This is a genomic window from Serratia sp. N21D137, from assembly GCF_047530005.1.
Lineage (GTDB): Bacteria > Pseudomonadota > Gammaproteobacteria > Enterobacterales > Enterobacteriaceae > Chania > Chania fonticola_B.
Genome location: NZ_JBLJAJ010000031.1, coordinates 1 through 57,671, shown reverse-complemented (window position 1 = coordinate 57,671; position 57,671 = coordinate 1). Strand labels below are relative to the sequence as shown.

General features: G+C 45.3%; 48 protein-coding genes (1 of these 48 running past the window's edge). 13 read left to right on the top strand and 35 right to left on the bottom strand.

Annotation, left to right across the window (positions count from 1 at the left end):
• The 4 genes in view from hisH to hisIE are tightly spaced (at most 5 nt apart) and all read left to right on the top strand, a layout consistent with a single transcriptional unit that may run on beyond the window.
• Positions 1-492: the 3' portion of an imidazole glycerol phosphate synthase subunit HisH gene (gene hisH / locus ACMV5H_RS20725; RefSeq protein WP_021179970.1), read on the top strand. Its footprint begins 99 nt before the window's first position; the window shows 492 of its 591 coding nt (coding positions 100-591); the start codon falls outside the window, past its left edge; it ends in the stop codon at positions 490-492.
• 5 nt (positions 493-497) lie between these two features.
• Positions 498-1,235 carry a 1-(5-phosphoribosyl)-5-[(5-phosphoribosylamino)methylideneamino]imidazole-4-carboxamide isomerase gene (gene hisA / locus ACMV5H_RS20720; protein ID WP_414822382.1) on the top strand — a complete coding sequence of 246 codons (738 nt, stop codon included), beginning with the start codon at positions 498-500 and terminating at the stop codon, positions 1,233-1,235.
• Positions 1,217-1,993, top strand: a complete 777-nt coding sequence (gene hisF, locus ACMV5H_RS20715) for an imidazole glycerol phosphate synthase subunit HisF (protein ID WP_021179972.1) — start codon at positions 1,217-1,219, stop codon at positions 1,991-1,993. Before hisA ends, hisF begins: the two co-directional genes overlap by 19 nt.
• On the top strand, positions 1,987-2,604 hold the full coding sequence (gene hisIE / locus ACMV5H_RS20710) for a bifunctional phosphoribosyl-AMP cyclohydrolase/phosphoribosyl-ATP diphosphatase HisIE (protein WP_021805010.1): 618 nt from the start codon (positions 1,987-1,989) through the stop codon (positions 2,602-2,604). Before hisF ends, hisIE begins: the two co-directional genes overlap by 7 nt.
• Before the next feature lie 74 nt (positions 2,605-2,678).
• Here hisIE and gndA read toward each other — a convergent pair whose 3' ends face one another.
• The 30 genes from gndA to galU (ACMV5H_RS20560) form a co-directional block, all read right to left on the bottom strand.
• On the bottom strand, positions 2,679-4,085 hold the full coding sequence (gene gndA, locus ACMV5H_RS20705; protein WP_414822381.1) for an NADP-dependent phosphogluconate dehydrogenase: 1,407 nt from the start codon (positions 4,083-4,085) through the stop codon (positions 2,679-2,681).
• Positions 4,086-4,238: 153 nt separating this feature from the next.
• A complete protein-coding gene (locus tag ACMV5H_RS20700; protein ID WP_414822380.1) occupies positions 4,239-5,360 on the bottom strand; it encodes a glycosyltransferase family 4 protein in 1,122 nt (373 codons plus the stop codon).
• Between the two features lie 8 nt (positions 5,361-5,368).
• A complete protein-coding gene (locus ACMV5H_RS20695) occupies positions 5,369-6,502 on the bottom strand; it encodes a glycosyltransferase family 4 protein (RefSeq protein WP_414822379.1) in 1,134 nt (377 codons plus the stop codon).
• Positions 6,503-6,504: 2 nt separating this feature from the next.
• Positions 6,505-7,398 carry a GDP-mannose 4,6-dehydratase gene (locus ACMV5H_RS20690; RefSeq protein WP_186486615.1) on the bottom strand — a complete coding sequence of 298 codons (894 nt, stop codon included), beginning with the start codon at positions 7,396-7,398 and terminating at the stop codon, positions 6,505-6,507.
• A complete protein-coding gene (gene gmd / locus ACMV5H_RS20685) occupies positions 7,398-8,432 on the bottom strand; it encodes a GDP-mannose 4,6-dehydratase (RefSeq protein WP_414822378.1) in 1,035 nt (344 codons plus the stop codon). Before gmd ends, ACMV5H_RS20690 begins: the two co-directional genes overlap by 1 nt.
• A complete protein-coding gene (locus tag ACMV5H_RS20680) occupies positions 8,429-11,710 on the bottom strand; it encodes a glycosyltransferase (protein ID WP_414822377.1) in 3,282 nt (1,093 codons plus the stop codon). Before ACMV5H_RS20680 ends, gmd begins: the two co-directional genes overlap by 4 nt.
• A 3-nt stretch (positions 11,711-11,713) precedes the next feature.
• On the bottom strand, positions 11,714-12,130 hold the full coding sequence (locus ACMV5H_RS20675) for a hypothetical protein (RefSeq protein ID WP_186486612.1): 417 nt from the start codon (positions 12,128-12,130) through the stop codon (positions 11,714-11,716).
• 21 nt (positions 12,131-12,151) lie between these two features.
• On the bottom strand, positions 12,152-13,018 hold the full coding sequence (locus ACMV5H_RS20670; protein ID WP_186486611.1) for a class I SAM-dependent methyltransferase: 867 nt from the start codon (positions 13,016-13,018) through the stop codon (positions 12,152-12,154).
• The gene (locus tag ACMV5H_RS20665; protein WP_209555158.1) at positions 13,015-14,226 is read right to left on the bottom strand and encodes an ABC transporter ATP-binding protein; all 1,212 of its coding nucleotides are present in this window, start codon (positions 14,224-14,226) and stop codon (positions 13,015-13,017) included. Before ACMV5H_RS20665 ends, ACMV5H_RS20670 begins: the two co-directional genes overlap by 4 nt.
• The gene (locus tag ACMV5H_RS20660; RefSeq protein ID WP_414822376.1) at positions 14,226-15,020 is read right to left on the bottom strand and encodes an ABC transporter permease; all 795 of its coding nucleotides are present in this window, start codon (positions 15,018-15,020) and stop codon (positions 14,226-14,228) included. Before ACMV5H_RS20660 ends, ACMV5H_RS20665 begins: the two co-directional genes overlap by 1 nt.
• On the bottom strand, positions 15,020-16,396 hold the full coding sequence (gene cpsG, locus ACMV5H_RS20655; protein WP_414822375.1) for a phosphomannomutase CpsG: 1,377 nt from the start codon (positions 16,394-16,396) through the stop codon (positions 15,020-15,022). Before cpsG ends, ACMV5H_RS20660 begins: the two co-directional genes overlap by 1 nt.
• A gap of 14 nt (positions 16,397-16,410) precedes the next feature.
• Positions 16,411-17,820, bottom strand: coding sequence for a mannose-1-phosphate guanylyltransferase/mannose-6-phosphate isomerase (locus ACMV5H_RS20650; RefSeq protein ID WP_199063809.1), 1,410 nt, complete (start codon positions 17,818-17,820; stop codon positions 16,411-16,413).
• 665 nt (positions 17,821-18,485) lie between these two features.
• The gene (gene galE / locus ACMV5H_RS20645) at positions 18,486-19,508 is read right to left on the bottom strand and encodes a UDP-glucose 4-epimerase GalE (protein ID WP_414822374.1); all 1,023 of its coding nucleotides are present in this window, start codon (positions 19,506-19,508) and stop codon (positions 18,486-18,488) included.
• A gap of 339 nt (positions 19,509-19,847) precedes the next feature.
• A complete protein-coding gene (rfbA, locus tag ACMV5H_RS20640; protein ID WP_414822373.1) occupies positions 19,848-20,735 on the bottom strand; it encodes a glucose-1-phosphate thymidylyltransferase RfbA in 888 nt (295 codons plus the stop codon).
• 20 nt (positions 20,736-20,755) lie between these two features.
• Positions 20,756-21,820, bottom strand: coding sequence for a dTDP-glucose 4,6-dehydratase (gene rfbB / locus ACMV5H_RS20635; RefSeq protein WP_414822372.1), 1,065 nt, complete (start codon positions 21,818-21,820; stop codon positions 20,756-20,758).
• Between the two features lie 182 nt (positions 21,821-22,002).
• Positions 22,003-23,133, bottom strand: coding sequence for a TDP-N-acetylfucosamine:lipid II N-acetylfucosaminyltransferase (locus ACMV5H_RS20630; protein ID WP_414822371.1), 1,131 nt, complete (start codon positions 23,131-23,133; stop codon positions 22,003-22,005).
• A 26-nt stretch (positions 23,134-23,159) separates the two neighbouring features.
• Positions 23,160-23,723: an acyltransferase gene (locus ACMV5H_RS20625; RefSeq protein WP_414822370.1), complete on the bottom strand. Its 564-nt coding sequence runs from the start codon at positions 23,721-23,723 to the stop codon at positions 23,160-23,162.
• Positions 23,724-23,737: 14 nt separating this feature from the next.
• The gene (locus ACMV5H_RS20620) at positions 23,738-24,856 is read right to left on the bottom strand and encodes a DegT/DnrJ/EryC1/StrS family aminotransferase (protein ID WP_414822369.1); all 1,119 of its coding nucleotides are present in this window, start codon (positions 24,854-24,856) and stop codon (positions 23,738-23,740) included.
• Between the two features lie 143 nt (positions 24,857-24,999).
• A complete protein-coding gene (locus tag ACMV5H_RS20615) occupies positions 25,000-26,427 on the bottom strand; it encodes an undecaprenyl-phosphate glucose phosphotransferase (protein ID WP_414822368.1) in 1,428 nt (475 codons plus the stop codon).
• A 214-nt stretch (positions 26,428-26,641) separates the two neighbouring features.
• Positions 26,642-28,099, bottom strand: coding sequence for an oligosaccharide flippase family protein (locus ACMV5H_RS20610; RefSeq protein WP_414822367.1), 1,458 nt, complete (start codon positions 28,097-28,099; stop codon positions 26,642-26,644).
• Positions 28,100-28,238: 139 nt separating this feature from the next.
• Positions 28,239-29,561: a hypothetical protein gene (locus ACMV5H_RS20605; protein ID WP_414822366.1), complete on the bottom strand. Its 1,323-nt coding sequence runs from the start codon at positions 29,559-29,561 to the stop codon at positions 28,239-28,241.
• Positions 29,545-30,720, bottom strand: coding sequence for a glycosyltransferase family 4 protein (locus ACMV5H_RS20600; RefSeq protein WP_414822365.1), 1,176 nt, complete (start codon positions 30,718-30,720; stop codon positions 29,545-29,547). The genes ACMV5H_RS20605 and ACMV5H_RS20600 overlap by 17 nt, the downstream gene beginning before the upstream one ends.
• 106 nt (positions 30,721-30,826) lie before the next feature.
• A complete protein-coding gene (locus ACMV5H_RS20595) occupies positions 30,827-31,567 on the bottom strand; it encodes a WecB/TagA/CpsF family glycosyltransferase (RefSeq protein ID WP_414822364.1) in 741 nt (246 codons plus the stop codon).
• Positions 31,518-32,483: a glycosyltransferase family 2 protein gene (locus ACMV5H_RS20590; protein WP_414822363.1), complete on the bottom strand. Its 966-nt coding sequence runs from the start codon at positions 32,481-32,483 to the stop codon at positions 31,518-31,520. The genes ACMV5H_RS20595 and ACMV5H_RS20590 overlap by 50 nt, the downstream gene beginning before the upstream one ends.
• A complete protein-coding gene (locus tag ACMV5H_RS20585; protein WP_414822362.1) occupies positions 32,480-33,640 on the bottom strand; it encodes a hypothetical protein in 1,161 nt (386 codons plus the stop codon). The genes ACMV5H_RS20590 and ACMV5H_RS20585 overlap by 4 nt, the downstream gene beginning before the upstream one ends.
• A gap of 112 nt (positions 33,641-33,752) precedes the next feature.
• A complete protein-coding gene (wzc, locus tag ACMV5H_RS20580; RefSeq protein ID WP_414822361.1) occupies positions 33,753-35,930 on the bottom strand; it encodes a tyrosine-protein kinase Wzc in 2,178 nt (725 codons plus the stop codon).
• Positions 35,931-35,946: 16 nt separating this feature from the next.
• Entirely contained in the window at positions 35,947-36,381 is a 435-nt protein-coding gene (locus ACMV5H_RS20575; RefSeq protein ID WP_414822360.1) for a protein tyrosine phosphatase, read from the bottom strand.
• 23 nt (positions 36,382-36,404) lie between these two features.
• Entirely contained in the window at positions 36,405-37,541 is a 1,137-nt protein-coding gene (locus tag ACMV5H_RS20570) for a polysaccharide export protein (RefSeq protein ID WP_414822359.1), read from the bottom strand.
• Between the two features lie 315 nt (positions 37,542-37,856).
• Entirely contained in the window at positions 37,857-38,753 is an 897-nt protein-coding gene (gene galU / locus ACMV5H_RS20565; RefSeq protein WP_280922726.1) for a UTP--glucose-1-phosphate uridylyltransferase GalU, read from the bottom strand.
• Positions 38,754-38,799: 46 nt separating this feature from the next.
• Positions 38,800-39,699, bottom strand: coding sequence for a UTP--glucose-1-phosphate uridylyltransferase GalU (galU, locus tag ACMV5H_RS20560; RefSeq protein ID WP_021180603.1), 900 nt, complete (start codon positions 39,697-39,699; stop codon positions 38,800-38,802).
• A gap of 669 nt (positions 39,700-40,368) precedes the next feature.
• On the opposite strand from galU (ACMV5H_RS20560), the gene ACMV5H_RS20555 reads away from it, so the two are divergent.
• On the top strand, positions 40,369-41,955 hold the full coding sequence (locus ACMV5H_RS20555; RefSeq protein WP_071680823.1) for a TerC family protein: 1,587 nt from the start codon (positions 40,369-40,371) through the stop codon (positions 41,953-41,955).
• Between the two features lie 68 nt (positions 41,956-42,023).
• Here ACMV5H_RS20555 and dcuC read toward each other — a convergent pair whose 3' ends face one another.
• Entirely contained in the window at positions 42,024-43,382 is a 1,359-nt protein-coding gene (gene dcuC, locus ACMV5H_RS20550) for an anaerobic C4-dicarboxylate transporter DcuC (RefSeq protein WP_094982915.1), read from the bottom strand.
• Between the two features lie 566 nt (positions 43,383-43,948).
• Here dcuC and ACMV5H_RS20545 point away from each other — a divergent pair.
• The 7 genes from ACMV5H_RS20545 to araD all read left to right on the top strand — a co-directional run bounded on the left by ACMV5H_RS20545 (position 43,949) and on the right by araD (position 51,779).
• Positions 43,949-45,016: a zinc-binding dehydrogenase gene (locus tag ACMV5H_RS20545; RefSeq protein WP_024484881.1), complete on the top strand. Its 1,068-nt coding sequence runs from the start codon at positions 43,949-43,951 to the stop codon at positions 45,014-45,016.
• Positions 45,017-45,149: 133 nt separating this feature from the next.
• Complete coding sequence (locus tag ACMV5H_RS20540; protein WP_021180599.1) at positions 45,150-46,067, top strand: ABC transporter substrate-binding protein; 918 nt, start codon at positions 45,150-45,152, stop codon at positions 46,065-46,067.
• Positions 46,068-46,253: 186 nt separating this feature from the next.
• Entirely contained in the window at positions 46,254-47,744 is a 1,491-nt protein-coding gene (locus ACMV5H_RS20535; protein ID WP_414822358.1) for a sugar ABC transporter ATP-binding protein, read from the top strand.
• Positions 47,741-48,730, top strand: coding sequence for an ABC transporter permease (locus ACMV5H_RS20530; RefSeq protein ID WP_021805043.1), 990 nt, complete (start codon positions 47,741-47,743; stop codon positions 48,728-48,730). The genes ACMV5H_RS20535 and ACMV5H_RS20530 overlap by 4 nt, the downstream gene beginning before the upstream one ends.
• Positions 48,731-48,746: 16 nt before the next feature.
• Positions 48,747-50,237 (top strand): FGGY-family carbohydrate kinase, encoded by a 1,491-nt coding sequence (locus ACMV5H_RS20525; protein ID WP_414822357.1) that lies wholly within the window; start codon positions 48,747-48,749, stop codon positions 50,235-50,237.
• Positions 50,224-51,093 (top strand): L-ribulose-5-phosphate 3-epimerase, encoded by an 870-nt coding sequence (locus ACMV5H_RS20520; RefSeq protein ID WP_414822356.1) that lies wholly within the window; start codon positions 50,224-50,226, stop codon positions 51,091-51,093. The genes ACMV5H_RS20525 and ACMV5H_RS20520 overlap by 14 nt, the downstream gene beginning before the upstream one ends.
• Positions 51,087-51,779 (top strand): L-ribulose-5-phosphate 4-epimerase, encoded by a 693-nt coding sequence (gene araD / locus ACMV5H_RS20515; RefSeq protein WP_021805046.1) that lies wholly within the window; start codon positions 51,087-51,089, stop codon positions 51,777-51,779. The genes ACMV5H_RS20520 and araD overlap by 7 nt, the downstream gene beginning before the upstream one ends.
• 208 nt (positions 51,780-51,987) lie before the next feature.
• Here the strand turns inward: araD and ACMV5H_RS20510 are convergent, their stop codons facing one another.
• The 4 genes from ACMV5H_RS20510 to udk all read right to left on the bottom strand — a co-directional run bounded on the left by ACMV5H_RS20510 (position 51,988) and on the right by udk (position 56,372).
• The gene (locus ACMV5H_RS20510; RefSeq protein WP_059200312.1) at positions 51,988-52,992 is read right to left on the bottom strand and encodes a LacI family DNA-binding transcriptional regulator; all 1,005 of its coding nucleotides are present in this window, start codon (positions 52,990-52,992) and stop codon (positions 51,988-51,990) included.
• Positions 52,993-53,146: 154 nt separating this feature from the next.
• Complete coding sequence (asmA, locus tag ACMV5H_RS20505) at positions 53,147-54,988, bottom strand: outer membrane assembly protein AsmA (protein ID WP_414822355.1); 1,842 nt, start codon at positions 54,986-54,988, stop codon at positions 53,147-53,149.
• Positions 54,989-55,022: 34 nt separating this feature from the next.
• The gene (dcd, locus tag ACMV5H_RS20500; protein WP_021805049.1) at positions 55,023-55,604 is read right to left on the bottom strand and encodes a dCTP deaminase; all 582 of its coding nucleotides are present in this window, start codon (positions 55,602-55,604) and stop codon (positions 55,023-55,025) included.
• Positions 55,605-55,730: 126 nt separating this feature from the next.
• Positions 55,731-56,372, bottom strand: a complete 642-nt coding sequence (gene udk / locus ACMV5H_RS20495; protein ID WP_021180590.1) for a uridine kinase — start codon at positions 56,370-56,372, stop codon at positions 55,731-55,733.
• A 256-nt stretch (positions 56,373-56,628) separates the two neighbouring features.
• Between udk and ACMV5H_RS20490 the strand changes: the two genes are divergently transcribed.
• On the top strand, positions 56,629-57,270 hold the full coding sequence (locus ACMV5H_RS20490) for a phosphatase PAP2 family protein (RefSeq protein WP_115159870.1): 642 nt from the start codon (positions 56,629-56,631) through the stop codon (positions 57,268-57,270).
• Positions 57,271-57,671: the final 401 nt, after the last annotated feature.

The window sequence follows — 57,671 nt, the reverse complement described above, 5'->3', positions numbered from 1 at the left end:
GAGATCGTGCTGCGCGCCGACAAACTGTTCCTCCCTGGTGTGGGTACTGCACAGGCGGCAATGGACCAGTTGGAACAGCGCGACCTGATCGATCTGATCAAGGCATGTACCCAGCCAGTGCTGGGGATCTGCCTGGGCATGCAGTTGCTGGCAGCCAGCAGTGAAGAAAATGGGGGTATCAAAACGTTAGGGATTATCGATACTCCGGTAACACAGATGACCGATTTTGGCCTGCCTTTGCCCCATATGGGCTGGAATCAGGTTACGGCGCAGGCTGGCGATCATCTGTTCCGCGGCATCGAGGATGGTGCTTACTTTTACTTCGTTCACAGTTATGCGATGCCGATATGCTCAAGCACCATCGCTCAGGCGAACTACGGCGAGCCCTTCACCGCCGCCGTACAAAAAGACAACTTCTTTGGCGTGCAGTTTCATCCAGAGCGATCTGGCAACGCCGGGGCGCAACTGTTGAAGAACTTTCTGGAGATGTAGGCAGCATGATTATTCCCGCTTTGGATTTGATCGACGGTAACGTAGTGCGCCTGCATCAGGGCGATTACGGCCAACAGCGCGACTACGGCAACGATCCGCTGCTGCGTCTGCAAGACTATCAGCAGCAAGGGGCGCAAGTTTTACACCTGGTTGATTTGACCGGGGCCAAAGACCCGGCGGCTCGCCAGATCACGCTGTTGCGTAAACTGCTGGCCGGGGTAAGCGTGCCAGTACAGGTTGGCGGCGGTATTCGTAACGAACAAGACGTTGCCGCGCTGCTGGAAGCCGGAGCCACGCGCGTGGTCATCGGCTCCACCGCAGTCAAACAGCCAGAGATGTTACAGGGCTGGTTTGAACGCTACGGTGCCGATGCCATGGTGTTGGCGCTGGACGTACGCATCGACGCCGCAGGCCGTAAGAACGTGGCTATCAGCGGCTGGCAGGAAGACTCGGAGGCCACGCTGGAACAGGTGGTTGAGCAATATCTGCCGTTTGGCCTGAAGCACGTGCTGTGCACCGATATCTCACGCGACGGTACGCTGAAAGGCTCCAACGTGGGGCTTTATCAGGAAGTGTGCCAACGCTATCCGCAGATCGCCTTCCAGGCTTCTGGCGGCATCGGCAACCTGGACGATATCGCCCAGCTGCGTGGCAGTGGTGTGGAAGGGGTGATCGTCGGGCGCGCCCTGTTGGATGGTAAATTCAGCGTTGAGGAGGCTATCGCATGCTGGCAAAACGGATAATCCCTTGTCTGGACGTCAAGGACGGGCAAGTGGTCAAGGGCGTGCAGTTCCGTAACCACGAAATCATTGGCGACATCGTGCCACTTGCCCAACGCTATGCGCAGGAAGGCGCCGACGAACTGGTCTTTTACGATATCACAGCCTCCAGCGATGGCCGCGTAGTAGACAAAAGCTGGGTATCACGCGTGGCGGAAGTGATCGATATTCCGTTCTGCGTGGCCGGGGGCATCAAGAGTGCCGAAGACGCCAGCCAGATCCTCTCCTTTGGGGCGGACAAGATCTCCATCAACTCACCTGCACTGGCCGACCCAACGCTGATCAGCCGCCTGGCAGATCGCTTTGGCGTACAGTGCATCGTGGTCGGGATCGACACCTGGTATGAAGCCGCAACCGGCAAATACCACGTCAACCAATATACCGGGGATGAAAGCCGCACCCGAGTCACCGAGTGGCAAACCCTCGATTGGGTGCAGGAAGTGCAAAAGCGTGGCGCTGGGGAGATTGTACTCAACATGATGAACCAGGATGGCGTACGCAACGGTTACGATCTGGAACAGCTGAAGCGGGTACGTGAGGTGTGCAAGGTGCCACTGATCGCCTCCGGCGGTGCCGGTACCATGGAACACTTCCTGGAAGCCTTCCGGGATGCCGACGTTGACGGCGCGCTGGCGGCTTCGGTATTCCATAAGCAAATCATCAATATCGGCGAACTGAAACGGTTCCTGGCAGAGAAAGGCGTGGAGATACGCGTGTGTTAACAGAACAACAGAAAGCTAAGCTGGATTGGGCAAAAACCGACAACCTGATGCCGGCAATCGTACAACATGCCGTTTCCGGCGAAGTATTAATGCTGGGCTATATGGATCAGGCAGCTCTGGACGTGACCGAGCAAACCGGCAAGGTGACGTTCTTCTCACGCACCAAGCAGCGCCTGTGGACCAAAGGCGAAAGCTCAGGCAACTTCCTTAACGTGGTCAGCATTACGCCAGACTGCGATAACGATACCCTGCTGATCCTGGCCAACCCAATCGGCCCAACCTGCCATTTGGGCAACGACAGTTGCTTCCATCCGGCAAGTAGCGACTGGGGCTTCCTGTACCAGCTTGAACAATTGCTGGCTTCGCGTAAAACCGCCAGCCCGGATAGCTCGTACACTGCCAAGCTGTATGCCAGCGGCACCAAACGCATTGCGCAGAAGGTAGGTGAGGAAGGCGTAGAAACCGCCCTGGCCGCCACGGTGAACGACCGCGAAGAGCTGACCAACGAAGCTTCCGACCTGATTTACCACCTGCTGGTGCTGTTGCAGGATCAGGAGCTGGATTTGAGCAAGGTGATTGGCCGCCTGCGCGAGCGGCACGAAAAGAAATAATCCTGTTTTGCAGGTAATAAAAAAGCCGCCGGGCGTTAACCTCGGCGGCTTTTTTTATCGTTCAACGTGCGGGGTTATTCCATCCATTCGGTATGGAACACGCCTTCTTTGTCGGTACGCTTATAAGTGTGAGCACCGAAGTAGTCACGCTGCGCCTGGATCAGGTTGGCAGGCAGCACCGCAGAGCGGTAGCTGTCGTAGTACGCGATCGCCGCAGAGAAGGTTGGCGTTGGGATGCCGTTCTGCACCGCATAAGAAACCACGTCACGCAGCGCCTGCTGATACTCATCGGCGATTTGTTTGAAGTAAGGTGCCAGCAGCAGGTTGGCGATGTCGGCATTCTCAGCGTAGGCATCGGTGATCTTCTGCAGGAACTGAGCGCGGATGATGCAACCGGCACGGAAGATCTTGGCAATTTCGCCGTAGTTCAGATCCCAGTTGTTTTCCTTGGAGGCCGCTTTCAGCTGAGAGAAACCTTGCGCATAGGAAACGATTTTACCCAGATACAGAGCGCGACGAACTTTCTCGACAAACTCGGCTTTCTCGCCGCTGAAGGCTAGAACTTTCGGGCCGGTCAGGACTTTAGAAGCCGCTACGCGCTGGTCTTTCAGAGAAGACAGGTAACGCGCGAACACAGACTCGGTGATCAATGACAGTGGCTCGCCCAGATCCAGAGAGCTCTGGCTGGTCCATTTGCCGGTGCCTTTGTTAGCCGCTTCATCCAGGATCACATCAACCAGGTATTTACCCTCTTCGTCTTTCTTGGTGAAGATGTCTTTGGTGATGTCGATCAGGTAGCTATTCAGCTCGCCCTTGTTCCACTCGGCGAAGGTTTCAGCCAACTGCTCGTTGTTCAGATTCAGGGCCTGCTTCAGCAAGGAGTAGGCTTCTGCGATCAGCTGCATGTCGCCATATTCGATACCGTTGTGCACCATCTTCACGTAGTGGCCAGCACCGTCGGCACCGATATAGGCTACGCATGGCTCACCTTCGGCCACAGCGGCGATTTTCTTCAGGATGGGTGCTACCAGCTCGTAAGCTTCTTTCTGGCCACCAGGCATGATTGAAGGCCCTTTCAGCGCCCCTTCTTCGCCACCGGAAACGCCGGTGCCAATAAAGTTGAAGCCCTGAGCAGACAGCTCGCGGTTACGACGGATGGTATCCTGATAGTAGGTGTTACCACCGTCGATCAGGATATCGCCTTTATCCAGGTGCGGAGTCAGCGAGGCAATAGTCTTGTCCGTAGCTTCGCCCGCTTTTACCATCAGCAAAATGCGGCGCGGTGTTTCCAGCGATGCAACAAACTCTTCGACGGTGTAGTGCGGCACCAGGTTTTTGCCCGGGTTCTCTGCGATAACTTCGTCAGTCTTGTCGCCTGAACGGTTAAAGATAGAAACGGTATAGCCACGGCTTTCGATGTTCAAAGCCAGATTGCGGCCCATCACCGCCATGCCGACAACGCCGATTTGCTGTTTGGACATTAGGAACTCCTGTCTGAGGATGACACCTGTATCACGGCTCTTGGCCAACAGGTTTTTGATGTGGCCAACATGTTAACTCAGGATTGTGTTCGCTGGGTAGTGATTGGTGCGATAGGTCACATAATTGCATATCACGGATAGACAATGCGGTTTTTACAGGCGCTTTTCGATCAACTGCTGGTAGAGCTCAATGTAGCTTTCCGCCATACGTGCAGACGTGAACAGGTCTTGGAAACGTTTGGCAGCATTCTCTCCATAACGGGCTGCCAACTGCGGATCGTTCCACAGTTGCACCATCGCTTGGCGCAATGCATCAGCATCTGACGGAGGTACGACGATGCCGGTTTCCTTATCCAGATTGATGTAGGTAGTACCTGTGCCAATCTCACTGGAGATGAGCGGCTTACCAAACATAGCCCCTTCAAGCAAAGTGATACCAAACGCCTCTGAGCGCAAATGGGACGGGAAAACCACGCTGTAGCACAGTTGCAATAAGGCGGCTTTATCTTCATCCGGCAACGCGCCAAGGAAGTGAATATTTTTTAAATCTAAATCTGCGGCCTGCTGTTTCAACTCTTGCTCAATCGGACCAGCTCCAACGATCACCAATGGGAAGTCGGTGCCTTTTACCGCTTCAAGCAGAATATGGAGCCCCTTGTAATAACGGAAAGCGCCAACAAACAGGAAGAAGCGATCGCCCACCTTTTGTCGCCAGTGGTCGAGGTGCTGTTCATCCGCCATGGGATAAGAGTGCTTATCCAAACCATAAGGGATCACTTTGACTTTTGGCAGGTATTTCTGCAAGGTCACGCTCGTTTCCACATAGTTTGGCGAGGCCGCGACAATACAATCAACCGAATCTAAAAATTTGTTCATCAACGGCGTATAAAATTTTAACGCCAATTTTTGCTTCACTATGTCTGAGTGATAGCTCACAATCGTCGGTTTTTTGACACCCGCGATAAAATGTACCATATCCATAAATGGGTATGGAAAATGATAATGAATAATATCTGCCTGTGCAGCCAGCTGTTTAAACTTTTTTACTGCACTGAGAGAAAATGGTGTTGAGGCCACTTCAAAATTGGTTGCTGCGTAATAGGCCGAGTGCGAGCCGACGCGCTCATTATCTATATCACCACGCGTGCTTAGCGACAGCGTCGTCGATTCGATATCATGACATATGCCAGCTTCGCTTAACTGGTAGATAACCTGTTCAATGCCGCCAAAAGAATCAGGATAATATGTTTTATAAAAATGCAGAACTTTTAACATGAAAGCTATTAAACCTGCTGATATGCGTGAATAGTCTCTGCGGCACAACGCTGCCAAGAGAAGGTTTTTGCCCGACTTAACCCACCGGTGATGGCAGATCCACGCCAAGTCTCATCTTCAATGCTCTGATGAATTAACTGCGTCAAGGTTTCGACATCCAAAGCGGCGCAGGTCAATGCGCACTCGCCAACCACTTCGGGTAACGAAGAACTGTTGGAACACACTACCGGCACGCCCGATGCCATGGCTTCCAGCACCGGCAATCCAAATCCTTCATATAAAGATGGGAACAGGAAACTCCTGGCGCCAGCGAATAGATAAGGTAAATCGATTGACTTGGTGTAGCCCAGATAACATAACCACCCTTCGCGTTCAGCCTGTTCAAAACGCACGTGTAACGCTTCACTACGCCAACCTTTAAAGCCGCTGATAGCTAATGGATAAGCCTTTCTTAAGCCAAGAGGCAACCGTTCGTAGGCAGATAGCAAGGTTTCAATATTCTTGCGCGGCTCAATCGACCCGGTAAATAAACAATATCGCCCTGCCTGCAGCCCATACTGGGATACTACGGCAGTAATAGACTCAGGATCGCGAGGGTAAAATTCCCCACTGCTAGCCAGCCTTGCCGCATACACTTTATTAGCAGGCAGGTTAAAATAATCCATTACCTCTTGACGTGTAAAGTCTGAGTCAGTGATCAAGATATCGGCACGTTTCATCGTCAGCAGCAGTTCTTTCTGCATAAAACGCACGCGCTCTTGAGGATGACATTGTGGCCACGTAAAGACAGAGAGATCGTGAAAGGTGGCTACGCTTGGCCCGACTTTGGGAGGTAAATAGAAATTTGGGCCATGGTAGATGGCATCCGGATGTTTCTTTAACGCTAACGTTTTTAACCAGGGTGCCGTCAAACGGTATAGCTCAGAAGCAACTCTGCTTTTTTGCACCATGTGACGCAAACCTTGGCTTGAAGAACTGCTTTCCCTGGCTTGCGGTATTTGCTTACTTAGCCTACGCCCCTGAAGAAATAAAAGCTCGGATATCTCCGAGCTTTTAGTTAAACAGTTAGCTAACTCATAAGCATATCGGCCAATCCCAGTTAACGGATATTTAATCGGGTCAGTACCAAATATGACTTTCATCGTCAGTTTTCCAACATCCAGCGCAAGGTTTCCTCCAACGGGGGAGTATCCCAATCACCGACAAGAGTGCGCAGTTTTGTCGCATCGCCACACAGTATCTTGACTTCGTTAGGGCGGACAAAAGCCGGATTTACGCGTATATCCAAGTGGTGCGATGTGATTTTCTCACACAAATCAACCGCGTCACGTAAAGAATAAGTTCGCCCGGAGCAGACATTGATCGTTTGGCCAATAGGCTTGACCCGTAACAGTGCCACATACGCCTTGCTCAGGGCGCGGACATCGGTAAAGTCACGCCAAACGTCGATATTACCGAGCTCGATAACAGCAGCCTTACTCTTGTAGTGCTTGACGATTTTCGGCAACAAGAAATTATCTGCCTGGCCAACACCGGTATAATTAAAGGGCCGCGTAATAAATATCGGCAGTTTATCCACCCACAATCTGGCCATAAACTCCATGGCTAGCTTACTCACCGCATAATCATTCGCCGGGTTGGCCGGGGTCTCCTCACCGAGTTTACCCTCAGTGCTGTTACCATAAACATTGGCACTGCTGGCAATTAACACGGCATCCAATGGATGGCCACTGTTGGAGAGTGCCTGGAGTAAATTCCGAGTGCCCTGCAAGTTTACGCTATAGAAAGCATTCGCGTCACCATGGCCCACAAACGCAATGGCAGCAAGATGAACAACGACATCTGGCTTAACCTGCCCGATAGCTTCCGCTAACGCCGCTTCGTCTTGCAAGTCTACCTGAAAATAGTCCGCCTGGGCCGAAGGTAATGAACCCAGCCCATAAACCCGATATCCGGCAGCGGATAATTCCGCTGCCACATAGCGGCCGGTAAACCCATTGATGCCCGTAACCAAGGCACGTTTGCCGGCGCCGAACATCAGAAGGAAGACCCTTTCTGATTACGTACCAGATCCTGCTCCACCATCATCTGGCACAGTTGCTCCAGAGTGGTCTTAGGCTCCCAACCCAAAATTTCCTTGGCGCGAGCTGGATTACCGATCAACAGTTCCACTTCTGCCGGACGGAAGAATTTCGGGTTAACGCGAACCAGCGTTTTGCCGCTAGCTACGTCAATCCCGACTTCTTGCTCATCTTTACCTTCAAAGCGCAGGGTATAACCGGCGGCTTTAAATGCCATGGCAACGAAGTCACGAACGGTTTCTGTACGGTTGGTTGCCAGCACGAAGGTATCCGGCTGCTCAGCCTGCAGCATACGCCACATGCCATCGACATATTCTTTGGCAAAGCCCCAGTCACGTTTGGCATCCATGTTACCCAGTTCCAACACGTCCAGTTTGCCCAGTTTGATTTTGGCAACGGAGTCAGTAATTTTACGGGTAACAAACTCGCGGCCACGCAGCGGCGACTCATGATTAAACAGAATGCCGCTTGACGCAAAAATACCGTAACTTTCACGATAGTTGATGGTCATCCAGTGGGCATACAGTTTGGCAACGCCATACGGGCTACGCGGGTAGAATGGCGTATCTTCCTTCTGCGGCACTGCCTGCACTAAACCGAACATTTCTGAGGTCGATGCCTGATAGAAGCGGATTTTAGTATTAACGATGCGGATCGCTTCCAACAGATTAACCGGGCCAATGCCAGTGATTTCCGCTGTGGTAATAGGTTGTTCAAATGAAACACCAACAAAGCTCTGCGCTGCCAGGTTATAAACTTCTGTTGCACCTGTTTGTTGCAACAGACGAATACTGGCAGACAGATCGGTCAGATCATACTCAACCAGATGCAGATTCGGATGCTTATCAATACCCAGTTCTTCTATGCGCCAGAAGTTAACCGAACTGGTTCTACGGTAGGTGCCATGAACCTGGTAACCTTTTTCGAGTAAAAGTTCAGCAAGATATGCGCCATCTTGACCAGTTATACCTGTAACTATTGCTGTTTTCATAATGATTTAATACCTAAAATCAAACGATTATATAATTCTTCGGATTGTAAAGCGGAGCGGTTTGACGATAAATATTTGACTCGGGCCTTAGCTCCCAGAGAAAGCATTTCGTATAGTGCATTATTTTTACAAAGCCGCGCCATCTTTTCCGCCAGTTCGACTTCAGAACCGTCGTCAAAAATAAGTCCGCATTGTTCATCTAATACAACCTCAGGAATTGCCCCCCCACTACTACCAATGACAGGCTTTCCATGAACAAAAGCCTCAAGCGGTACAAGGCCAAATGACTCATACCTGGATGGGAAAACCACAACATCACAAAATGCATATAGCTTTTCGCGATCCCAATCTGAAACCTCACCTAAAAGAAGTATGTTATCTTGTTGCCCATTCAAGTGCTCATCAAGTAAAGCATTGACTCCAACACCATCGTTACCCGCCAAAACAAACATCACATCGTTAGTTTTTTCTGGGTACCGATGGTTAAACTGGCTGATTGCTTTAATAAAGACATCAATCCCTTTACGTTTTTCTAGCCTACCAAGGAACAGATAGATCATTTTTCCCTGTTGCTTGGCCTTAACCAACTCAGGGAAATGACTAATATCATTATAACCCCGTGACACATCATAACTTGGCCAATAAGCAATACCAGCATTGATAATATTAAAGCGCTCATCTGCCTCAATATCATAGCGTTTGGTGAATGTGTTTTGAATTGATTGGCTGATAGGCACTACAGCATCGGCACTCTGCACCATCGCTCTCTCGAACCCGACCAACAAATTCTTATCAATGGCAGGCATATTCCAACCATTAGTCTCATCAGCAACAATCAATGGGGTGACCAAACGAACAACCAAAGGAATATTTAATTCATTTTTAACCTGCAAGAACGCATAACATTCAGCATCCCAAAGACAAGTGTCAACAACAGAGATAGGGAGTTCTTCATTTAATGCATCAAGCGCTATCGCAACTTTTAACGACCAGGATAAATTGATATTGGCGATGGCAGAATCTGTATATGTTTCATTACACTCAGGAGCCGCCAAACTGATTAAACGGAAGTTCCCGCGTTCGATCCTATCCTCACTACCCTGTGTTATGACAGTAACATCATGGCCTTGTAGTAGGAGTTCGCTTGCCAAATGGTAATAAAGAGTTCCAATCCCTCCAGACTTAGTAAATGGAGGGAATTCTTTTGTTACCAATACGATGTGCAATTTATTAAATGATTTATTTGCAGAAACCGTTTCAAAAGGCAGCCAGCCGTTATTATTTGGCGCCAGTTCAATTAGCTTACGAGGGTGATTGGCAGCAGCAATACCAGCGTCGAAACCATCCCAAACACTTTTAACTAACGAACTAAAATCAGCGGATGAGATTTCCCCCGAACGAAGCCCACTTTCAAGGTAAGCGATACGCTCTCTTTCAACAATTTTTCTTGTCTGAGCAATAATGAAGTCCTTGTCGCCTTCATTGAAACGCAAAGCAAAATAAACCGTGTTCTTGACAATCGAAAACCAGTTATACTTGTATTTACTAACACGATTATCGCTTTGTGCAAATTCATGCCTCAAATAGGCATTAGCGCAATGCTGTACTTTATAGCCACTTTTAATTAACCGGAAACAAACATCCGTTTCATCAAGGAAATAATCGTATTCCTCATCAAAACTACCTACTGAAAGCAAATAGTCCCTACGAAAAGAAGAGTTAGTACCTAATAAGGTTCGATGATAATCCGGGTTGCTATACAACTCTTTTTCAGGGTTACTAACTCCCGAACCAAAACTATCAACCAGAATATCAACAGCCTGGAATTGCAAAGAACCGGCATAATAAGTCGGCCCGCCGGCACCCGCAACAAAATTGTGAGATGAATTATAGTAGGCAAGAATACAATCGCACCAATCATAGAATGGCATTGCATCATCATCAATAAATGCAACAATATCGCCAGAAGCTAAATTGCTACCTATATTACGTGATATTGAAAGATTACGTACTGGATTATCAGCATAGATAATCTTATCACGCCAACGCTCAACCACTGATGATGTATCATCCGTTGAGGGGCCATTAACAACGATGACTTCAAAGTTTTTATTATAGCTACGAGTCAAATAATCCAGGCATCGTTCTAAATAGTCAGCGCGATTGAATGTACAAATAACAAAACTAACCGATTTAAATCGGTCTGGCCCACCGATTATTTTATCAAAGAAATTAGTGGCAATTTTTATCCAAGCATTATAATCACTAGCATGGAGGACTTGCTTTTGATGCTCAAGTAAAGCCTTTCTAAATTTGTCATCCGAACAGATTTTCTCGAACTTATCAAATAGCTCAGTTTCATCTTTGAAGATACCAGCAGAGTTCCCAAGTGTTTCTGGAACAGCAGCAGCATCAAGAGCCAATACAGGAATATTATGCAATGCAGCTTCAAGTAACGGAACACCAAAACCTTCATGCTCGCTGAAGCACATAAAACAAAGTGAATTATGATAATAATCTTCAAGCACAGACTGACTAACCTTGCCAGTAATATGCACATTAGCCTTGAGATCCAGGTCACTGATGAGAGTCACAATACGCTTGTAGAAGGTAGAAGAAGAATCATACCCCCCAACAAGAATTAAATCACCGATATCAGGGAATGCTTTTCGAAGCTTTGCATATGCTTCAACAAGCCTGTCCTGTCGTTTATTTTCACAGATTCGACCAACGAAGAGAATGTTGTTGTCTTTCTTACTGTCGGCAACTTCGAGGAAATTCCGCTCATCAATATCATCTATAATTATCGGCAGTTTAAAGGTTTTATCAGGGTTATAACCTAGCTCGATAATTTCTTTAAGATTATAATCGCTTACACCTGTCGCAAAATCAAAGTGATGAATAATTTCCTTTAACTGCTCACGACCACGTTTACAATAGCTGTAAAGATGGCTGTTTTTGTCAAAGAAATAATGAGGTGTAATATTATGATACAGTATAACCTTCAAACAGTTTTGCTTAATAACCGCATCCGCGCAAAACTCCGAGAGGCCAGAGAAGTGGAAAATTATTATATCTTCTTCATTGGCGTCTAAAGCGCTAATATGGTTAGCAAATTTCTCGCGTTCTGGGTGAAAGTGTGTAACGTAAATTTGTGACTCAATACCAAAAACATTCTGCAACGCTGTGTCAATATTTATGACATGATTGGAACACGCATCATAAACATCTAATGACTCAATAACTTGAATCACCTTGCCATTAAAATGCTTAAACATTGCTTACCCCTTGAATTTTCTATACATCTTTCTGGCAACATCCATTAAACGTGGATTCTTCATCAAGAATTTAACTGCAATGAACCGCGTTTTTCCTAGAAGTTTCACTTTTGCAGCAGGATGCAACGAAAGTAAGCTAACGAAAACAAGAGGTCGCGAGCGAAATTTATCAATAATGTAATAACCTTTGATATTATCGCGTAAGTCCTTTGTCATTAATGCAACGACCAAATCACGATAATCATCTTTACATAAGGCAATTATTTCTTTCATATGATACTGTTCAGAGGCAGCACGAAAGCGAAGGCTCTTCGGAATAACAGAAAGATAAGAGTCTTGAGCCGTGTTTCTTACCTCCCGTTCCCTAAGTATCTCCTGCCTTAATTTATTATTAACTTCATCAAGCATATTATGACTCATAAATTAACCCCAGCATGCCGATCACACTTTATTTGCGATCAATTCCATTTCACGACACAATCCATTTTTCCGGTTATCTTCAACAACAGACACGTGACTGAAACCAGCTTCAGTAAGCAACTGGCTCAGGCTGGCTGTTGTGAACATTGTATAGTGAAAATCACCATCGTAATCTTGTGCGCCATATGTCACTTTACGCAAGTCTTCGAAACTCATCGTACCGGATACATAATCGTTAATCATGCTATGTGCATCTGGGACAACAATACGTAATTGACCATTTTTACTGATTTTGCTGAACCAATGGGGGAATATGATCCTCTTAAGCTCAAGCTCAGTAAAGTGTTCAGCTAAATGTGCACAATAAATTTCCTGCAGACTTTCATCCGCAAATGGTAAGTCTTGCGCTGACGCAATAACATCAACGCCAGGGATCTCGCGTGCATCAACATTGATGTATCCCTCTACCTGCACATGGCCACATCCTACATTGATCTTGCGAACACCAGCATCAAACTTTTCGCTATTAATCACTTTGCTTTCGATGCTGGCTGATTCCGTCTTATCCTTAAAGGATCCTGTCTTCACACGAAGCTCAAACATCAGTTCTTCACGGACAAATTCGAGACGATCCGCAACAGTATGTACAGTATGATCAATTTGATGAAGACTTTGTTTCTGGGAAGCTAAACCATTCTTAACTTCAGCCAATTCATTCTCTAAATGCCTTTCTTGGATACTTACCTGTATCTCCTTTAACCTTTCAACCTCTCCACCTAACAAATCAACCTTATTATTCAAACCATCCAAAACCTCAAGCACGGTTTTGTTGTGGGTTACAGAATCATTAAAATGTTGAGTTAAGCGCTTAAAGTAATTTAAGATCAAAGTTTTTTCTCCAAATCAACTATTTGACAGTCAGCATCTAACCATGCGCTGCCAACGAATATTCTCTCTGGAGCAACCACATGAAAAGCTCCCAAACCATCAACCCAGTGATAACACTCCTCGTAATGGTCTCGCTCTTTATGTAACGCCGCAGAGACAGAAAACTCACCGACTCCAATATTCATATTTAAAACAAATTTTACTAATTTAGGACCTAAACTGGAAATATCAGCTTTTAATGCTAAGGTATTAGTACCAAAAATAACATTACCCAGTCTGTCGCGGATATGGAAACCCAACGTAAGCCCAGAACTGACTTCTTTATTATCTATTTCAAAGCAAAGTTCGTATTTCTCTGAGACAGTGAGCGTCTCTACTTTTGAACCTTTGCTATCAATAACGTAAAAATCATTGACTACCGCACGAAGATCGCCTGATATAGTTTTACCTTCATGAAGTTTTACCTCCATAATATCAGATGTCTTAGATAACTTGGCGTTATATAAATTCATAACGTCAGTTGGCACGGTGTCAGCAACAATCTTGCCTTTCTCAAGAAGAATGGCTCGGCTGCAAAGATTGGCAATTGCAGCTTGATCATGGGACACAATCAGCAGGGTTGTGCCACGTGATTTAAACTCTTTAATTCGAGAGAAACACTTGGATTGGAAATAAGCATCCCCAACAGAAAGTGCCTCATCAACGATTAAAATTTCTGGCCGCAACGCAGTTGCCACACTAAAAGCCAAACGTACTTGCATACCACTAGAGTAGGTACGTACAGGTTGATCAATATACGAACCTATTTCAGCGAACTCTTCAATATGAGGCATGAGTTCATTGATTTGCTCAATCGACATACCAAGTAATTGTCCAGACATGAAGACATTATCCCGCCCGGTGAAATCGGGGTGAAATCCCATGCCCAGTTCAAGCAATGCAGCGACACGTCCATTAATCTTGACGTTCCCTGTCGTAGCCGCAGTTGTACCAGTGATAATCTTCAACAGTGTGCTCTTACCTGCACCATTGATACCAATAATCCCCACGGCTTCGCCTGGATTAACGGTAAAATTGATACCATCGAGGATTGTGGTAACACTATGCCTACAACTCTTGAATGGAGAAAACCATTCAATAAGACGGTCATAACGGCTATTGTATTTTTTATAGGACTTACTAATATTCTCTACAATTATACTGCTCATTATAATTCATCTACCATGTCGCCGGAATGCTTCCGGAATAAGTGAAATGCGGTTATCAAAAGTATCACTGACAACGTGGCAACTAGATATAAATTGCTCCAGTCTGGCCATTGTTTTTTTACAAAAATGCTTTGATATCCCACAATTAGCCCCGTCATAGGGTTGAGCATTAGCCATTGGCTAGCCCACTTAGGCAAAACATCAATGATATAAATTATTGGCGTGAACCAGAACCAGAATTGAAGCAATATATTCATAAACTGTGAAACATCACGGAAAAATACGTTTAAAACGCCTAAAGTAATTCCCAACCCCAAGGCGAAAAGCACTTGAATAATTAACAGCGGAATTATACCAAGAATATAAACCCCTGGAAAATTATTTGTAACCAACAAAAATGCAATGTAAAGGCTAAAAATGATGGTGAAATTAATGAAAGAGGTTCCCAATGAGATAACTGGAAGACAGATCCGAGGGAAGTTAATCTTCTTTAAGAAATTTGCATTATCTACAAAGACAGTCTGTAAACGCGTAACCAATTCAGCAAAAAGGCCCCAAGGTAATAACCCCGCACAGATATAGATACTATATGCAAATGGACCTGTATCACCTGGCATTCTTGCTCGCATTACCTCTGCAAAAATAACAGTATAAACAATAATCATGGCCAAGGGCTGAAGAACTAACCACGCTGCACCAAGCATACTTGTTTTATATCTTGACTGAAAATCCCGCTTAATACTGCTACCAATAAACCCTCGATAATTGAATATCGACATTAACAATGCTTTCATTATTTATTCCCACCTAACAAAGTGAGCAACTCTTCTGTTTTATTCTTCATGATACTAGTGTCAGCTCTTGACTCAACGTTAAGTCTTATTACAGGCTCAGTATTAGATGTACGTAAATTAAAACGCCAGTCATCGAATTCGATACTCAATCCATCAGTTAAATCGATGCTAATTGAATCGGGTTGATAAACAGTGCGGATCCGCTCAATTACGTCATTTGGTCGGTCTACTTTACGGTTAATCTCGCCTGACGCAGGGTAGGCCAACATACGATCACCAACCAACTGACTCAATGCCTTACGTTTGGTAGAAAGTAAGCCAGCCACCAACAACCACGGGATCATCCCACTATCACAGTAGGCAAAGTCGCGGAAATAGTGATGCGCGCTCATTTCCCCACCGTAAACGGCATCTTCTTTACGCATGCGCTCTTTGATAAATGCATGACCGGTCTTAGACATTACCGGTATACCGCCAGCCTGGTTGACAATATCAATGGTATTCCATGATAACCGCGGGTCGTGAATAATCTTGGCACCTGGATTGGTTTGTAAAAATGCTTCGGCTAATAAACCAACGATATAGTAGCCTTCAATGAAGGTGGCATTTTCATCAAATAGGAAACAGCGATCGAAATCGCCATCAAACGCGATCCCCATGTCAGCCTGGTGCTCCAATACCGCTTTTGCGGTATCAGCACGACACTCTGGCAACAAAGGGTTGGGAATGCCATTTGGGAATTGGCCGTCCGGCTGGTTATGGATCTTAACAAAGGAAACAGGCACATTATCTTGCTTGAAACGCCGTTCGATCTCATCGATCACATGGCCGGCAGCACCATTCCCTGAGTTGATCACCAATTTCATTGGGCTTAGCGTCTTGGTATCAATATACCCTAGCAGATGATCGACATAATCATTCAGAATAGAGATCTGCTGATAGCTACCACGTTTGCTTTCATCAACCGGAGCGAAATTATTCACTTCGGCCAATTCCTTAATCGCAAACAGGCCTGTGTCGCCACTGATAGGCTGTGCATTCTCGCGAACCAGCTTCATCCCATTATAATTCATAGGATTGTGGCTTGCTGTAACTTCGATCCCACCATCCATATTGAGATGGAATGTAGCAAAGTAAACTTCCTCTGTCCCACTTAACCCAATGTCAAAAACATCTGCACCGGCATCACGCAGGCCGTTAGCCAGAGCCAATTTTAATGCTTCACTCGTTAAGCGCACATCGCCACCCACGATAATGCGCTTTGGCTTTAAATATTCGCCATAGGCTCGCCCAATACGGTAAGCGATATCTTCGTTTAACTCTTCACCAAGTTGACCGCGAATATCATAAGCCTTAAAGCATGTTAAACTGTTCATTAAAACCTCAAAAATTAGCAACGCCCGTAGTGATCTTTAATGCGGATAACGTCATCGTCCCCAAGATAAGAGCCAGACTGAATCTCAATCAATTCTAGCGGAATGTTACCTGGGTTTTCTAAACGATGGATAACCGCAACTGGGATGAATGTTGACTGATTCTCGGTAATCAAGAACGTCTTGTCGCCAGTAGTCACTCTCGCAGTGCCGGAAAGCACGACCCAATGCTCAGCGCGATGGTGGTGCATTTGCAAAGAGAACGCCTCACCCGGATTCACAGTAATACGATTGACGTTAAAGCGTTTCTCGGCGACCAAAATGTCGCAACGGCCCCATGGACGATACACCTCACGATGACGACGGTATTCACTACGCTTGTTCTTCTTCAGATGTTCAACAATCTTTTTAACATCTTGAACCTTGGATCTATCTACTACCAACACGGCATCTTTGGTGTTAACAATCACCAGGTTTTCTACACCTACAGCAGCGACCAGCTTCTCGTCAGTATTGATGTAGCAGTCACGGGAGTCATAGAGGAAAGTATCCCCAGTTAGCGCATTACCCGCCGAGTCTTTCTTGCTTACTTCCCACAACGCCGACCAAGATCCGACGTCACTCCAACCAGCATCCAAGGGAATGACCACCGCATCGTGAGTCTTCTCCATTACCGCATAGTCAACCGAGTCATCCGGGCAGGCAGAAAACGCATCGCGATCAACATTGATAAAGTTTTTATCGCATTCGGTGTTATCAAGCGCATCACGGCAAGCCGCAAGGATATCTGGGCGGAATTTCTCCAGCTCTTCCAGATAGCGCTTGGCACGAAACATGAACATGCCGCTATTCCAGTAGTATTCACCGGTCTCGATATAGCTTTGTGCCGTCTCGCTGTCAGGCTTCTCTACAAACCGTTGAACAGGCGCAGCCACCGATCCATTCTTACATTCCCCACGTTGAATATACCCGTAACCCGTTTCAGGCCCGGTGGGGACGATACCAAAAGTGACCAGACTCTTTGCAGCCGCATGTGGCAGTGCCAGGTCAATGGCACGATGGAATGCTTCGACATCGTTGATAATGTGGTCGGCCGCCAACACCAACATGATAGGGTCATTGCCCTGAGCAATGGCATTCAATGCTGCCAGTGCGATCGCTGGAGCCGTATTGCGCCCTACCGGTTCCAAAATGATGTTATGCGATAACATGTCGATCTGCCGAAGTTGTTCAGCAACCATAAAGCGGTGATCTTCGTTACAGATTACAACAGGCTCACTGACGCCGACACCATCAAGCCGCTTTAACGTTTCTTGCAGCATTGAATGGATGCTATGCAAACGCAGGAATTGCTTGGGATGGAGTTCACGGGACATTGGCCATAAACGACTGCCAGTGCCGCCTGCCATAATTACGGGTAGTAACATTATTTATCCTTTATTACGTTAAGCTAGAAAGCTTTAAGTAATACAATCACTTAATAAAAATACGCCAATCGCAGTCTTTAACTCGCTTTCTTAGGTCATCACTCAGTCTTAATCCTCTTGGCAGTCAGTATGTCATTATTCCGATTTTCACCCAAACCGTCATACTTTGTTACATCATGAAGTATAATGGTTAACCGTAGAGGATAGGTCAAAAAACAACCAAAAAGCCATTTTACTCGCTGCCAGATCAAAAAAGCACGCTACCGCCCTTGGCTCAACAGCTACCAATAGACTGAAAATAAAGTATAAATTTTACGTTTTGTCCAATCCATACGCTAAGTTAAGCATACAACAAGGCACACGATCATTACTTAAACGCGTACTTGTGCCCATTGGACGAGATTTTTGTTGCGTATGCTACCACCTAAGCGGACAAAACACCTGTACATTGTCCACTCTTTCAGTTTAATCTGAAGACGGTTGTTGGTTTATTGAGCTACACGCCTGCTCTATCAGCAAATTTATTTTATATCAATTAATTATGATGGATATAAAACCTAAATTTTGTAATAAAGCCTGCAAATAGATAGTCGACTTATCATTGCAGGGGCGAAAAAAAAGCCCATAAATGGGCTTTTAAGAATGCGCTATATTAAAGAATTTTCTTAGTTTTTACCAGCATATCCCTGCGGGTTTTTCTTCTGCCAGTTCCAGGTATCACGCATCATCTCATCGATACCACGACTCACCTCCCAGCCCAATTCTTGGCGAGCCAGGTTGGCGTCGGCCCAGAATGCTGGCAAATCACCATCGCGGCGCGGCAAGATCTGATAAGGGATAGCGACACCGGAGGCTTTCTCGAAAGCATGCACCATCTCCAGCACAGAGAATCCAACACCGGCCCCCAGATTATAAGCTTTGAACCCTTCGACCTTCTTCAAATGATCCATCGCCATCAGGTGGCCTTCAGCCAGATCCATCACGTGGATGTAATCACGCACGCCGGTACCATCTTCCGTTGGATAATCACCGCCGAAAACACCCAGCTTCTCTAGCTTGCCGATAGCAACCTGCGAAATGTAAGGCAACAGGTTATTAGGGATACCATTGGGATCTTCACCAATCAGGCCAGACTCATGAGCACCGACTGGGTTGAAGTAACGTAGAGCGATAATCGAGAACTGCGGCTCAGCTTTGGCGAAGTCCTGCAGGATTTGCTCAACCATCAGTTTGGATGTGCCATACGGGCTCGTCGTACCACCAATAGGCGTGGTTTCAACATAAGGTACTGGGGAGTTAGCCCCATAAACTGTGGCTGAGGAACTGAAGATAAACTGATGAACTCCGGCACGACGCATTTCATCCAGCAGCACAAGGGTGCCAGAGACGTTGTTCTGATAATACTCTAAAGGTTTGCGGGTTGACTCCCCTACCGCTTTGAGGCCAGCAAAGTGGATCACCGCCGAGATACGGTGACCATCGAAAATGCGATTCAGACACTCCGGATCTTGAATGTCGCCTTGGTAGAAGATGGCTGCTTTACCTGTTAGCTGCTCCACACGGTGCAGTGATTCTTCGGATGAGTTCGACAGGTTGTCTAGGACGACAACCTCTTCTCCACGTTCCAGCAGGGCCAGAACGGTGTGGGAACCGATGTAGCCGGCTCCGCCGGTGACTAGAATTGCCATTGTTACCCCTTTTGTGCGCGCTGGGCGCGCATAGAATCAGAAACCTGTAGCCTTCTATTCTACTCATTAAAAGTTTAGCGACTAGCGGTTTGGCAACATCCTCTGCCCAGGAACCACATTCAGTCATATTAAACATATTTAAAAAAGGGATGAGTCTAACAGAGCACTTATATTGAACTTTTAAAATAAATTAGAGTCGGAAAGAAAAAGATATTAGCAAAAATTACAGTCTGGATTATCGTAACTTTATCAATAAAGGAGAATTAAAGCATCACATTACGACATTAATAACCTTGTTTTAAAGAGTGCATTCAACCAGACTTGAAATTATATTTACACTTAACCTTTATTTATGTCCGAGCGCTCACCAATAACATGCGATAAATATTGTCCATAAAGCGTTTTTCCTAACAACTTGGCTTCTTCCGCAACTTGCTCACGAGAAAGCCAGCCTTTACGAAATGCAATTTCTTCCAAACAAGCAACTTTGAAACCTTGGCGTTTCTCAATTGTATGAATAAACTGTGACGCTTCAATAAGGCTATCATGAGTACCAGTATCTAACCAAGCGAAACCGCGACCAAGTAATTCAACATTCAACTGGCTTGCTTCAAGATACATTTGATTCAGAGTAGTAATCTCTAGTTCGCCACGGTAAGATGGTTTAACATTTTTGGCCATTTCCACCACAGCTGCATCGTAGAAATATAATCCTGTAACAGCCCAGTTCGACTTGGGAGCAGTAGGTTTTTCTTCAAGTGAAAGAGCACTAAACTTTCCGTCAAACTCGACAACACCAAACCGTTCAGGATCCATCACCTGATAACCAAATACCGTAGCACCAACTTCTCGTTTAGCAACGCTTTCAAGCTTCGTGCTGAAACTTTGACCAAAGAAAATATTATCCCCAAGAACCAATGCACATCGCTCTCTATTTATAAACTCTTCACCAATGAGGAAAGCCTGTGCAAGCCCATCTGGACTAGGCTGAATCTCGTAGCTGAGTTTTATTCCGAAGCGACTGCCATCACCAAGTAAGCGTTTAAAAGAGGGTATATCATCAGGCGTTGATATGATTAGAATATCTCTGATCCCTGCCAGCATCAGTACAGAGAGCGGATAGTAGATCATTGGTTTATCATAAATAGGGAGTAATTGCTTGGATACACCGCGAGTGATGGGATACAGACGAGTTCCAGACCCACCAGCTAAAACAATTCCTTTCATATTCACTTTCCTAGATTAAATTAACGGGTTAGCGCTAAGCGTTCACTTTTGTAGGAGCTATCCTTAACACGACGCCACCATTCTTCATTTGCTAAATACCATTCAACAGTTTTTCGAATTCCACTTTCGAAAGTCTCCTGAGGGCTCCAACCGAGTTCTCGTTCTATTTTCGAAGCATCAATTGCATAACGCATATCATGTCCGGGACGATCGGTAACAAAGGTGATCAATTCTTCATACATAACTAGGTTACGGGGTTTATTCGGCACCATAACATCCAAAATACGACAGATCGTTTGCACAACTTCAATATTTTTGCGCTCGTTATGGCCACCAATGTTGTACGTTTCACCTACTTCACCGTCACAGACAACTTTGTACAGAGCCCGTGCGTGATCCTCTACATACAGCCAGTCACGCACTTGAGCACCATTGCCATAAATTGGCAATGCTTTACCTTCAAGCGCATTAAGGATGGTTAGCGGGATCAGTTTTTCTGGGAAGTGATAAGGGCCATAGTTATTGGAGCAGTTCGTTACGATCGTTGGCAACCCGTAAGTGCGTAGCCAAGCTCTGACTAGGTGATCGCTTGAAGCTTTAGAAGCAGAATAAGGACTGCTTGGTGCATAAGGTGTGGTTTCAGTGAATAAGTCATCGGTACCGTGCAGATCGCCATACACTTCATCAGTCGAAATATGGTGGAAGCGGAAGGTTTTCTTTGCCTGCTCCCCCAAAGTTTGCCAATACTTGCGGGCAGTTTCAAGAAGCGTATAAGTTCCCAAAATATTGGTTTCTATAAAAGCATCAGGACCATCAATAGAGCGATCAACGTGACTCTCAGCAGCCAAGTGCATTACCGCCTCAGGTTGGAATTCGGCAAAAATATGGTCTAACTCGGCTCGATTACAAATATCTAAATGTTCAAACCTGTAACAGTCACTTTGTGCTATCGAGGCTAAAGACTCGAGATTACCTGCATAAGTAAGGCTATCGATGATCAAGATTTGATCTTTAGTTTCGTTAATAATATATCGCGCTAAGGCAGAACCAATAAAACCAGCACCACCGGTAATAAGAATTTTCATATTCCCCTCAGAGTAGCTACACAATGTGAGCTATCGATTGTCCACACAGTTATTAACTACTAATGACAAACCAATATAATTCCCTACGTAATAACATTGTCTATTAAACATTAACAACAGAGTCATTAATGACTATGATACTTTATGAACTTACAACGCTATTCTTTAAAAATGCATATAACTTAATTTATTTCAACATCGGAACCATTAGATGTCATTATATTAATAAACCTTTCAGTTTTAGAAAATTGAGCCTCAGCGCCCCAAATTGAAAGAATTATGCTTCTATTTTTCGTAACATCGGGTTTTGGTAGTGAATGAACGGTTTTTATATCATCAATACTGTAAATATCAAAACCACTTTTCGATAAAAATGCATATAAAGGATTAGCCTTATCTAAAAAAACGTATGCACCTACAAACAGGGATATGATAATGTTACCCAACCCTTGTTGTCTAAGGTGATTCATTACAACAAAAGGACAATCCTGCAGCAAATTTACATATTCATCGAATGAAATAAAGTCAGTTAATAACTGTAAATCTTCAGATTTAAAAGATTCGTAAAACAATCTAACAATTTTATCTTTATAGAGATTAGTGTCACCATAACTCAGTGGAACCACTATTTTATACCCCAACCCAAAATTAAATACGTCCTTAAAAGCATCAATATGATTATTCGTTGGTGTACAACTATTCCCTAAAAGAACCTTTTTACTATCATAATTAACCTTGAGATCACCTAGCAAATGAAGAGTGTTAACGAAGCCACAATAGTTCCAATCAACGTAATTCATTTCGCAATTGAACTTTTCTGAGACCAAGCTAAACTCACTAAATAAAACAGGGGAAAAATAATCAATACTTTTTGGATTAAAGAGTATTGAAATTATTTTTTTTATAATAGAACTTACAAGTGAGTTAGCTTTAGCGTTTCCATAGATATCAATTGCAATTTTTCTAGTCTCAGGTTTCAAGACACAAAGTTCGTCATTTTCTATAATGCTATAATAATCAAAACCAAAACCTACCCAAGCTTTCTTTACTCTAGCAGAACTAAATAGACAAGCTATTTTGGCTGGCTGAGTAAGAGAATGAAATATGATTGCGTCAAAATTATTGAGTTTACCAAGAATGCACATTATTAGAAATTTTTGGAAAGAAAATACTTTTACCCGTTTACTTTTGACAAATTCAGGAGTTTCTTTCTTTGATATTACCCAATACTCATTAACCCTCTCATTGACAGCATCAAATTGGGAGATCGCATCATCTATGAATTTCTCATCTGCGGCCAAATGTAAAATCATGTTATAGTTAAAGCCTCACTACAAAATTAAGAACGATCATTTATTTTTTTCTCTAACTCAAGGATATTCATCTTCCTAAGACCGATTATCTTCGCAGGAACCCCTGCATAAATGGTGAATTGATTGCAAGATCCTTTTATGAGACTTAATGCTCCGATAGCTACACCAACATCTAATTTAGCTCCTGGTAAAATAACAGAACCAGATCCAACAATACAGTGTTTCTCTAATGTAACTTCTTGATGATGAACATTTGTCAAATCTGCTGGAATCATTGGGTTTGTCATAAACTCACCTGAATAATCATCAGAACTTGAGTATATACTTACTCTTGATGATATATTGCAGTAATCCTTAATTGTAATAGCTCCTTTTCCAATAATGGAACTATAAACAGCAATATGTACAAAATCCCCAATTATTACACCATCACTTCCAGCAGATATCACGCAGAAATCATCAATTCTAACATTACTACCGATAGTAATGTTACTAGTATTGTGGAATGATGCCTTATCCGATATTAATACATTATTACCAAAAGATTTGAACCCGACTTTTTTTAAGTCATTTAAAGATAACCATCCCACAATTGTCTCCAGCTTTATTTTTTACGATAATTAATTATTAAGTTAGCAACTTTAGCAATATCATTGCTAGACAAACTGGCATGAAGAGGTAGACAAATAACATTATCGGAAATTTGTCTTGCGTTTGGTAGATTTGATGGATCTGATGATGGCAACCCTCTATAGGTTGAAAAATCAGAAATCAAAGGATAAAAATATCTACGACCTAGTACATCATTATCTTTTAAATGATTATAAAGATCATCTCTACTTCTTCCATATAGTGTTGAGTCGACAATAATAGGATAATAAGAATAATTATAGACCACATTGTCAGATAAAATTGGTAACTTTATACCATCAACATCACCTAATAAGGTCAAATACTCCTCGAAGGCAACTTTGCGTTGACTTATTGCTTGATCAACATAGTTTAGGGACAACAATCCAAAAGCAGCCTGAACTTCATTCATTTTGGCATTTATGCCAGGAGCAACCACAGTAACTTCATCTCTAAAACCAAAATTTTTTAAATCATCAATGTGCTGTTTCATTTTCCTATCTTTGCAAATAATTGCACCACCTTCAATCGTAGAATATGTTTTGGTAGCATGAAAGCTTAAAATAGATAAGTCTCCCCAGTTTAAAACAGACTCACCATCCGATTTAACTCCAAATGCATGCGCTGCATCATAAATGACTTTTAAATTATATTTCTCAGCAATGTCCATGATTTTTTTATTATCACATGGATTTCCATAGACATGTACCGGCATAATAGCTGTAGTCTTCGGTGTAATTGCAGCCTCGATCTTTTCCGGATCCAAGTTAAACGTAACTGGATCGATATCAACAAAAACTGGCTTTATTCCATTCCACCAAAGGGAATGAGTTGTAGCTACAAAACTGTACGGCGTGGTTATTACTTCTCCGCTAATTCTGAGAGCCTGTAGAGCAGTTATTAATGCTAATGTACCATTTGAAAATACGCTTATATATTCCGTATCTAAATATTCGGCTAATTTTTTTTCTAACTCTTGGTGATATGTGCCATTATTTGTTAGCCATTTTTTCTCCCAAATCTTCTCCAAGTAAGGAATAAACTCTTCCAGAGGAGGTAATAAAGGAGATGTAACAGTAATTTTATCGCTCATATAAACTCTATATTTCTATTAACAGTGGATTTATCTTGAACATCATTAAATTCAAGCGTCATGTATAGATTATCCGCACGGATCGTTATCCTTTAAACACTAAGAATAAAACGAAGTGCATTTATTTCGATATGGCTAGCAATCTAATAAGCTGATTTATTTATAAATCCTTTAAAAACAGTCAAGAAAATTATCTTTAAATCTAACCACAAACTCCAATTCCTTATATATTCAAGATCATACTGGATTCTTTTTTCCATTTTTTCGTTTGTATCTGTCTCACCACGCCAACCATTTATTTGTGCCCAACCAGTAATCCCTGGCTTAACTTTGTGGCGTAACATATAGCCTTGGATGATTTTTCGATACTCTTCGTTATGAGCAATGGCATGTGGCCTAGGGCCAACTATTGACATATCACCAATAAGTGTATTAAAGAATTGAGGTAATTCATCCAATGATGTTTTCCTTAAAAAACCACCTATCACTGTAAACCTAGAATCATTCTTTGTCGCTTGCGTAACTTTAGCGCCATCCTCCATGACAGTCATGCTTCTAAACTTCCAGACTTGTATAGACTTTCCATCCATACCGTAGCGCTTTTGTTTGAATAAAATAGGTCCACTCGAAGTAAACTTAACGGCACATCCTATAGAAAATAGCACAGGAGAAATAAAAATTAAAATGATTACTGATAATACGATATCTTCTAATCTTTTAATTATACTATTTAACCCTGTAAGGGGTGTATCGCACAATGAAAGAACAGGGATACCATTGACTTCTTCACTACGATGCTTTAATATCTCCAATGAGAATAAATCTGGTACTAGCATTACTGAGCAAGTTGTATCTGCGAGTTCATGCATTATTTTTTTTATTTCTTTTTCATTTTTCATTGGTAATGCAATATAAATTTTGTCAATATCCCCACTCTTGGCATCCATGATCATTTGGTCAATTGAACCAAGAAATGTGACATCTGCATCATATACCACATTATCCTGACTTGTTATAGTACTCTCTGAGCTACTATAAAAACCTTTTAGCAAAAGTCCGAGCCAAGGAGCCGAAATAAGTGATTTAGCCAAATGAACGCCAGGTAAAGTTCTCCCGACTATAACGACATTTCTCGTATTGTATCCCATGGAACGAAGAGAATTGATGGTAAGTCTTATAAGATAGCGAGCAAGGCAACCAAATATCAGAACTAAAAAATACCAAAGAAGGAAAGATGAATCATCGATATTAAAGTATTCAAGCCCCCCTGTAAATAACATTATAATTACAGTAATAATGGCACTTAAAGACCAGTTCTTGACAAACCCTAGTAACTCTTTAAATAAAGACATTCCTCGCCAAGAGCGATAAAAGTCAGAGACACCACCGATTAACTGGAATATAACAATTGCTAATAACGCAATGATATTACTATGGATACTAAAACTTTCATTATTTATGTAACACAACGCTAGTATACTAAAATATATTATTGATAAATCAGAAATCCTTTGCAAAAGTGAAATCACTGATGCATTAGCTTGTCTCGTATGATTTACAGTCGACATCATTTTATTCACTTAATTGATAAGCCTATCGGTTAGCTGCTATAATAATTCAAAAATAGCGAAGCAATAAAACAGGTAAGATAGCAGTACAATTTAAATAACAAATAAAATATAACACTATAAAATACCTTTTATTCTATAACTATAATTCTACCTCAAAGAAGCATAATTAGCTTTCGATATTACATGTCTTAATCACTACTAAAATAAAGCCTATTTATTCTTTTCTATCATCGCTAATCATTTTACCCTTGACTACATTAATCAACAGAGGACTGAACAATGCTGTAATAAGCACTCCTTTGATCAGTATTGATACGTAATTATTGATATAGACTTTACTTTCAAAACCCGTAATATAAGAGAGTATGCATATAGATAGAAAAAGCAAAAATATTACAGTATGTATTGTCAAATATTTTATTGAACTCTTTGAAAAACATTCTTTATACATAATATAATAATTGATATAAAAATTAATATAAAATGCAAGTACAATTAACATTGATAATGACACAAGGTTTTTTTGTACTATACCGATAAAGATCATCGTGACCATTATCCCCATGGAATACAGTCCAGTTTTGAATAGTACTTTAGCTTTCCCCATTCCTTGAAAAAAACTTCCACTTGTAGATAATACGACTTGCACAGGTATTGAAAGAGCTAATATTTTTATTATGCTTGCAACATCTGACCATGAGTCACCTAATATTATGTCTACTATTTCCTTAGAGCAGATAAATATACCTAGACCTAAAAAGGAGCCAATTATGGCTAGTTGCCTAGAAAAAGCCCTATGGACACTTTCTATCACAGATAAATCTTTACTCCCTTGTATAACTGGTTGTATAGCAGGTGTCATCGCGAATGTTAATAACATTAATGGATAACGCATCAGTTGATAACTTCGGTCATATATACCAAGTGATGACATACCTAAATATCTACCAACAAGTATATTATCCAAGTTTCTTGAGAAGTAGTTCACAAAATTAAATAAAAATTGGTAGATAGCAAAGTGATATATGATTTTTATTTGATGAATTTCCTTTCCAACCTTCGCTCTTCCGAAGAAAGTATACTTAGATGATATGTAATATGATAAAAATCTAAATGAAGCAGTAAGCAGACCTTTAATAGACAAACAAATCAATGGTGAAAATATTGAGTACGCGAAAAAAATCAAAACCAAAATTAACGTAACCATTTCACTAAGCACATCGCAAACACCAATTCTTATAAATTGCCTATCCTTTTGCATACTTGCCAATGGTAAAATGGATGCACAGAAAAATAAAATACTAAACGCAACATAAGGTACTGCCAGAGAAATTTCACCATCATTATAAAATGAGACCAATAAAGGGGTAGCCGAATAAAAAACAATGGAGAGAACACATCCTAGTAAAATTGTGAATGAAAAAATCCCATCTCTCTGTTCGATTGAAAGATTATTTTCATTAATAAGTGCTGGTCCAATTCCAGCTTCTGACAACAATTGAAAGAAAACATAGAAAACCTGAATCGATGCTACAATTCCAAATATTTCAGGAGGGAAGAGACGTGAATATATTACAAGTGAAAGAACTTGAAAAATGTAATTTAAATAACGCCCTCCCATACTCCTTATGACAGAGTGATGAAGTGACTTTGTGACTTTACTTTCTGTCATTATCATTCCTTATCTACTACAGTTTCCCGATAGTATCATCCTTGATGTTATAAAAATCCACATATGCAGCATTAACTTTAAATATAAAGTATCTGTGATAATATGTTTATATACTTATTTTTCCCTTAACAACTACTAATTAATTTTTAATGGCACTATCACTCATTCCAATGTTACCACTGATAGCATATTTAGCAGGAATACTAATAAGATTCCAAGTCCTCTTTGTACAACCTGTTAAATCACACCCAGTGATAATTAGTTTTTGATTTTCGGAATTACCGCAAGTTGTTAAGCTATATGCAGGTGAAACGACACCGTCTTTATGGTCATTTTGTCCAATTGCGGTGTAAACACCATTAAGAATTAATTCTGCGTCTTTTCCTTCCATGTAAAAATGGGAAGAATCCTTTGACTCCTCTGCTTTCGAACCATTCCTTCTGAAAATTGCCCCACTAATTATCCATGTGGACTCAATTGATTTGACACCGCAAAAAGCAGCTCTATCACATATACCAGATGTAATTACATTGTTTTTCGCTCGGAATGCAGAGTAGTTACACCCTCGATTCCACTCATTTTTTATATTTATAAATACATTATCATTCGCTCCTTCTTGTAAATTCACCCCATCATCATGATTGTTATTAATTGTACCGCCTTGAATTTTAGAGTCTAGTATATTTTGCACACCTCTAAAATTTGATGAAATCATACAACTGTTTAAATCAACTCCAACGTATTTATTGTTTTCACCAATAGCAATTCTAAAACCATAAAAACCGCAATAGAAAGCTCTAAACGTTCCTATTAAAGATTTGTCTACAACCTGTAGTCCATCAATTTTGTAAGACGGCCCGCCATATTGGACTATTCCAAAGAACGTTGCATTAGTATTAAACTTAAAAATAGCCTTCCCGCCATCAGCGAGCACAATCCCTGCTCCAACACCAAGAATATCCTCTTTATTTTCAACAGTATAAGGAAGCGAAGAATAGCCAACTAGCCAACAGCCCTTTGGCAGTACAACATCTTTTATTAGATAGTACCCCTTAACATTAGGGAAATAAACATGTGGGGAAATTCGCAAAGCCTTAATTAAAGCCTTCGAATGGTCCAACCTTGGTTTCGAAGAATTCGCATCCGCTATTTCATAGTCAGACATGAAATCTTGAATACTTACTAATTTTTTATTCATACTTCTGATGCTATTAATTTGGCCGTCCATTATTTGTGCTTCGTTGCCAAACTCCTCATCATCTTTGTCATTTTTATGTTCTCCTTTTTCAAGGTCATGCCCAACTCCAGCACGTGTATTCCCCATAACAAACGGGGTTGCTATGGTGCTTAATATAATTTTTTTAAGCAGGCCCCTTCTCTGAAGGGAGTGTTTTTCTTTATTCGAACCGCCTTGCCCCCGTTCATTTACAAGCCAATGAATAGCTTTACGAACATTTATCATAAATTTTTTCTAATTGAGATTTATAATCTTCAGGATCGTGCTGAGCAATTATCCTGTCTAAAGAGTTTGTACTTTTAACTTGTATCAATCCACGTTTAGAATTTAATTCTAGTATTGCATTTTCAATCCCAGAAATAATTGTATTTCGAAAACTATCTTTTTTCTCTTGTGAATCTATTGCTAGCTCTGAATATTTATTAAGAGGAAGCTTAATCACCCAACCACAGTGTTCATTGTTTATCTCTGTGAGAGCCCTAACGTTTGTAGTTATTACAGGACAACCGCTTGCTTGCATTTCTAAAACTGAATATCCATATGTATCTGACCATGTGGGAAGCAAGCCCACATGACTTTGCTGCATTAAGTTAAGTACTTCATAATTACTCAAAGATTGATGATGCACTATCCATGGTTCTTGCTCAATTATTTCTGAAACCTTCTTGCAAAAACCTTCATCATCCTTCCATTCTTTTAATACATAATTATTTTTTCTTGCTAGATCTCCAATCACCGTAAGGCTCAATTTAATATTAGTTTTTCTCACAATATTATTTAGTGCTATTACAGTTTCTGCACCACCTTTCCTATAAAAATCTCCACCAACAAATAAAACCCTAATTTCATCAGTTTCATTTAATTCTTTTTTGCTATTATTCGATATCAATATTTTCTGAGGAGGAGCTACAACATGAATCTTATTCTCTATCGTATCTTTATACTCCGAATAAACGTTCAGAATATTTTTTTGGATTTTTTTTGCTGATTGTGATAATGCAATAATAGCCTTACAGTGTTCAGATGCAATCCATTTTAATTTTTTTTCCACCGCAGGACATCGTTTGATTCCATCAACATAATCTGGGTTATGATGGATGCTTATTAGCTCTCTACAGCGAGGTAAGCTAGTTTCAAATGTTGTAACCCAGTTTTTCTTTTGAGGTGTAATAAAATTAAAAAAGTGCATCATTTTAATGCTACTCGGCACTATACCTATAAATATAAACTGAAAGTTAGAGAAGTCTGCACCGCGTAATTTATCTAGATAATAAGCATAGCGAGCAAAATTAAGTCTAGATAAGTTTACATAATTATTTTTTGTTTTATTAATAATGCATCGCTGCTCTGGATATTTATTTTGTATATAACCAATTCTATTCATTATTCCACCATGTAGACAGTGTATAAAATTTCGACATTTAATATCGTCACCGTTGGTATGCAGCACAATATCAATTTATAGTTATCATCTAACATTTGAGAATAAATTATTTCCTAAAATAATTCACAATGCAATATTTAAAATAGTCATAGTAAAATGCACTAACTGACAAAGGGTAATATAAAACATATCTTTTTAGTAATTTAGGCTCATCCCAAATCCGATAGGCCCAGCGTAAATTTAGCTTATTAATTAATTTGGGATAGTAGTTAATGCCTTTCTTGCATGTCTGATGGAGAAAACCTCCGCAAGTAAAACCAATCCCCTGCCAACCTGCATATTTCAATTCGACTATAAAGTTCTCTTGATGTGGTGTTCCCATGCCAGCAATTACATATGTAGGGTTAATTTTTATAATATAGTCAATATATGCTAGTCGTTCCGTTTCATTTAGAAAGAAACCATGCCTTACATCAATGATTTTTATATTCTCAAAGCTCTCAGTTAATATAGCTTTTACCCTCATTGCGACACCTTCTTCGCTACCAATAAGGACCAATGTTTCATCATGCTCACTTGCATGATTAAATACAATTGGAGCTAATGATGTCATGTCAAAACTAACTCTTGATGCTTTAATTTTTATAGAGCGCATCATTTTTTCAAAAATTATCCCATCACAAAATATTGCATCTATATACTTAAATGAGTTAGTGTTTTTTCTAAAAACATAGTAAGAATAACAATTTAAAAATGTATATATTTTATTCTTTTTAGTTAAATTAATGCATACTTCTTCAGTGACTTTTTCTTTTATTATTTTTATGTTCTCTATATTCCATGACATAACATTTCAACCTTTTATAATTAATATAAAATAAATTTTGCAATGAATATGGTATAACTAATACAGTACAATATGTAAGTAATTTATTTACTGTCACTACTTCTTTTTTTAATTTCATTGCAGCTTTTAAACTGTATTTTTTATTATTATTTCTTGCTGCTTTTAAAACCACAAAATTATAATAAAATTCATTTATAGCCGATGGAGACATTCTATCTTCATTTTCGATCAACCAATTATACGAATAATCAAAAGACTCCCCTTTTAAGTTTGGTCTATCTTTCGAATTCCAAAATATTGCTGTTCCAACTGAATCAACAAACTCTATCTTTAACCCGCTGAATTCGAAAGACAAACATAAGTCGTAGTCTTGATGCCTTATATATTTTTCATTAAATCCATTATCATCAAAAAATGACCTTCTAACTGTTAAAGTCGAAGTTTGCATTAACTCTTTGGACGTAAATAGGTAATCACTGATATGCTCATTGTCTTTAATCGGTCTACTAGGAACTATTGACTCAAGTTTATTGTTAAAGTAAACAAGGGCTTTGTTATAGTACACATCAGACTCTGAGGATACTGCATTTGCTAGAGATATCAGTTTACCTGGCATAAAAATATCATCGGAATCAAGGAAGCTAACCCATTTTGTTTTTGCCAGTCTAGCCCCCTGATTTCTTGTCACTGCTGCATTGCTTTTGAAACTGTTATTAATCATCATTATCTTTGTAGAGTTCAGTTTTTCTACAGCCGCAATGATTTCATCTATGTTATCACTATAATCATCAACAATAATTATTGAATCTAACAGCTCTTCACTAAGTTCCTGGCTGAGGACACTCTCTAAAGCTCTGACTAATTCTGTCACTCTTTTAAAATTTGGAATGACGACAGTAAATTTACTATTATTCAATTTATTACTCCTTCCTCACTATCCTCTTGCCTTTTTTTCTTAAAATCACTATCAATACCAATAAATAAAATAAGTGACAAAGCCACGTATACATTATTTAATGAGGAAACGGATAGAGCTGTAGCGAGTAAGATCAAAATTACACAAATCTTGTGTTTTGTTTTAAATTTGTATAGATATACCCATATAGGGATAAGTAGCATGAAAAAACCAATTATGCCATGATCATAAATCACTCTAAGTAGAAATGAATGCAATATCACTGAATAGCATTCTCCATTTCCTGCATAACTAAATAACGACTCATAGTAAGCTAGATCATGGCATGAGCCTATTGATAGAGGAGTTATTGCCTCTGAACCTATAAAGAAACGCCACCAAGGCCAGTCAGAAACTGAGTAGATAAACTCTAATAAAAATCTATATCTATCAATAGACTCTAGTGATGAGCCTGATGTTAACCTCTCGCTAAATATGAAAAACACCAAAGAAAGAACTATTGGAATTAAAACCATATACAACATCTTTCGTATATCTAACTTCCTATCCATAGAAAATAAAATTGCTATCAGAAGTGCTGAAAATGAAGATCTTGAACCTGATATAAAGCATACAACAAGTATAATCATAGTATCAAGAATACCTAATTTCCCTCTTATTATATTCACTAGATAATATGTCAATATCAACATTATTAATTCAAAGTTATTTTCAATCAACAATGTTGGTCTTTCAACATTTAATAGGAACTTATCTGCACTGTACTTAATCAGGAATAATATAACTATAAATCTGTAAAATTTAACCACATTCTCTTCAGAAAACACTCGCCTCTTATAAAAAAAACCAAGCAGTATAAGATAATAATAAGACTTATAGGCCTGAATGAAATCTATTATATTTTTTTGCGTAACTAAAAGCACAAAAAATAGCGAGTACAGCAGATAAAAAAGTGATAACAATGAAAAGACAAGTGCTATTTGGTTAATCCCATACTTAAAAAAAGCAAGGAGAGCAGCTATGAAGAATATTATTTCCAGAAATCCGGTTTCAGGTATTATCAAGAAACCCGAGAGGTAAGTAGCCCCCAATAAGCATAACAACGTTATCGAGTATAATGAAAACCACTCACACCGATTTTTAGTTTCTAAATACATATTTTTTTATCTTCATAATTTATCTAATATTAATTAAAGTTTAGAATATTAATGGCGAGAACAACCTAAATGCTGAACTCGCCTTGAATGACTTTTATATCATGTAATAAACCTAATCTTTTGACTTGTATTCATAGTTATAATAGTCATAGCCATAGTTATAGTAATTAGCCGCCTTCCTCATAACAGCATTAAGAATCACGCCCTTAATTTCAATTCCATTTTGCTCAAATCGTCTAAAACTAACCTCCACCTCTTTAGGGCTATTCAACTCAAATCTAGCAACCATTAATGATGTTCCAGCGTGCTTACCGATAATTGCCGCATCTGTAACTGCAAGAATCGGAGGGGTATCAACCAAGACTAAATCATAATTCTTTGATGCCCAGTCCAATGTAGCTGTAAATCTTGAGTGCATCAGTAGTTCTGAAGGATTTGGTGGGATTTGACCCCGAGGAAGAAAATCGAATCCCTCATGCTTGGTTTTCTGAATGACCTTTGATAAATCTAGTCTACCCGCAAGAACATCAGATAGCCCTATCTTACCCTCTACACCAAGTAGCTCATGCGCGTAACCCTTTCGCATGTCACTATCAATAAATAAAACCTTTTGTCCACTTTGGGCAATTACTGCGGCCAAGTTGGCGCTAATGAACGTTTTCCCTATCCCAGGACTAGCACCTGAAATCATTAGAATATTATTCTTTGACTCCATCATTGCAAAGTGCAAACTCGTACGTAAACTACGTATTGCTTCTATGGCTAGATCCGCTGGATTACCAAATGCTAATAGTGAGTTAGAGTCTGTATTAATCTTCCTTCCTTTATGCTTGCTGACAAACTCCAAATCTCTCTTTCTCTGCCATTCAGATAATGGAACACTTGCATAAACATTAATACCCAAAGATTCTAACTGTTCAGGACTTTCAATTCCTCTATGTAAGAAAGAGCGTGTAAGTATATAACCTATAGACAAGACTCCACCGAAGATAACGCTTAGGATAAGAATAATTATTTTTTTCGGTTGAACTGGAGTAGGCTGAGTTATTGCATGGTCGATTATTCTTACATTACCTACAGTACTAGCCTTCGAAATACTTAACTCTTGCTCTTTATTCAACAGCTGCATGTATACTTCTTGCCCTGACTGAACATCACGGCTAAGGCGTAGTATTTCCTGTTGTGTTTTGGGCATTGAGCTAACACGTTTATTTAGTTTTTCACGTTGATCTTCTAAGGTCTGCCTTTTTTCTAAAAGAGCCCGATAAGATGGGTGTTCCTTTGTATACAGCTTTGATATTTCGGCTTCTTTAAATGTCAACTCATTTAATTGCGTATCGACTGATACTATAGAATCTAAAACAGACTTTGCTTCTAAAGATAGATCAACAGAGTCGTTCTGTTGTCTATATTTATTTAACGTATTCTCTGCAGAATCAAGTGCATTTCTAACTTTGGGAAGCTGCTCTCGCAAGAAATCAAGACTACGAGCATCTTCTTCAGATTTTCTTTCAACATTTTGTTCTAGATAGTTTTTAGTAATTCTATCCAATATCTTTTGTATTTTGATAGGATTTTCGCCAGTTAATGTTAATCCTAGCACCCCTGTATTTTTTCCCTTATCTGCAACATCAAACTGCTTTAGCAATAAATTGATTGCTTCTAACTCTGTATTTTTACTGATATCAAATACAGTTCCTGGCTTTGCATCAATATCGCTGACCAAAATAGAAAAACCATTTTTGCTGAGTATACTTCCAACTTTGCCTTCAGCAAAATTACTACCATCCCTGGTTATTGTATATTCATTATTCTCACCTACGTTTAAACTCAACGTAGGATCTGCTGCCCAAGACTCCGGCAATTCCAGCCTCGACACAACAATCCTAGCTTGATCTCGTTTCATTAACCGAGCCAGCCCTTTCCCAATAATTGGAAAGTGTCGTTCTTCTATTACTGTCCGTAAATTTAAGTCATCAACTGTTTTACTTAAAATCATTCTTGACTTTAGCAGTTCAATTTCAGGCGCTGATTCTGGCTGCCCACTTGGAAGCATCTGATTAATATTATTCAGTAATGAATTACCAACACTTTGTTCAACTTGGACCATAGCATCTGCACGGTAAACTGGCGATGCAAAAAGACTGTACAAAATACCAATTGTTAAGAATGTTGCGGTAACACCAATAATTAGCCATTTATTATCAACCAATTCACCAATTAGGCGTCTTACGTCAATTTCATCAGATTTTTCATTTCTAATATTATTTGCTTTATTTTTTTCTAACATTTGAAGTCCTGGCTAGCTATCTGCTTAGTGCTTTAGCCCATTTTTGGGCTGATTCATCAAGAAGTTGGTACACAAACTCAAAAGATTCTCGACTTTGGCGATATGGGTCTGCAATTTCTCGTTGGTTCAGCCAATGACCAAAAAGCATAGTTTTACCCCGAACCTCTGGAGCTAATCTGCATACGCCATCGATATGACCTTTCTCCATAACTAGTATTAAGTCATATTCTCGACACATCTTGCCAGTGAGTTGTTTTCCCTGATGCCCTTCAAGAGAGAGTGAATGGTTTTTAGCAACATCAGTTGCTGTCGCATCTGCCGGTTTACCAACCAAAGCGCCTAGTCCAGCGGAAGATATTTCTTTATCTGGCAATACCTGTTTTAGCAAACGCTCCCCCGTGGGGGAACGGCAAATATTACCTACACAAACCACTAGAATAGAATTAAACATATTGCCATCCTACATAATCACTACTATGGCCAGTTACGTACACGCAATGCACCTTCGCTTAAGTTGTTAAACCCACTTATTGTAGGCACTAACTGCATAATCAAACGGTTCCAACGCGCAACAGGCGCTGTAGTAACATAAACTATATCATACGGCTGTAATTGGAATTCTGTACCCATTACCAAAGCCGTCGCGTCAGAGGCATTTAGCTGATAAATGCTGGCAAGCTTGCTACCTTCAGTACCCCGTAGTGGGCGAATAACAAAAATCCCAGTTGCATCCGATACCGTCTGGTCCATACCTTGAGCATTGCCTAAGGCTTCTGTCAACGTCATGCCACTGCGATCCATCTTCAGCGTAGTTTGCTGCTTGACTTCACCCATCACGAAAACTTTCAGATCGTCATTACGCGGAACATAAAGAATATCACCTGGATAAAGCAGATGGTTCTGCATCAGGTCACCCTTCTGCATTAGTGCCTGAAGCGATATACGCTGCTCTTCGCCATTGTGTGTTAACACCACGTTTCGCCAGTCAGCATTTTCTGCAAGCCCACCTGCTGCGTTGATTGCATCCATCACGGTTAACGGCACATTGGTAATCGGCTGTTGGCCTGATTTTGCCACCTCGCCCGTCACATACGCTTTTTGCGAACGGAAGGCCGCAATGCTTACATCTACCTGCGGGCTTTCAATATATTGAGCAAGACGTCCTGCGATATCATTTCGCACTTGGCTAGCAGTTTTTCCTGCTACTTTCACCTTGCCAATATATGGGTAGAAGATAGTCCCATCTGCATTCACCCAGTTACCTGTGTCACTGGCGCTACGGTACTGGCCTGCGGGAGTGGTTAGCTCAGGATGATCCCAAACAGTCACCATCAGCACATCACCCACACCAATGCGGTATTCATAACTTTGCAGGTCACGTTCCAAGGCTGGGTTGTTCTGCGCGACAACGGGTTTTGGACGCATTTTGTCAACCAAACTCGGCGTCATTGGGTAAATATTCACCAACTTGTCCAAGTCAAAATTGTTATCTTCCTGCTTAACAACGTTTTTCCCGCTACTAGAGAGGTGTGAGCCAGGTACTACGGTACAACCGCTGATCACACTGATTGATACCAGGAGCGGTATCAGCTTCCATTGTTTCTTTGCCATCGAATTTTCATCACTTTCAAAGTAAGTAAACTTGCAACGCTAAACACCTGGCCAACCATGGCCGCTTGGGGGTGGTGCTTAGCAAAATTTTTTGTTTGCGCTATGTACGGCAGTCCTGCGATACATGCATGAAAGCACTCATTGAGCAAACGTTGAGTCTGAGTTTGCTAAGATGTCTCTCAAACTCGAAGTGACTGGCGCATGCACCAGGAGTGTTTTCATGTGCGAACGAACGCGGGTAAGTCAAAAGGCCCGCTGAGATTTCCGCAGGCCTCTAACTATAAAGATTTTTCCGCTCTTTTTCAGTACAAATTACTACAGTTTTAGCTGCTCGGCCCATTCGCGGAAGGCTTTGCCCTGCGTGGGGTGGCGTAAGCCATAGGTCACAAAGGCTTGGAGATAGCCTAGTTTTTCACCGCAGTTAAACGATTCCCCCACCAGTTCCATCGCTTCTACCGTCTGTTGTTTCATCAGGTCAGCAATCGCATCAGTCAGTTGAATTCGGCCCCAGGCACCTGGCTGAGTTTTTTCCAAAATCGGCCAGATGTCGGCAGAGAGCACATAGCGGCCAACAGCAGAATAATTGGATTTCAGTTTCACTTCACGGCTTGGCTTCTCAATGATCGACGTCATGCGTGAGCTTTCCCCTGGTTGCAGGGTCGTGGTCTCACATTCTGCCACCGAGTAGTCATACAGCACGTTTTCATCCGCAGGCTGCACCAGTACCTGGCTCAGCCCATTCTCTTCGAAGCGGGCAATCATATGCGCCAGGTTGTCTTTGTGCATATCCGCCTTGGCGTCATCCAGCAGCACGTCCGGCAGCACCACCACGAAAGGTGAATCACCTACCAGTGGTTTGGCACACAGTACCGCATGCCCCAATCCTTTCGGTTGCCCTTGGCGGATGTGCATCAGGGTTACGCCCTTCGGCGTGATGGATTTAACTTCATCCAGCAGCTGACGCTTCACGCGCGCTTCAAGCATCGCCTCAAGCTCATAAGACGTATCGAAATGGTTTTCGATCGCGTTCTTGGAGGAGTGGGTAACCAGAATGATTTCCTTGATCCCGGCAGCCACGCATTCGTTGACGATATATTGGATCAACGGCTTATCAACGATCGGCAGCATCTCTTTCGGGATCGCCTTGGTCGCAGGCAACATGCGCATACCCAGACCAGCAACAGGAATGACGGCTTTCAACTTCATCGACATAGTGTTCCTCTTAAAATCTCGTGGTCGTGCTAACCGGCTCAGGCAATTACTTGCTGTTCAGGGTCTGTTTCATCCACTGGGTGAAGTTTTCGCCTTCGGAAGGATGGCGCAGGGCATACTGGACAAACGCCTTCATATAGCCCAGTTTGTCACCGCAGTCGTGGGATTTGCCGCTCATATGGAAAGCTTCTACCGTTTCCTGCTCCATCAACATGGCAATAGCGTCGGTCAGTTGGATTTCATCACCAGCACCCGGGGGAGTTTTCTCTAACAATGGCCAGATATCGGCAGAGAGAACATAGCGCCCTACTACGGCCAGGTTAGAAGGTGCATCTTCCCGTGCAGGCTTCTCTACCACCGCAGTCATTGGCGTACTTGCACCAGCGGCTAACGCCACGCCGCCGCAATCGACCACACCGTATTTGGAAACGTCCTCTTCCGGTACTGGCTCAACCATAATCTGGCTAAAGCCGGTTTGCTCAAAACGCTGGATCATTTTGGCCAGGTTTTCTTTCTGCAGATCGGCAGTAGAGTCATCCAATAACACGTCTGGCAACAGCACCACAAATGGGTTATCCCCAATCATTGGTTGAGCACATAACACCGCATGCCCCAATCCCTTGGCTTGCCCTTGACGTACCTGCATCACCGTTACATCTGGCGGGCAGATACTTTGAACTTCGGCAAGCAGTTGGCGTTTTACCCGAGCTTCCAACGTCGCTTCCAGCTCAAAGGAAGTATCAAAGTGGTTTTCGATCGCGTTTTTCGATGAGTGCGTAACCAGTACGATATCCTTGATACCCGCCGCAACGCATTCACTCACGATGTACTGAATCAATGGCTTATCGACCACAGGCAGCATTTCTTTAGGGATCGCCTTGGTTGCAGGCAGCATACGGGTGCCCAAACCTGCTACTGGGATAACGGCCTTCAATCTTTTTTGCATAAATTTCTTCCACCGACAAATAACAAGTAAGTGTAACAGAGCCAGGATAAGTGGTAGAGCCTTACGTTCAAATGAATTTTTAACTATAAAAATCAATTAATTAAAATATTAAAGTGACGTTTTAGGCACGCTACCGCCCTTGGCTTGCAGCTACCAATGCACTGTAGACAATGTTTGAACTGACGAGCGTGCAGCCGACTCCACGCTCGTAGATGAACCTGAGGTTCTGTTCAGAATTTAATGAGAGGCAAGTCGCAGAGTAAGGAAAAGGCAGTGCCTTCCTGGCCAAGTGGTCAGTCTTGCTATCATTTATAGGATGCTAAGATTCTTATACTATTGACCCAGTGAAACAAGTCTTAGTGGCTGCATTAAGACCTTTTCAGAATAAGACTACTAGGGATACTCGATTTTTAAGATTTTACTCGTTTAGCTAATTTACAACAAATTGATTATAAAGATAATTATCTAAGTGCAGGATTTATAAGCAGCTATTTGTTCCCTGTTTTCTGCTATCAGCCCCCTTATTGACCAGATCCTAACGCTGTTTAATTATTCTACTGGCATAGATTACCCGCACCTCGTGCGGATTTAGTGTTGAAATCCCCTCCCTCAGCGTCCATCATTCTCAAAGCGGCATAAGCCGTCGAACTAAAAGGTGAAATTAGGCGTATGGAATGGATCGCAGATCCAACAATTTGGGCCGGCTTGGCCACCCTGGTTGTACTGGAAATCGTACTGGGCATTGACAACCTGATCTTTATCGCCATTTTGGCGGAAAAATTACCTAAGAAACAACGTGATAAAGCCCGCATTGTCGGTCTTTTACTGGCGCTGGTGATGCGCCTGTTGCTGCTGGCCTCGATATCCTGGCTAGCCACCCTGACCAAACCGCTGTTTGTGGCCATGGGGCACGCTTTCAGTGGCCGCGACCTGATAATGCTGGTCGGGGGTATCTTCCTGCTGTTTAAAGCTACTATGGAGCTGAACGAGCGGCTGGAGGGTAAAGACGAGGAACACCATGGGACACGCAAAGGTGCGCGTTTCTGGCCAGTGGTCGCGCAGATTGTGGTACTGGATGCCGTCTTCTCGCTGGATTCGGTGATCACCGCAGTCGGGATGGTCGATCATCTGGCCGTGATGATGATCGCGGTGTGTATCGCCATTGGTTTGATGTTGCTGGCCAGCAAACCGCTCACGCGCTTTGTGAATGCTCATCCCACCATTGTTATTCTGTGTCTCAGCTTCTTGCTGATGATTGGTTTCAGCCTGGTGGCAGAAGGCTTTGGCTATGCCATTCCGAAGGGCTATCTCTACGCAGCGATCGGTTTCTCGGTGATGATCGAAGCCTTGAATCAGTTTGCCCAGTTTAACCGCCGCCGTTTCCTTTCCAAGGTGCGGCCTTTGCGTGAGCGTACCGCAGAAGCCGTATTGCGCATGTTAAGCGGCAAGCATGAAGAGGCCGAGATCGACAGCCATTCGGCACATCTGCTGGCAGACAGCTATAACGAGAATGGTGAAATCTTCAACCAGCAGGAACGCCATATGATCGAGCGGGTGCTGGGCATGGCACAGCGTACCGTCAGCAGTATCATGACTTCGCGGCACGATGTGGAATACCTTGGGCTTAACGGCCCGCTGGATAAATTGACGCAGCTGTTGGAGAAAAACCAGCATACGCGCATCGTGGTAACCGAAAATAGCGCCAGCGATGAGCCATTAGGGGTGATCCACACCATTGATGTGCTGAAACAGCAGTTGCAGCAATCACCGCTGGATCTGCGGGCCTTGGTGCGCCAGCCACTGATCTTCCCGGAGCAGTTAACGCTGCTGTCTGCGTTGGAGCAGTTCCGCCAGGCCAAAACCCACTTTGCGTTTGTGGTGGATGAGTTTGGTTCGGTCGAAGGGGTGGTGACGTTAACCGACGTGATGGAAACCATCGCCGGTAATCTGCCAGAGGCCGATGAAGAGGTGGATGCACGCCATGATATCCAGCAAACCAGCGAAGGTTGCTGGATTGCCAATGGCCATATGCCGCTGGAAGATCTGGTGCTGTATGTGCCACTGCCGATAGAAGAAAAGCGGGAATATCATACCTTGGCAGGCTTGCTGATGGAGCATTGCCAGCGCATTCCACGCGAAGGTGAGCAACTGAAGATTGGCGACTATCTGTTTGAACCGTTGGAAATCAGTAGCCACCGCATCGTGAAGGTGAAGATCACGCCGTTAGTGACACCTAACGAAGAGGACGAAGAGTAAATCTTTACTGGGCACCCACTTGAGGTGCCCAGCATTGATGTCAAACGGGCACAGCATGCCTACATAGCTTACAGGTGCACTGGCACCAGCAACTCCGTCGCCACAATCACCACCACCAGCCCGACAATCACCGGTACCGAGGTACGTTTCACTACTTCGAACGGTGAGATTTTTGCCATACCAGAAACCGCTACCACTACGCCAGAAACCGGCGAGAGCGTACGGCCCAGGTTGGAAGCTTGCAGCATCGGGATCACCAGGTAAGCCGGGTTAACCCCCATCTGTGCCGCCAGTTTCGGGATCAGCTCAACAAACGCATAGAACGGCGCATTACCAGAGCCGGTCGTCATCGCCGCCAGCATGGTGATCACCACCAGCACCAACATCATGATGATACCGCCGGTGCCAAACGACTGTGCCAGACTGATCAAGCCGCTGATGAAGCCAACGGTGCTCAAGCCTTGGGCAAACACCCCAGCTGCCACCAACAGCATCACCACGCTGGCAAACGCATCGGCCATGCCACGGTAAGCCACTTCTAAACCGGCGAACACCGTTTTGGCATTGAAGCTGCGGATAAACTCGATCACCGCAGCCATGAACATACAAATCACCAATACGGTAATGATGTGCAGCTCCGGCCCCCATTTACCATCAAAGACCAGTACCCCCAGGATCGGGGTAAACGGCAAGATGGCGTAAAAACCGGGCGCATTGGTAGTGATTTCACTCACGTCCATGATGTGGTGCTGTTCGTTGGCTTTACGGTCGAGATAGCGTTGCCAGAAGAAGTGGGCAATCGCCATACAGATAATGGCAGCGATAGAGATCGGCAGCGTGGTTTTGAAGGCGAAATCCACCAGCGGCATTTCGGCCGCCTTGGCGGCCAGCACCACATCACCCGAAGTAGGCGAAAGGATAATGGCTGCAGGAGAAGCACAGATAGCTGCCGCCGCACCGCGGCTGATCCCCACGTTAACCATCAGCGGGAACAGCGTTGCCATCAATAGCACGCCAAGCCCTGTCGCCGAAGAGACGGCCAGTGACATCAGGCAGGCAACAAAGTAGGCCGCAATCATCAGTAAATAGGGGGAATTGATCATCTGCAATGGACGGGACGCCAGCTTGACCACCACGTCATTGGCGCCAATGTGCGTCATGTAAGCGGCGAAGCCACACAGCATCATGATCATCATGCCGAGATCGCCACCGCGGCTCATCAGCAGGATTTTGACATATTCGAAAATATCGGTGGCGCGCCACCCGGTCGACGTCGCACTCGCGGGCAGCAGATTTTTGCCCATAAAGGCACTCACCGCCAGCAGCACCAGGCCGCCAACCATTAACACCCCAGTGGCAGAATAGCCCTTGATGATGTAACGGCCAACGAACACCGCTACCAAGGCTCCAATCAGAAGTTCCATTATTATTCCTCGATTTAATTATTTTACTTCAGCTCATCGCCCGATAGCAGCCGATTGACGCCACACTCTGCCGAAAAGCACTACAAGATATTATGACATTCATCAATGTTACAGGGGGAAACTATCAACAAATCGTGAAATTCCCAGCCAGGTCGCTTTGGCGATAACCTTCCACCGGGCGGGTAGATGTCGGAAGCCGCAGCCAGACAGCCCAGAGCAAGCAAACTGACCATCAAACAGGAAAATAATTGATTTAATTTCAATAAATTAAATGACTCATCTCTCCCCTATCTTACATACAGCCGACATAACATTGTGATCATGATCTGAATTTGTAGAATCTTTACGTCAGATGTTAACGATGTGTGAGTTTGATCAAACAAATGTTTTCTCCAGTTTGGTTATATGATCGCCAATGTTCACGTTGTCATTTTCAGCAAAGAGTTTAAATTTATTATCAACATAATGAAAAATATAACTTAAATAAATATTAACCTTTTTATTTCTCTAAAAATGACAACGTCAACATTGGTTTCGTATCGCTATCTAGCATGATAATGGAGAGGAAAATGAGTCAGTTACCCGAAAAGATGAGCGCGGTAGTTTGTCATGGCCCGCAGGATTACCGGTTTGAACAAGTCCCTACCCCGCTACCTAAAGCCAAAGAGCTGGTGATCAAGGTCGAAGGCTGCGGGATCTGTGCCGGCGATTGTAAATGTAAAAACGGTGCCCAGATGTTTTGGGGTGAAAACCCTTGGGTAAAACCACCGGTCGTGCCCGGCCACGAATTTTACGGCCGCATTGTTGCCATGGGAGAAGGCACAGAGCAGAAGTACAAGATCGGCGAACGCGTCATTGCCGAGCAGATCGTGCCTTGCTGGGAGTGCCGTTACTGTAAGTCCGGCAGCTATTGGATGTGTGAGACGCACAATATCTACGGCTTCCAAAAGGATGTTGCCGAAGGGGGAATGTCGGAATATATGCGTTTTTCCGCCAACGCCATCGTGCACAAGATCCCGGAAAGCCTCAGTCATGAAGATGCCGTGCTGATCGAGCCGATGGCCTGTGCCATCCACACCGTTGCCCGTGGGGATATCCAGTTAGACGACGTCGTAGTGCTGGCCGGTGCCGGGCCGTTGGGACTGTGTATGGTACAGGTAGCCAAGCTGAAGACGCCGAAAAAGCTGATCGTGATTGACGCCATCGACGAACGCTTGGAGCTGGCAAAAGCCTTCGGTGCCGACGTGGTCATCAACCCGCTCAAGGAAGATGCCGATAAAATCGTCAAGGCGTTAACCGACGGCTACGGCTGTGATGTTTACATCGAAGCAACCGGCGCACCGATTGGGGTTACCCAAGGATTGCAGATGATCCGTAAGCTTGGCCGCTTTGTCGAGTTCAGCGTGTTTGGTAAGGAAACCACCGTAGACTGGTCAATCATCGGCGATCGCAAAGAGTTGGATATTCGCGGTGCGCACCTGGCACCTTATAGCTATGAAATTGCCATCGATCTTTTTGAACGGGGTCTGGTGACCTCCAAAGGCGTGGTGACCCACAGTTATTCATTAAAAGAATGGGATCAGGCATTCGCCTTGGCCGATTCAACGGATTCCATCAAGGTTATTTTAGTCCCTTAATATTGAGTGATTAGTTTTAAGCAAACAATGATAACGCCCTTTGATGGCGAGGCCGACTTCTGGCCGATAACGACCTAATTATTATAAATAACACTGAAAGAAAAATACCGCCCCTACAACAGGAGAATAAACTATGTTTTCATTATTCAAGAAAACCTTACCCGTGATGCTCGCCGGCGGCATGCTGCTGGCCAGCCAATCGGCATTAGCTAAACAGATCACCATTGGCGTTTCATTCCAGGAAATGAATAACGACTATTTTGTCTCCATGAAACAGGCATTAGAGCAGGCCGCCGGTGATATTGGCGCCAAACTGTATATTGCGGATGCCCATCATGACGTCTCAAAGCAGATAAATGATGTGGAAGATATGCTGCAAAAGAAAGTCGATATTTTACTGATTAACCCGACAGATTCGGTTGGCGTGCAGTCGGCGGTGATCTCGGCCCACAAGGCCGGGGCGGTGGTCGTGGCGATCGATGCCCAGGCCGAAGGCCCGTTGGATTCCTTTGTCGGTTCGGAAAACTATGATGCCGGTTTCCAGGCGGGTGAATACCTGGCCAAATCCCTGGGCAACAAAGGCAAAGTGGCGATCCTGGACGGTATCCCGGTGGTGCCGATCCTGGAACGCGTCCGTGGTTTTGAAGACGCCATTAAAAAGCACCCGGAAATGAAGATTGTCACCAAGCAGAACGGTAAGCAAGAGCGTGATACCGCACTGACTGTGACCGAAAACATGCTGCAATCGACTCCCGACCTGGCCGGTATCTTTAGCGTCAACGACGTAGGTGCCCTGGGCGCATTGGCAGCCATTGAGAGTAACGGTGCCAAGGTCAAATTGGTCAGCGTCGATGGCCAGCCTGAAGCGATTAAGGAGATCCTGAAACCGAACTCACCGTTTATCGCCACCTCCGCGCAGTTCCCACGCGACCAGGCACGTATTGCCTTGGGGATTGCTCTGGCCCGCTACTGGGGTGCCAACGTACCAAGCACCATTCCGGTGAAAGTGAAGCTGATCGACAGCAGCAACGCCAAAGGCTTTAGCTGGTAAACGCCCGGCCTCGAGTTTGATGACCACGCGGCAATGCTGCTGAATGTGTAGTTTGCCTCAAACCAACGCATTGATTATCAAAGCGGGCGCAGAATACGGCGCCCCTACAACACAACGAGCCGGTTGAGGTTTGTACCCGACCTATTGATTTCGCAACGGTAGGTATAAAACCCGGAGGAGTTAACCGTGACGGCGTTATTAGAATTAAAACAGATCAAGAAGTCCTTTCCGGGCGTGAAGGCGTTGGACGGTATTGACCTCACCATTCAACACGGCCAAATACACGCCTTGCTTGGGGAAAACGGAGCCGGTAAATCGACGTTGGTGAAAATCCTGTGTGGTATTCACCAACCGGATTCGGGCGAAATAATCATGGAGGGCACCAGCCGCCAGTTTGATAATTATCGGCAGGCCATTAACGCCGGAGTGGGGATCATATTTCAGGAATTCTCGCTTATTCCTTATATGAATGCCCTGGACAATATTTTCCTCAATCGGGAAATCAAGAACCACTGGGGATTATTAGACCGTAAAGCCATGCGAAAAAAAGCCGAGGCTATTTTCAAACGGCTGACGGTGAATATCGATCTGGATTGCCCAGTGGCGCAGCTGAGCGTGGCGCAGCAACAGTTTGTCGAGATTGCCAAGGCGCTGTCGCTCGACGCCCGCGTGCTGGTGCTGGATGAGCCTACCGCTACCCTGACGCCAGGTGAAGCCGATCACCTGTTCAGCGTAATGAACGATTTGAAACTGCTGGGCGTCGGCATGATTTTCATCTCGCACCACCTGGATGAAATCTTCACCATCTGCGACCAGATCACCGTCTTGCGCGACGGCACCTATGTGCAAACGCTGCCCACGGCCGATACCAACGTGGATGAACTGGTGAAGCTGATGGTCGGGCGCAAAATCGAAAATGCCTTCCCGGTGAAGTCGCACCCTGTTGATACCTCGGTTCGCCTGCTGGAAGCCAGCATTCAGCGCACCAAGCATCAGCAGGAAGATCGCTTCCACCTGTTCAAAGGCGAGATCCTGGGATTTGCCGGATTAGTGGGCTCGGGCCGTACAGAGACGGTCTCCGCATTGATCGGTGCCAGCGCATGCTATCGCAAGCAGGTCACCCTTGGCGGGCAACCAACCACCCTGCGGAACCCGGCTTTGGCATTGAAGCAAGGCATTGGCTTGCTGCCGGAAAGCCGTAAAACCGAGGGGCTGGTGCTGCCCTTTTCCGTGGCGCAGAACATCACCCTCAACCGCCATGAGCGGTTCGGCAAGATATTCGTTAACGCCCGCAAGGACGACGATATCGTTCAGCGCCTGATCCGCGCGGTAGGCGTGAAAACCCCGGACGCGGATACCGCCGTCAGCACCCTGAGCGGCGGTAACCAACAAAAAGTGGTCATCGCCCGCTGGCTGAACAATGACTGCAACATCCTTATTTTTGATGAGCCTACCCGTGGCATTGACGTCGGCGCCAAATCCGAAATCTATCAGCTGATGCAACAGCTCACGCAGAAAGGCATTTCTATCATCATGATTTCATCCGAGTTACCGGAAATCATCGGCGTTTGCGACCGCGTGCTGGTGTTCCGTGGCGGCCACATTGTTGCCGAATTGGCAGGGGATGAAATCGAGTCTCATAACATCATGCTTCATGCAACCGGGAGTGCATTATGATCGGAATTGAACAATCCCCACCTACCCACGCGGCCCAGAAGCAGAGCCTCGGCAAACGCTGGGAGAAGTTGCTGCACCACCCCGCGATGCTGCCTTTTATCGGCTTCGCCATTCTGTTCCTGCTGATGAGCGGGCTTAATGACAGCTTCCTGACGGTCAACAACCTGACCAACGTGGCACGCCAGGTGTCGATCAACGCCATTATTGCGGTGGGCATGACCTGCGCAATCCTGACTGGGGGCATCGATCTCTCGGTCGGGCCGGTGATGGCCCTGTCCGGTTCCATTGCGGCTGGCTTGATGCTGGGAGGGATCCCTATTCCTCTGGCGATGGTCGCCGCGTTGGCGATCGGCGCCCTGTTTGGCTTGGCCAACGGTGCCTGCATTGCCTATCTGCGCATGCCACCGATTATCGTCACCCTGGCCTCAATGGGTATCGCCCGTGGTTTGGCACTGCTGTACACCGGCGGCTACCCGATTTCTGGCTTGCCGGACATGTTCTCCTTCTTCGGCCGCGGTTCCGTACTGGGTATTCAAGTACCGGTGCTGATCATGGTTGGCGTTTATATTCTGGCCTACCTGATGCTTAACCATCTGCCGTTTGGCCGCTATGTCTACGCCATTGGCGGCAACGAAGAGGCTGCGCGCCTGAGCGGTATTCGCGTACCTCGCTACAAAGTCCTGGTGTATGTGGTGAGTGGAACGACCGCCGCACTGGCTGGGTTGGTACTCACTTCACGCCTGATGAGCGGGCAGCCCAACGCCGGTGAAGGTTTTGAGCTGGATGCCATCGCCGCCGTAGTGCTTGGTGGGGCCGCCATCTCTGGTGGCAGAGGTGCCATTATCGGCACGCTGGTGGGCGCCATGATGCTTGGCGTATTGAATAACGGCCTCAACCTGATGAGCGTGTCGCCTTACATCCAGAACGTGGTCAAGGGCGGCATTATCCTCGCCGCTATCTACCTCAGTTCCAGCCGCCGTAAATAAGCTAGGGAGAACCGATATGGGATATTTTCTGGGCATTGATATTGGCGGCACGCTGATCAAGGCGGGTCTATACCGGGCTAACGGTGAGGAAATTGCCGTAGCGGAGTGTGATGGGGAAACCGTTTCCCCGCAGCCCAATTTCTCTGAGCGCGAGATGGAGGTTTTGTGGTGTGACCTTTGCCAAACCATTCGCCAGGTACTCAGCATCACGGATATAACCGGCGAGCGAGTGCGTGGCGTGAGCTTCTCATCACACGGCAAAGGGCTATATGCCATTGATAAAAAGGGCCAGCCGGTCCGCAACGGCATTGTTTCTTCGGATACTCGTGCCGGGGCGATGGTGGTTGAGTTACAGCAGCAAGGTATCGAAGCCGTCACCTACCCGCGTAGCCTGCAACCCATCTGGAACAGCCATCCGGCAGTGTTGTTACGTTGGTTGAAACAGCATGAGCCCGCGCAATATGAGGCGATTGATCGGGTGCTGATGGCCCATGACTACCTGCGCTTTCGCCTGACGGGTGAAGCGACGGCGGAGATCACCAACATCTCCGGCAGCAACCTGTTCAACCAGCAAACGGCCGACTACGACCCTGCATTGATGGCAGCATTCGGCATTGAGGAAGTGGCCGATAAAACCGCGCCGCTGCTAGGTTCCGCCGAGCTTGCCGGGCAAGTGACCGCCACTGCCGCTGCCCAATGCGGATTACCCGCAGGAACGGCGGTGTATGGCGGCCTGTTTGATGTGGTTGGTGCGGCCTTATGCTCGGGAGTGGTCGACGATCGTACACTGAGTGCCGTAGCGGGTACCTGGTCGATTGCCACCTGTGTGACGGAAGACCTCCTCCCCTCCTCCCATCCCTTTGCCTGGGGGCGTTATTGCATGGAGGGCCGCTATTTTGTTCACGAAGGCAGCCCAACCTCGGCGAGTAATCTGGCCTGGTTCTTACGGCAGTTTTGCGACAACGACCATCAGCGCTATGCGCAGTTCAACCGTTGGGTACAAGAACGCAGCAAGCAACCGAGCGACATCACATTCCTGCCCTATCTGTTCGGCTCCAACCTCGGTAGCAATCTGCCGGGCGGGCTGATTGGCCTGAGCGGGCACCATGACATGGCCGATATCGTGCACGCGATCTATCAGGGCATCGTGTTCTCTCATCTGGTTCATCAGGATCGCCTCGTGGCGCTGAATCCGCGCGTAGAGCGTATTCGCATGACCGGCGGCCCGACGCAGTCCGACGTCTGGATGCAGATGTTTGCCAACGCCGGTAATTTGCCGCTGGAGGTGGTGGACATCCAGCAAAGCGGCTGCCGGGCTGCGGCGATCTGTGCCGCCGTTGGTGCCGGGGAGTACAGCAGCTTTACCGAGGCCGTGCAGGTCATTCAGCCTGAAGTACACACCTATTATCCCGACGCGGCGGCTAACCGACGCTTACGCGATCGCTTTGCGGGCTACCTGAATATCGCCCAAGCATTAAGTGAGGCCAACCAGCATGCAAACCACTAATACCGTATCACTTGGGCTGTACGAAAAAGCCTTGCCAGCGGATCTTGATTGGGCACAACGCCTGGGTATCGCCAGCGAGTTGGGTTTCCAGTTTATGGAGATCTCCATTGATGAGCAGCCGGAACGCCAACAGCGCCTGGACTGGGATCGTCAGCAGCGGCTGGCGCTGATAAACGCGCGTTTTGACAGCGGTATTACGGTGCCCAGCATGTGTTTATCCGCCCATCGTCGTTATCCGTTTGGCAGCCATGATGCCGCCATCCGCCAGCAGGCGCGCACGTTGATGCAAAAGGCGTTGGATTTCGCCGTCGACGTCGGGATCAGGAATATTCAGCTAGCGGGGTATGACGTCTATTACGAAACGGCCGATCGCCATACACGCCAGCGTTTTATCGAAGGTATGCAATGGGCGGTAGAGCTGGCGGCCAAGGCACAGGTGATGCTGTCCGTGGAGATCATGGATACCACCTTTATCAACAGCATCAGCAAATGGCGCGAGTTTGCCCGGCAGATTGCAAGCCCGTGGTTTACCGTCTATCCCGATATCGGCAACCTCAGCGCCTGGGGCAATGACGTTGATTTTGAGCTGGAGCAAGGCATCGACAAGATCACCGCCATCCATTTAAAAGACACCTTACCGGTGCTGCCTGGCACCACAGGGCAATTCCGCGATGTGCCTTTCGGCAGCGGCTGCGTGGACTTTGCCCATACGTTTGGCGTGTTAAAACGGCTCAACTATCGCGGCCCATTCCTGCTGGAAATGTGGACGCGCAACGATGGCCAGGATATCCAGCATATCACCCAGGCCAAGAGCTGGATCGAGCAGCAGATGAAACAGGGAGGCATCACATGTTAAGCGAGTTGAAGCAGCAGGTTTTGGCGGCCAATCTCAGCCTGCCGGGTTATGGTTTGGTGACCTTTACCTGGGGTAACGTGTCGGCGATCGATCGCCAACAGGGGCTGGTGGTGATCAAACCTTCGGGGATCGCCTATGAGGTGATGACGGTAGACGATCTGGTGGTGGTGGATTTGGACGGTGTGATCCAGGAAGGGCAGCGTAAACCGTCCTCGGATACCGATACCCATTTGGCGCTGTATCGCGCCTTTCCCGAGATTGGCGGCATCGTCCATACCCACAGCCGTAATGCCACCATCTGGGCACAGGCTGGCCAGGCGATCCCGGCTCTGGGCACCACCCATGCCGACTATTTTTATGGTGACATTCCCTGTACCCGCCCCATGCGTGAGGACGAGATTGCTGGCGACTATGAGCGGGAAACCGGCCAGGTGATTATCGAGACGTTCCAACAGACGAAGCGCGATCCGCAACAGGTGCCGGGGGTGTTGGTCTATTCTCATGGGCCGTTCGCCTGGGGAAAAACGGCGGCGGATGCGGTGCATAATGCGGTGGTGATGGAGGAAGTGGCGGCAATGGCGATGGCCACGCGGCAATTGACTCCGACGATCCCGCCCATGCAACCCGCGCTGTTGGATAAGCACTTTTTACGCAAGCACGGTAAAAATGCTTACTATGGGCAGTAACAGGATGCGATTAACCTGATAATTCAGCGAATTACCCCTCACCCTAACCCTCTCCCACAGGGAGAGGGGACCGATCGAGTTCGTTGATTGCCCTGAGTAAGACCTTGCCTTTCTTGTTTTTACTCCCTACTTTCCGAAGCTACGCGGGCTACGTATGTGCACCGTACAGCTCCCTCTCCCTGTGGGAGAGGGTTGGGGTGAGGGGCCATCACTCGACAAGCAACATCCCGGTAAAAAATTCCCGTCTTAATGGTTGATCGCTGTGATTATTTTTAATCGCATTAAACAATAACTCCGCCGCGATTTCCCCTAACACCTGCGTATCGTGATAAACCCCGGCAATATGCTGCCCATAATCCCGCGCCTTGGGCGGTTCATCGATCGAGAAGAATTTCACCCGATGGTAAATACCCAGCTGATGGCATAAAGAAATAGCACCCAGCGTGATAATACCGTTGAGGCCCACGATATAATCCGGCTGATGCCGTTCATCGGCAAGATATTCTTTCACCCGTGCCTCTTGTGAAATAAAATCATAGTCGCCATTGATAATGGTGATTTTACTCCCCTTCTCCTCCAGAGCATCAATAATCCCCTGGGTTCGCGCCAAGGTAATTTCCGAGTCGGCCGGACCACCCAGGATCAGGATATTACTTTCCGGCTGCTCGGCCAGATATTTCCCGGCCAGTTTGCCAATCTCTTGGTTGTTGAGGAAAACGCCACTAAGCTGTTGATTATAAATGTCTCTGTCGATCAGGATCAGCGGAGTGTGATAGCGTTCGGCCTGATCAAGGTAGGCGGGTTGATAGTGCCGATCGTCGCGTACGGCAGAGAGCAAGATGCCCCGAGCCTTATAACCGAACAGCGCCTGTACCGCCTGCATTTCAGCCTCTTCACTGCCGTCGGTATCAAACAGCATAATCTGATAGCCCTGCATGCGGGCAATACGCGATACGGTTTGGATCAGGTTGGAATAAAAAGGGTTATACATGCTACTGGTAACAATGCCGATAATTTGGCTGCTGCTTTTCTTTAATCCCTGAGCGAAAGCATTGGGAACATAATTAAGCTCTTTGGCAATAGCGTGAATTTTCTCGAGCGTTTCAGACTTGACCAGTTCGGGTTTATTAAAAGCACGGGAGACAGTGATATTGGTCACGTTGGCTCGGCGGGCAATATCCACAATGGTGGCATTAGAATTCGCTTTTGACACCGTCAATCCTTGCTTTATTCATTAACAGATCCCTTATTGTAGGGAAGCCATCAGCAGTATGCCAGATGAATATCAAAGGTATTGATTTTGTCGCTCGGGTGGCAAACCCGCGCTCATCCAACCTAAAGAGAGCGCGGGCAGTGTTTGATAAGGTCTACAGCTTATCGAGCAGTTTTTTCAGATCCTGGCCATCCTGGGACCCTTTATTCTTCTCCGCCCACTTGTTCAAGGCGTCTTTGGCACGATCCTGCAGCTTTTTACGCAATAGCTGATCGACCTGCAGTTGATAATTGAGCTGATCCCAAGGGCCATAGACGCGCAGAGGGATCGGCGTTTCGCGCAGTTGTGCGATTAACGCATTGTTGCCCTGCCAACCTCCCGTGACCAGAACGTTCATGGTTAAATCGCACTGTTTGCCAGGCATATTGAGCGTACCGCTGCCGGTCAGGTTCATCACCGGTGATTCTGCCTGTAACTCGCTGAGCGTGATCTGCCCCTTGCTCAAGCTGGCCTTGGCGCTCATTTGTTGCACCGCGGTGTAGCGCTGGTTGTTATCCTCACCACGCACGCTACTGTCATTACGCGCCACGGCTTGCTGGATAAGCTGTTGAATATTCAGGCCATGAAGCTGCGCATTCTGCATGGACAACTCCGCCGTTCCTTGCCAACGATGTTCGAAAGCCTTGGCATTGAGGCGGTCGCCGCTCAAATCGCCCTGCATGTTGAACGTGCCGGTCAGCGCCAATGGCATGTCGAAGGCCTTGAGAACCTCACCCAACTCAATGTGCCGTAACTGCGGCTGCAGTTTAATCAGCGGCTTATCAGTTCGCGCATCCATCGAACCAGGCAGGGAGAAATCACCGCCGGCCAACTTACCAGACAGCGTAGCCACCGTCATTAATCCCTGTTGGTTGCTTACCTGCACCGCCAGCTGATTAATCGACATCCCACGGTAGGTAACCTGGTCCGCCTTCAGCTTGAGCTGCGCGTTGAAGTCACGTAACACCTGTAAATTCTGTTGTGGGTCGTCCGCCTGATTGGCGATCACCGGGGATGCGGTCACCGGCTGCGGCAACTTCTCCTCATCAGGGGTTTTTGTCTGCCAGCCCGAGAGCGCATCCAGATTGAGTTGTGTGGCACTGAGATCCAGGGTGTAAGCCGGCACGGGGCCGAACTGCGCGCTAGCACTCCCCATCAACTGGCTATCATTGGCACTGAGCATCAGTTGGCTCAAGAGAATCTGCTGCGAAGCCTGCTGATAAACCGCCTGTACGCTCCCTTCCCCCTTGATGGCACCGGCAAGAATATCTGCGCCCTCAAGCTGGTAGCTAAACTGCGTGACCTGCGCACCTATCTGGCGGGGAAACTGTTGTAGATCGAGATTAGCCGCCAGCTTGAAGCTCAGATCGCGTTGGTCGCGATTCACCCGACTGGAAAGCTCGATCTGCGCCTGATGCTTTTCATTCTGCTGCAGGGTTAAATTGATATCGCGAACGTTAATCTGCTCGTTGTTGGCTCGTTGCCAGATCAGCAGGCTGTCCACCACCCGCAGGTTGTCGATATCAAATTTCCACAGGGAGCCCGAGCCATCATCCGCCTGGTTACCACCGGGGGCGATAGGGGCATCGGGCTGGTTTTGCTCTGCGCTGTCGGGGGTCAGGCGGATAACGGCATTTTTCAGCATCACCTGCTTAACGTAAAGCTGGTGGGAAAGGAGCGGCAGCAGTTTGACATCCAGACGCATATTATCTGCGCTGACCGCCGGAGCCGCTGCCCCTGGCGCCGTCAGCGTCATTCGCCCGGCAAGAATGCTCAACTGCGGCCAGACGTGCCAACGAAGGTCGCCTTCCAGCGTCAGATGATAGCCACTGCTCTGCTCAACCTTCTTGATCATATAGCCGCGGAAATCATTCGGATTAACCAACAGCACCAAGGCAGACATCCCCGCCACCAGCACCACCAGCAAAATCACCAAAGTCGTCAGTAGTCTTCTCATGCCATCCTCGTGTCAGCGTAATACCGGTTCGCTGTTAATCCTTGTCAATACGACTGGCCACGGCCCCTTGCTGATCCCTGTATTTCGCGTCCTGGCGGCTATTGTATGGCCGTGACGCAGGCCCGGAAAGCGGTTCAAAACTCAGCGCACCGATCAACATGCCAGGGCGTAGTGCCAACGGCAGCTTACCTGAATTATAGAACTCCAGCACAATACAGCCTTGCCAGCCTGGATCGATACGGTGTGCGGTAACGTGCACCATCAATCCCAGGCGGGCTAACGAAGAGCGGCCATCGAGCCAGCCAACCAGATCGTTGGGGATGGTGACCGACTCCAGCGTCACCGCCAGCGCCAGTTCACCCGGATGGAGGAAGAAAGCTTCGCCTTCCGGCAGCACGATTTCATCGCTCATTACGCGGTCGAGGGCGGCACTCACTTCATCCTTTGGGCCACTGAGATCGATAAACGCAGCGGTATGGCCACGGAACACGCGGAACTGATTGCCCAGACGGACATCCACTGTGGCCCCGTTAATGCGCTCAATGGGAGGACGCGGTGAAATCACCAGTTTTCCGTTATCCAGCCAGGCTTCGATATCGCGGTCGCACAGTCTCATTATTTTCTCCATTCCATCAAGGCGCATAAACTTATACGAAAATTGCCACACAACGGGCTTAAGGTCTATGTCGGGACTCAAATAGTTCGTTAAAGGCCAGCAAAAACAGGCTGGCCTGTTAATGACTTATTCAAAGAATTGGCTGATTTTTGCCTTCAGGATATCTATCGCGATACGGTTTTTACCCCCGCGCGGTACGATAATATCGGCGTATTGCTTTGAAGGCTCAATAAACTGCAGGAACATTGGGCGGACGGTTTTCTGGTACTGCGCCATCACGGAATCCATGGAGCGGCCACGCTCATTCACGTCGCGCTTCATACGGCGCATCAGGCAAATATCCAGTGGGGTATCGACAAAAATCGAGAAGTTCATTTCCTGGCGCAGACGGATATCCGTCAATAACAGAATCCCTTCCAGGATGATGACTTTCTTGGGCTCGAGATGGATCGTCTCTTTCTTACGCGTATGTTCGGTGTAGCTATACAGCGGCAGCTCAATCGCCTGGCCGGATTTCAGCATTTGCAGATGCTGGAACAGCAGGTTGTGATCCATGGCGCTGGGGTGGTCATAGTTGGTTTTGACCCGCTCTTCCATGGTCAGGTGCGTCTGGTCTTTGTAGTAACTGTCTTCCGGGATCACACCGATATGTTGATCGCCAACCTGATCGCGGAGTTCGCGGTATAACGTACTGGCAATAAGGCTTTTTCCGGAGGCTGATGCGCCAGCTATACCAATAATGACGCACTGATGCGACTTGTCAGTCATAAAATTAAAGACCTGATTTCATATGTGGGGAAAGGGGGTATAAAACAGGTCAATTATAGGGAGTTAGTGCTCTCGGCGCCAGCGTTTAGACGGTAAGGCGGGAGATTATCCCCACAAACCGGCGTAATTGACATACAGAGTATCTTTTGCCGGGGGATTTAAGATTTTTTACGCTACTGCAAATCGGCGACTCAGGGTACAATTCACGCCATCATCAAGACCGTCTTCGATCCTATTTCTTAGAGTAAAACCATACATGAACTGGCATTTCCTGACATTCTTTGGTGACAGCATGCTGCTGCTGCCCTGCGCAGCCATCGTCTTTATTATTTTACTCCTGTCGCCTACCAGCAGAAAACCGACCTGGCAATGGATGCTGCTGTTTGGCGGCGTGGGTGCCGTTGTTTGCGTATCGAAGCTGGCGTTTATGGGCTGGGGTATCGGCAGCAGCCACTGGGATTTTACCGGGTTCAGCGGCCACTCGGCCCTGTCTGCCAGTATCTGGCCGGTGTTGCTGTGGTTGCTCTGTGGGCGTTTCTCGTCGCCGGTCAGGCGCATCGCGGTGATCGTCGGCTATCTGTTGGCCGCCGCGGTAGGGTATTCACGTTTAGTGATACACGCCCATTCCACTTCTGAGGTGATCACCGGCCTGGCACTCGGCTTTATTGTCAGCAGCACCTTCTTAATGCTGCAACGTGGCACGCAACCACCACGGCTATCCTACCGCAAAATTGCCGTTACGCTGGCTCTGCCCCTGGTCCTGATCAACTCCGGCACTGCAGCACCGACCCAGGGGTTACTGGAAAGGATTGCCGTGACTATTGCGCCGGTAGAAAAACCTTTTGTGCGGGCTGATTTGCACAAAAAACCACAGGTTTCAGCACCTCAGAGTCGTTAATGACCCCTCACCCTAACCCTCTCCCACAGGGAGAGGGGACAGAACGTGCCACAACGTTAATTACTACATCTAACCTCAACATCCGTCAAATACGTTTGCCACAGATTGACTCCTGTACCTCAACGCATCTCCATACTGCTCCCTCTCCTTTTTGGAAAGCGGGGACATAACGTGCCACAACGTTAATTACTACATCTAACCTCAACATCCGTCGAATACGTTTGCCACAGATTGACTCCTGTACCTCAACGCATCTCCATACTGCTCCCTCTCCCTGTGGGAGTGTACAGACCGGGGACATCATGAACACTTGTTCGGGGACATGGTAGACACTTACAACATAGGTATGAGTACTTCTGAGTGGAGTTGCTTATGCCGTGGGATGAGAGATCTGCCATGTC

Coding starts and splice junctions, on each gene's coding strand:
- hisA (WP_414822382.1), top strand. CDS start 498: ATGATTATTCCCGCTTTGGATTTGATCGACGGTAACGTAGTGCGCCTG.
- hisF (WP_021179972.1), top strand. CDS start 1,217: ATGCTGGCAAAACGGATAATCCCTTGTCTGGACGTCAAGGACGGGCAA.
- gndA (WP_414822381.1), bottom strand. CDS start 4,085: ATGTCCAAACAGCAAATCGGCGTTGTCGGCATGGCGGTGATGGGCCGC.
- ACMV5H_RS20700 (WP_414822380.1), bottom strand. CDS start 5,360: ATGTTAAAAGTTCTGCATTTTTATAAAACATATTATCCTGATTCTTTT.
- ACMV5H_RS20695 (WP_414822379.1), bottom strand. CDS start 6,502: ATGAAAGTCATATTTGGTACTGACCCGATTAAATATCCGTTAACTGGG.
- ACMV5H_RS20690 (WP_186486615.1), bottom strand. CDS start 7,398: ATGTTCGGCGCCGGCAAACGTGCCTTGGTTACGGGCATCAATGGGTTT.
- gmd (WP_414822378.1), bottom strand. CDS start 8,432: ATGAAAACAGCAATAGTTACAGGTATAACTGGTCAAGATGGCGCATAT.
- ACMV5H_RS20680 (WP_414822377.1), bottom strand. CDS start 11,710: ATGTTTAAGCATTTTAATGGCAAGGTGATTCAAGTTATTGAGTCATTA.
- ACMV5H_RS20675 (WP_186486612.1), bottom strand. CDS start 12,130: ATGAGTCATAATATGCTTGATGAAGTTAATAATAAATTAAGGCAGGAG.
- ACMV5H_RS20665 (WP_209555158.1), bottom strand. CDS start 14,226: ATGAGCAGTATAATTGTAGAGAATATTAGTAAGTCCTATAAAAAATAC.
- ACMV5H_RS20660 (WP_414822376.1), bottom strand. CDS start 15,020: ATGAAAGCATTGTTAATGTCGATATTCAATTATCGAGGGTTTATTGGT.
- cpsG (WP_414822375.1), bottom strand. CDS start 16,396: ATGAACAGTTTAACATGCTTTAAGGCTTATGATATTCGCGGTCAACTT.
- ACMV5H_RS20650 (WP_199063809.1), bottom strand. CDS start 17,820: ATGTTACTACCCGTAATTATGGCAGGCGGCACTGGCAGTCGTTTATGG.
- galE (WP_414822374.1), bottom strand. CDS start 19,508: ATGGCAATTCTAGTCACCGGCGGAGCCGGCTACATCGGTTCCCACACC.
- rfbA (WP_414822373.1), bottom strand. CDS start 20,735: ATGAAAGGAATTGTTTTAGCTGGTGGGTCTGGAACTCGTCTGTATCCC.
- rfbB (WP_414822372.1), bottom strand. CDS start 21,820: ATGAAAATTCTTATTACCGGTGGTGCTGGTTTTATTGGTTCTGCCTTA.
- ACMV5H_RS20630 (WP_414822371.1), bottom strand. CDS start 23,133: ATGATTTTACATTTGGCCGCAGATGAGAAATTCATAGATGATGCGATC.
- ACMV5H_RS20620 (WP_414822369.1), bottom strand. CDS start 24,856: ATGAGCGATAAAATTACTGTTACATCTCCTTTATTACCTCCTCTGGAA.
- ACMV5H_RS20615 (WP_414822368.1), bottom strand. CDS start 26,427: ATGATGTCGACTGTAAATCATACGAGACAAGCTAATGCATCAGTGATT.
- ACMV5H_RS20610 (WP_414822367.1), bottom strand. CDS start 28,099: ATGACAGAAAGTAAAGTCACAAAGTCACTTCATCACTCTGTCATAAGG.
- ACMV5H_RS20605 (WP_414822366.1), bottom strand. CDS start 29,561: ATGATAAATGTTCGTAAAGCTATTCATTGGCTTGTAAATGAACGGGGG.
- ACMV5H_RS20600 (WP_414822365.1), bottom strand. CDS start 30,720: ATGAATAGAATTGGTTATATACAAAATAAATATCCAGAGCAGCGATGC.
- ACMV5H_RS20595 (WP_414822364.1), bottom strand. CDS start 31,567: ATGTCATGGAATATAGAGAACATAAAAATAATAAAAGAAAAAGTCACT.
- ACMV5H_RS20585 (WP_414822362.1), bottom strand. CDS start 33,640: ATGTATTTAGAAACTAAAAATCGGTGTGAGTGGTTTTCATTATACTCG.
- wzc (WP_414822361.1), bottom strand. CDS start 35,930: ATGTTAGAAAAAAATAAAGCAAATAATATTAGAAATGAAAAATCTGAT.
- ACMV5H_RS20575 (WP_414822360.1), bottom strand. CDS start 36,381: ATGTTTAATTCTATTCTAGTGGTTTGTGTAGGTAATATTTGCCGTTCC.
- ACMV5H_RS20570 (WP_414822359.1), bottom strand. CDS start 37,541: ATGGCAAAGAAACAATGGAAGCTGATACCGCTCCTGGTATCAATCAGT.
- galU (WP_280922726.1), bottom strand. CDS start 38,753: ATGTCGATGAAGTTGAAAGCCGTCATTCCTGTTGCTGGTCTGGGTATG.
- galU (WP_021180603.1), bottom strand. CDS start 39,699: ATGCAAAAAAGATTGAAGGCCGTTATCCCAGTAGCAGGTTTGGGCACC.
- ACMV5H_RS20555 (WP_071680823.1), top strand. CDS start 40,369: ATGGAATGGATCGCAGATCCAACAATTTGGGCCGGCTTGGCCACCCTG.
- ACMV5H_RS20545 (WP_024484881.1), top strand. CDS start 43,949: ATGAGTCAGTTACCCGAAAAGATGAGCGCGGTAGTTTGTCATGGCCCG.
- ACMV5H_RS20540 (WP_021180599.1), top strand. CDS start 45,150: ATGTTTTCATTATTCAAGAAAACCTTACCCGTGATGCTCGCCGGCGGC.
- ACMV5H_RS20530 (WP_021805043.1), top strand. CDS start 47,741: ATGATCGGAATTGAACAATCCCCACCTACCCACGCGGCCCAGAAGCAG.
- ACMV5H_RS20525 (WP_414822357.1), top strand. CDS start 48,747: ATGGGATATTTTCTGGGCATTGATATTGGCGGCACGCTGATCAAGGCG.
- ACMV5H_RS20520 (WP_414822356.1), top strand. CDS start 50,224: ATGCAAACCACTAATACCGTATCACTTGGGCTGTACGAAAAAGCCTTG.
- araD (WP_021805046.1), top strand. CDS start 51,087: ATGTTAAGCGAGTTGAAGCAGCAGGTTTTGGCGGCCAATCTCAGCCTG.
- asmA (WP_414822355.1), bottom strand. CDS start 54,988: ATGAGAAGACTACTGACGACTTTGGTGATTTTGCTGGTGGTGCTGGTG.
- dcd (WP_021805049.1), bottom strand. CDS start 55,604: ATGAGACTGTGCGACCGCGATATCGAAGCCTGGCTGGATAACGGAAAA.
- udk (WP_021180590.1), bottom strand. CDS start 56,372: ATGACTGACAAGTCGCATCAGTGCGTCATTATTGGTATAGCTGGCGCA.
- ACMV5H_RS20490 (WP_115159870.1), top strand. CDS start 56,629: ATGAACTGGCATTTCCTGACATTCTTTGGTGACAGCATGCTGCTGCTG.